Source organism: Brevundimonas halotolerans (assembly GCF_003730275.1).
GTDB classification, from domain to species: Bacteria; Pseudomonadota; Alphaproteobacteria; order Caulobacterales; family Caulobacteraceae; genus Brevundimonas; species Brevundimonas halotolerans.
On record NZ_QTTA01000021.1, the window covers coordinates 55,136 to 110,897 of the forward strand.

Below are 55,762 nucleotides of genomic sequence, written 5' to 3' on the forward strand. Positions count from 1 at the left end.
GACCACCTCGAAGGAATTTTTGCACCAGTCCCTGATGTTGACGAGCGTATAGTTCAGCGGCGTTCCATCATCTCGGACGAAACTATTGCGCTCGCGCAGCGTCCGGGCGGCGGTGTAGACATCCGGCGTTACAATCTCGTCCAGCAGGCGCTGGAACTCGCTGTCGGTCAGGGTGACACAGTTCAGCGCTTCAAACTTTTCTCTGAAGTTCGCCTCAAGCGCGTATCGATCGCGGATGTCCGCTCGGAGCTCATATTTCAGGTCGCGCAGCTTCGAAAGAAGCATGTCTTCGAGCTGTCGCTCCGTCGTGATCATCGCCATCTAGTGGGCTCAATTTCCTAAGCGGGGGCATACCCTGACTAGCTGACGCCCGCGCCTAACGCGAGCCCTAGCGAGGTATTTGAGCCTGCAGGAATGCTCCCCCCATCGGTGTCGCCGCCAGGGGAGAGCGTCAACAGCGGAGATCGATAAACTTCTGCAGCAGCTTCGCCGGATCGTGACCGAGCGCCTCGGCGACTAGGCAAAACTCGATCACGTCCAGGCGGCGCTCGCCTCGCTCCACCTTGGAAACGAAGCTCTGAGGCCGTCCCAGTCGCGCCGCCAGCTCGACCTGAGTGAGCCCGGCAGCCTTCCGCGCTGAGGCGATGAAGCCGATGAACTCCTGATGCCGTTGCGTGAAGATCGATGACGGCAACGCGCGCCCCTGACAGGTGAGGCGCTTTCGCTAAATCCCAATCCGGGATATCCCAGAACCGGTTATTTTGTTGGAGGGGCGCGGGCCTGCCGAACCTGCGCTTTTGGCCCGCATCGCGGCCAAGACAGCACCTGCGCAAACACCGGTATCTTATATGATGTGACCAAGGTGGCGCATCTGAACGCACAGATGAAAGTAGACCACATGAACAAGACCAAGATCCGACTGGGGCTGGTTGTTGCAGCCTTGGCGTTCAGCGGGTGCGCTTCCGCGCCAGCAATGACGCCGGGTTCCTATGTCAGCCGAAGCGAGCCTGTGTTCCTGATCTCTGAAACCGAAGCCGACCAAATCTTGGTCGACGCCATGAATGCCGAGTTCGGCACGAGCCCGATCGTGCGCGTCGAGTACCCCCACAAGGGGTATCAGGCCACGATCAAGTTCCTGTTCGACAGCCACCAGATCGTCGCCACCATGGTTCCTTCAACGGGACTTAGAGCCGACGGATCAGCGGAGGCTGGGTACTACTTCAACGTCACGCACAGCGGGACCATGCCGCTGTCAGGTATCGCCCGCTCCAATCGCCTGCGAAAACGGCTGTCTGACGCAGCCACAAGCCTGTCGCCAAGCGTCCCGGCGGCTAGGTAGGCGAGCAGGTCGGCGTTTGTCCGGGGGCGAAAGTCCTTGTTGCTCATCGACCTTCAGGCCGTTCACTAGGCCAGCCTGACATTCCCCCAGACCCCTGCTCATCGACCCCCGTGGCATCCCGCTGCGGGGGTTTTTCTTTGCCTTGAAAGGCCCCTCCATGCTCTCACTCACCGACCGTGACGCTGTCACACACGCCCTCACAGACCCGACCTTAGACCCCACCCTGCGCGCCCTAATCGGCCTTCGCGTCTGGCAGGTAGACACCGACCGCCGGCGTCCCCTTGGCGAAACCCTCCAGATCGTCGTCGTCCAACCCGGCGACACTTCCGAGGTCATCCACGAGGCGGTGGGCATCCCGATCACATGGGAGCAAGCCGATCAGCCGGGCTTCGAGTGGATGAACGACCACGGCTCATGGTTCGAGCTGGCCTACGTCCTCACTGACGACTTCGGGATGCTGGTGTTCGTGGCTGACCATTCCGAGACCAACCCCACCCTGCGCTTCAACTGCCTCGGCTTCGCAAACCGTCCGGACCTCACGGAGAGCAAGGCTTGATCTAGGCCTGCCCACCTCCGCCTGACGACCAACCAACCAATCCGCACCGAGCCTCCACGACACCGTCGCGGGGGCTTTCTTCATGCCCGAAAGGAGTCTGCCTATGCTTACCCTGACTGACCGAGCCTCTGTGACCAGCGCGCTCACGAACCCTGACTTAGACCCCGACCTGCGAACTCTCATTGGCGATCGCGCTTCGTCCCTGAGGGAGAACACCAAGCTCTTCGTCGTCCAGGGCGGCGACACACCAGAGGTCATCAACGCAGCCCTCGGCTTTGCGATCACAGGCGACCAAGCGGAGGAGCCGAACTACAGCTGGATCAAGGATCACGGACGGTGGTTCGAGATCACCTATCTGTGCCGTCGCACCGTGGTCCTTGTCGAAAATGACCCCGGCACCGAACTGGGGATCCACTACCTGTGTCTGGCTCACTTCTGGCCGGACGACGAGGAGCCCGGTCGGTGAGCAGGTTCCTCACCTTCGTGATGCTTCTCATAGGTCTGGCGGTGGTCCAGGCGGTGGCGGTCGCCCTCGTGGCGGGTCTGCTGCTTGCGCTGCTTTTCTGCTTCGCCACCCGACCGCGCGAGGCGCTTCTTTATCTGGGCTCGCTCGCGTTGCTAGGTCTGGCAAGCGCCCGACCTGTCGCCCTCATCGTTGCCTTGGCGGTCATCGGCGTGGCCTTGATGCTGGCTAGGGGTCGGGGGAGATGGGGAAGGTCGAGGTTCGCAGGCGCTGGCTGCGCACGCCGCCATCGTACCCCTCGGCTAGACGGCGATGTCTCTCGATAGCCGCTTCAACACCTCGGCAAACAGCCGCGCCGGGTCTGCCTCCATCGCCCTCGCGGTAGCGCTTCCAAGTAGAGCCTATCCCGCCCGTCAACTGGCATGAGTCGGAGGACGGGTGGGTCATCGGCCGGTGGACGTCGGTGTTGGCGAGGCGCGCCCATCGTCGCGCAATTAAGCTCTGGAGGGCTTGGGCGCGCTCGGAGGAACCCGGAGGTCTTTGACCTAAGTCTTTTTTGGCTCTGCCAGGCCCGCCGAGAGCTTTCGCGCTTCCGCCATGACGTCCACCACATTGTCCGCGACCGATACGAACGCCTCTCCCTGTTCGGTCAGCTTCGTCGGAACGCTGTCGTGATATACCAGCACCTTCTGGCTCCACCTTTCGAGGTTCTGGATATGCTTCGTGACCGCGCTCTGGGTGATCCCCAGCTTCTTGGCGGCCACCGACCGATTTTCCGACCGCGAGACGACGACGAACGTCTCCAGCCAAGATAGGCGCAAGTCTCCTAACTTTAGCGCGGGGTAACTGCGTTCTAGAGGCTTTCGCACGGCTGATTCGCTCCGAACCTAATCTCAAACAGCGCTGAGACGTCAGTCCATAACGGAATAGTGCGCAGCTCGGCATCCTTCAAGTGGACTTTTCCAGCACGGAATGCGGCCCAATATCTTGCTGTTTTCAAAACGATTTTTTGGCGCATGATTTGGTCGTCGGCCTGAGGGACGACACCGAGATCGTCGCACTCAACAGCGGCATGGAGGTGTCGGAAACAAGGTCGATCCATTTACTCCTTTGAGGATCACACCATGGGACTTCGACCCAAGCCCAGCCCGCCTCCGCCCAGTCTTCGGGTCCCACCGCCCCCGCCCTCGATGCCTGTGAAAGAGGTAGAGGGGGAAGCCCCTCTCGTCGCCGCAACGCTCCCCTCTCCCCCTTTGCAGACACCCATGGCCAGCAGCGCCCTCGCTGTCGTCGTCACGCATCCCGAAGCGATCTTCCCGGCAAAACTGATCGTCCAGATCACGCCCGGTGAAGAGCACCTCGCTGTGTTTGAGGCTGAACGCGTCTTGGCCGAAACGGGACTGTACTACGTCTCAGGGGGCCAGCTGGCTCGGCTGGTCCCGACCGCAGGCTCGATGCAGTGCGAAGTCGTCAACTCGCAGACGCTGTACGTGGTCATGTCAGAGATGATCGAGTGGCAGCGTCCGAACTCGAAGGGGGAGTGGGTCACGTGCAATCCGCCCCATCACCTCCTCAACACCTTGATCTACACTCAGGACCGCAAATACCTGCAGACGCTCATGGGTATAGCCCATCAGCCCTATTTCGACGCCAACGAGCAGTTGGTCACGACGCCCGGTTTCAACTCAACGACCGGCATTTACGCCAGCTTCGGCGCCAACGAGTATGCGATTTCTGCACCTACGGAGGAGGATGCCCAGCTGAGCCTGATGGCGCTGAAAGCAGAACTGGCGGAGTTTGAGTTCGAAAAGGCGGAGGATCTGTCTGCGGCCCTGTGTGCGATGCTCACAGCCGCTATTCGTCCAGGCCTTCCTTTGGCGCCCGCATTCAACTTCAACGCCGCCTCGTCAGGCAGCGGAAAGAGCTTTCTGGCCGGCCTCGTCGTGCTCTTCGCCACGCCGTTGCATCCGTATGTTACCAGCTATCCCACGACCGCTACCGAAGCCATCAAGGTGATTCTGGCCATGCTATTGGAGAAGCCGCCGGTCATCCTCTTCGACGATATGCAGACTGACTGGAAGCCTTTCGGTGCCATCAACAAGGCGCTCACCAGCCACACCACCACCGAGCGCCTCCTTGGCAAAAGCGGCACCGCGACAGCGCGGACGAACTCCCTATTCCTCGGAACGGGGAACAATACAGGCCCGATCAAAGATATGCGTCGGCGCGTGGTGACCGCGCGGCTCGCCGCCAAATCCAGCCTGCGGACTTTCGAACGCAACCCCCAGAAGCAAATATCGAAACACCGCTCCGTCTATGTCGGCTTTGCTCTGACCATCATCCAGGCCTTCCTGCTCCACGGGAAGCGTGACGACACCCTCACATCGATCGGCTCATATGAGGACTGGTCGAGGTTCTGCCGCGAACCCCTCATCTGGCTGGGTGAGCCAGACCCGGCCTTAAGCCTGATCAATCAGGTCAAAGACAACACAGACGATGAAGCGTTGGCGGTGCTCCTGAAGCTGTGGCGTGACCTCTACCACGATGAGTCAATGACTGTCCGCGAACTCCTTTCTGAAGCCCCGAGAAAGCCGAAGCTTCAGGAAATCATCGACGAGATCCTCGGCGTCGAACGCGGAGCCAGCCCCCCGCACCTGCTGGGGCAATATCTCAAGCGCCACCGTGGTGTCCGGGTGAACGGACTGCGCATTGAAGACGGGTACAGCTCCGAGCGTAAGGCTTGGCGCGTCCTGACGGACTACGAGTAGCCAGCTTCCCTTCAGCCCAGCCAACTCGGGCCGGCGCAAAGTGGAAAAGAGGTAGTTCCCCTTTCCCCCTTTGATTGCGGCGCGGCGCTCGTCACCCACGCCCCAAACGCGGCCCCCTGAGGCCCGCTCCGGGCTCCCCATGGCCCGACCCCATCCCCGCCCCCGACGCGTGGCCCCTGCGGCTCAGTCTGGGGCAACGCGGGCCTGACCCGCTCAACACCACCCCCACCCCAACCGGCTGCCCTTCTGGGCGGCCTGACGACACTCGCCCGTCGATCATCAAACACGCAAGGAAACTACACATGCCCAAGGCACACCTGACTCAGGCCTTCGTCGACAAGGCTGGTTGCGAAGTCGGCAAGAACAAGACCGACTACTACGACACCATTATCCCGGGTTTCATGCTGGAGCGCCGTTCCAGCGGCAAAGGCACCTACTCGTTACGCTACAATGATCTGAGCGGCCGTCAGAGGCAGCACAAGATCGGCGGCGTTGATGACGTCACATGCGCTGCGGCCAGGAAAAGGGCTCAGCAACTGAGATCGGAAGTGGTCATGGGCGGCGACCCCGGCGCAACGAAGGCGCTGGCGAAGTCCATACCCCTCTACGGCGAACTGGCCGCCAAGCACCTTGAGTCCTTTAGGGGTCGGAAGTCCTACGAGGATGTCGAAAGTGTCATGCGCGTGCATGTCCTTCCGAGGTGGGGAAAGACGCGCCTGACGGACATGAACAGCCGGTCTGTGGCCCAATGGCTGGACGAGAAACGATCGAAGGGCTTGGCACCGGCGACGGTGGAAAAAATGCGCGTGATCCTCGGTCGGTCATTCGTGCTGGGCGCTAGCTGGGACATCCCGGGCACTGAAAAGAACCCGGCCCGAAACATACCACGAGCGCCACTAAACAACGCCCGCGAACGGTTCCTGACGGGGGAAGAGGCAGTAAGGCTGAAGGAAGCGGTCGCGGCTTCCAACAACCCTCAGCTTCAGCACATTGTCGGGCTGCTCCTTCTTACAGGAGCCCGGCTGCGCGAGCTGCTCGATGCTGAGTGGAAAAACGTGGATGTCGAACGTCGATCGTGGTTCATCCCCGACAGTAAGACCGGCAAGTCGCGCTACGTCCCGCTTTCAACGCCCGCCGTGGCGATCATTGAGGCGCTGCCGCGCTTCAAGGGCTGCCCATGGTTGGTGCCGAACCCGGACACCCGGAAGCCTTATGTCTCCGTAAAAGGAACGTGGGGGACGGCGATAAAGGCCGCAAAACTGCCGGGCTTACGGCTGCATGATCTGCGGCACTCGGCGGCGTCTTTCATGGTGAACAGCGGTGTAGACCTGTTCGCCGTTGGCAAGGTGCTAGGCCACGCCAACTATCAGAGCACGCAAAGGTACGCTCACCTCGCCAACGACACCCTTCTGAAGGCGGTCGAGGCAGGAGCGGCCAAGCAGTCGGCCTTCTGAACCCAAGCGCTTCACCCGCATCCTGGCATTACGTCGGGGTGCGGGTGGGCGCCTTTTTTTTGAGGCTAATCTGGCTGGTCAGAGAAGCCGGCCCTTTCAAGCTTCACCTTCGGCTTCCGGCAAGGGCATCGCTAGCTTTGACAGGCGATCCGCAGCCTCTCTCGCGACGCGCTGACCAGCAGACCAAGCGTAGAGGATTGACCAATCTTCCGCGAGATAGAACTCGCCGCCTAGCTTCTCAGCGCCATCGTCGACTAGCCTTGCCTTCATTGCGTCCTCACCTGCCCGAGCAACGTCGCCGCAGGGCCACGGGGCAGTTGCGTAAGGGTCATCAGGCTTGAAAACTTTCCACACATAACAGCCCTCAGGATACGCCCATTGAACTTGGTCGCGACGGGCAAGGGGACTCTTAGAGAATCCAACCTTGATGATCTTTCGATCGCCAATCTCAGCCGCCGATCGGCCGAGCCAGACCGACAGATCGCCTTCCAGCGTGAAGATGTAGAGGTGACGAGGCCCATCGGGTTCACCAACCCAGAAAGGACGGGTAGCCACCGGTCCGGCACGGCCGCTCGAAACGGAGCGTTCAAGGGTTGTGATCGAGGCGTCGATCTCACCAGATCGCCCATAGACGGGAACTTCGTAGACATCGAGGGCGAGAAGTGCGCCGGCTTCCTCCGACGGCACAGCCACCCCGTCAGAGCCGATGTACTGAGGGTCCGCGCTGGCATAGGCGGACGGTAGTATTTCTTCGATCGGTCTCCAATCCTCGGGCACTACACGCCAAGCTCGAGTTGCCCTGACCGCGTAGGACCACTTGCCGCGTGAGTCGGGATCAGCTTCTTTCTTTGCCCATCGGTCACCGGCGATGAACGCCTGTGCAGGGCCTACCTCGTGCGAAACCTCGAGAATGCCGACGAGTTTGCCGCGCATCCCTTCAGGGCCCTTACCCTTGGTGACGTAGATGGCGACCAACACGCCTGGCCGGGTAGCCCTAAGGAAGTTGTTCCGCTTAGCCTCGCTTGCGAAGCCTATGCAGCCCCAATCAGCCGGATCGAACCCCCAAAACGAGGTCAGCCACACCTGCCGACCGTCGGGCAGTTCGTCTGGCCGTGACGCCAATTCTGGTATGACCGACCAATCGAAGCCAAAGACGCGTTCTTGCTCGGCTTGGACGTCGATATCTCCAAGCCTCGCGCGGATATGGGCCATGGCGTCCTCATCAGGTCGAGTCTTGCCCTTGGGAACTAGGATGAGGGTTAGGGGCGGCAGACCTCGGTCTGCCAACTCGTGGAGGATGACTTCGAGGTGACGTCCAAGGCCTCTCCCGGTCGGATGTCCCCACCCGACTTGGTCCGCGACCATTTGGTAGGTCACCCGGCTGCGCTGCATGGCCTTGGCTGCCAAATAGCGCGCGATTTGGGTTTCAATGACGTCCATGACACCCCGTCTCCCCTGCAATACTGTCTCTCTGACCTCTTCACAGAACCCCAGCCGCTCCACCACCCCGCGCAAGTCTTTTGCAGGTATGGCGCAGGTGGGATTTCGGCCTAGATCTGAGTTAGCGTTCGTTCGCTAGGAAGCGCGTGCACCACGCGGTCAGGCCAGATTGGGAAATGTATGGGTGGAGGCCCTCGGATGGGTTTAGATTGTCCGTCAAAGCCATGCCGAGCATAGATCTCTCGGGTTCCTTTCAGTCGTTTTCGTAATGCGGGGGTCAGGTGTTCGAGTCACCTAGGCGGCACCACCTTCTTCCATGACCCCATCTCCTCTTGTTCGTCATCTTCCGGCCCTTGCCGCCACCCTCGGCTTCGTGGGGTTGATCGCGCTTGGGGCCCGGGTCGATGTGGCGGTGCCGGGGTCGCCGGTGCCGCAGTCGCTGCAGACGCTGGCTGTGCTGGCGGCCGGGCTGGCGCTGGGGCCGCGGTGGGGGCTGGTGGCAGGCCTTCTATATCTTGGGGCGGGGGCGCTGGGCCTGCCGGTGTTTGCGGGCGGGGCCTCGGGCCTGTCGGCGCTTTCCGGGCCGACCGTCGGCTATCTGGTCGGGTTTCCGCTGGCGGCGCTGCTGGTCGGGATCGGGAGCCGCACCCTGTCCCCCGGCCCCGTGTGGCGTACCATGCTGCTCGGCTTCGGCCTCGGGCTGGCCGGTCATCTGTTGATTTTGGCGCTTGGCTGGGCGGGTCTCAGCCTCAGGATTGGCGCATCCGAGGCCCTTTCGGCGGGCGTCACGCCCTTCCTGTGGGGCATGGCGGTCAAGTCGGCGGCGCTGGTGCTGAGCGCGTCGCTGCTGCTCGCCCTACGAGACCGCTTGAACATATAAGCATATCTTTATATGTCTGCGGCTCCTGTCATGCGGAGTTCGCCCCTTGTCCCGTACCTCCTTCCATTTCACCTCGGAAAGCGTCTCCGAGGGACACCCCGACAAGGTCGCCGACCGCATCTCGGACACCATCGTCGACCTGTTCCTGTCTAAGGATCCCGAGGCGCGCGTCGCCTGCGAGACCCTGACCACCACCAATCGCGTGGTGCTGGCCGGCGAGATCCGCGGCAAGGGCATCTGGGAGAACGGCGCCTGGGCCCCCGGCATCGAGGCCGAGATCGAGACGGCCGTGCGCGCGGCGGTCAAGGACATCGGCTATGAGCAGGATGGCTTCCACTGGGAGACGTTCGAGTTCTCCAACTATCTGCACGGCCAGTCGGTCGACATCGCCGTTGGCGTCGACGCCGCCGAGGGCAAGGACGAGGGCGCGGGCGATCAGGGCATCATGTTCGGCTATGCCTCGAACGAAACGCCCGAGCTGATGCCGGCCACCCTGGCCTACAGCCACCGCATCCTGCGCCGTCTGGCCGAGCTGCGTCACGGCGGCGAAAAGGCGCTGGAGCCCGACGCCAAGAGCCAGGTCACCCTGTTCTATGAGAACGGCCTGCCGGTGCGCGCCACCTCGATCGTCGTCTCGACCCAGCACGCCAAGGGGATGTCGCAGGGCGATGTGGCGGCCCTGGTCAAGCCGGTGGTCGAAGACGTCCTGCCCAAGGGCTTCATCACCAATGAGACCGTCTGGCACATCAATCCGACCGGCGTGTTCGAGATCGGTGGCCCCGACGGCGACTCGGGCCTGACCGGCCGCAAGATCATCGTCGACACCTATGGCGGGGCGGCCCCCCATGGTGGCGGCGCCTTCTCCGGCAAAGACCCGACCAAGGTTGACCGGTCGGCGGCCTATGCCTGCCGCTATCTGGCCAAGAATGTCGTTGCCGCGGGCCTCGCCGACCGCTGCACCCTGCAGCTCAGCTATGCCATCGGTGTCGCCAAGCCCCAGTCGATCCACGTCGACCTGCACGGCACGGGCAAGATCTCCGAGACGGTGCTGGAAGAGAAACTGCTGGGCCTGATCGGCGGCGGCACCCCGCGCGCCATCCGCGAGCACCTGGGCCTGAACAAACCCATCTATGCCCGCACCGCCGCCTACGGCCATTTCGGCCGCGAACCCGAGGCTGACGGCGGCTTCTCGTGGGAAAAGACCGATCTGGTCGATCAGCTGAAGGCGCTGGCCTGAAGAAAGTGGCGAGTAGCGAGTGGCGAGTGGCGAGACCCTTTCAACCCACCCGGTGACGCCCTATGGCTGGCACGCCTGCTGAGCCGTACGCCGGTTTGGAACCGCAGCGCCTTCCTCGCCACTCGCCACTCAGAACCCATGTCCGACCCCTCTTCCCACGGCCCGATCCGCAGCTTTGGCCGCATCAAGTCGCGCGCGCTGAAGCCGCGTCAGGCGGCGCTGTTCGACACCCTGTTGCCCACGGTCGCCTTGCCGGACCCGGCGAACGGACCGCTGGACCCCGCCGCGATCATGCCCGGTGCCAAACAGGTCTGGCTGGAGATCGGCTTTGGCGGGGGCGAGCATCTGGCGGGTCAGGCCGCGCGCCACCCCGACACCTTGATGATCGGCTGCGAGCCCTTTCTGAACGGCGTCGGCTCAGCCTTGCGCCACATCGAGGAGGGCGGGCTGAAGAATGTCCGCATCCATGCCGACGACGCGCGCGCGGTGCTGGCGGCCCTGCCGGACACCTCGGTCGATCATGTGCTGATCCTGTTTCCCGACCCCTGGCCCAAGGCGCGCCATGCCAAGCGCCGTCTGGTCCAGGCCGATGTGGCCGCCGAACTGGCCCGCATCCTGAAGGTGGGCGGCAAGCTGCGCTTCGTCACCGACTGGAAGGCCTATGCTGACTGGGCGCTGGCGCGGTTTCTGGAAACGCCGGGCCTCGTCTGGATGGCCGAGGCCGCCGACGACTGGCGCAACGCGCCCGCCGATCACATCCGGACGCGCTATGAGGACAAGCACCTGGGCGATACCGAGCCGGTCTTTTTGCTCTTCGAGCGACGGGCGGCACCGGCGGCCTGACGCTCGGCAAAGGCGTGAATGAAGGCGTACTGGCTGTCCATCTCGGGCACGGTGCGACCACGCGCGGCCCCGACCTTGAGCACCGCCTCGTCCGGGTGCAGCCCCCCGGCGATCAGCAGGCAGCAGGCCAGGGTCGGCGCCCGGCCCAGACCGGCATTGCAGTGGATCACCATTCGCTCGCCGGCCAGCAGTTGCTTGCGCAGCTTCTTCACCAGACGGTCGAAGGCCGGCACATCGGCGGGAATGTCATGGTCGGGCACCGGCAGGTTGTCGAAGGCGACGCCGTGCGCGGCGCACACCTCGGCCTCGCGGACAATGTCCAGCCGCTCGACCTCCTCGGGCTCCAACAGGGTCACGACCCGGTCGACATAGCCCAGATTGGCGACCAGCACGGCCTCCATCGCCTCGCCCCCGGGCGGGCGGCGCGAGATGCCGAGGCTGCCGGGCGTGTCCTGCGGTATCCAGTGAATCTCCATGAGATGGCCTCTAGGCGAGCCGACGAAAAAAGCAAACACCCCAAGGGGGCTGACAAGCCGTGTCGGGGGCGCTATACGGCGGGCCACATCGTTAGACCGGCGTCAAACGGCGTCGTGATCAAGCGGCGGCCCTGAGACGGTCGGCCGCTTTTTTTATTGGAGTACGCCCCGCGTGCGCGCCAGGACCGCCGAAGACCGCGCCCTGATCGAGATGATCGACCCCGTCGCCGAGACGCTGGGGCTGGCAGTGGTGCGCGTGAGGCTGATGGGCGGCACCCTGCGCCGTCGCCTGCAGGTCATGGCCGAACGCCCTGCCGACAACGACATTTCGGTCGAGGAATGCGCCCGGCTGAGCCGCGCAATTTCCGAAGTGTTCGATGCCGCCGACCCGATCGCCGGGGAATATCTGCTGGAGGTCTCCTCGCCCGGTATCGACCGGCCACTGACCCGGCTGTCCGATTTCGACCTGTTCGAGGGCTATGAGGCGCGACTGGAAACCGATCGCATGATCGAGGGCCGCAAGCGCTTCAAGGGCACGCTGGCCGGCACCGACGAGGGCAATGTCGCCATCGACCTGGACGGCGAGACCGATACCGCCCTGATCCCCTTTGACTGGCTGATCGATGCCAAGCTGGTCCTGACCGACGAACTGCTGAAGGCGGGGGCTGAAAAGCGCGCCGCCCGCAATGCTTCCGATCCTGACGCTGACACCCACTCTACCGACTCCGAGGACTGACCCATGGCCGTGACCGGCGTTTCCGCAAACCGACTCGAACTGCTCCAGATCGCCCAGGCGGTGGCCCAGGAGAAGAATATCGACAAGGAGATCGTCATCGAGGCGATCGAAGAGGCCATCCAGAAGGGCGCCAAGTCGCGCTATGGCGCCCATCACGACATCCGCGCCGCCCTGGACCCCAAGACCGGCGAGCTGGCCCTGACGCGTCACGTCACCATCGTCGAGGACGACTGGCAGCCCGAGGACGAGCTGGAAGAGTTCAATGACTCGGCCATGGTGCGCCTCAAGGATGCGCTCAAGCGCGACCCCGAGGCCGTGGTCGGCAAGGAATATATCGAGGAGCTGCCGCCGTTCGAATTCGGCCGCGTCCAGACCCAGATGGCCCGACAGGTCGTCACCGGTAAGGTGCGCGAGGCCGAGCGCGCCAACCAGTATGAAGAGTTCAAGGATCGCGTCGGCGAGATCGTCAACGGCACCGTCAAGCGCGTCGAATACGGCAATACCGTCGTCGATCTGGGTCGGGGCGAGGGCATCATGCGCCGCAATGACTCGATCCCGCGCGAGCTGTTCAACATCGGCGACCGCATCCGCACCTACATCTATGACGTCCGGCCCGAGGCCAAGGGCCCGCAGGTCATGCTGTCACGCGCCCATCCCGGCTTCATGGCCAAGCTGTTCGCCCAGGAAGTGCCCGAGGTCTATGACGGCGTGATCGAGATCCGCGCCGCCGCCCGCGACGCCGGTTCGCGCGCCAAGATGGCCGTCCTGTCCAACGACTCCTCCATCGACCCCGTCGGCGCCTGCGTCGGCATGCGCGGCTCGCGCGTGCAGGCGGTCGTCGCCGAGCTGCAGGGTGAAAAGATCGACATCATCCAGTGGAACCCGGACGAGCCGACCTTCATCGTCAACGCCCTGGCCCCGGCCGAAGTGTCCAAGGTCGTGCTGGACGAAGAGGCCGACCGCGTCGAGGTGGTGGTGCCCGACGAACAGCTGTCGCTGGCCATCGGCCGTCGCGGCCAGAACGTGCGCCTCGCCTCGCAGCTGACCGGCTGGCAGATCGACATCATCACCGAGACCCAGGACTCCGAGCGTCGCCAGCGCGAGTTCGCCGAGCGCACCACCCTGTTCCAGGAAGCCCTGGACGTGGACGAGGTCATCGCCCAGCTGCTGGTCACCGAAGGCTTTGCCACGGTCGAGGATCTGGCCTTCGTCGAGCCCTATGAAATCTCGGATATTGAAGGCTTCGACGAGGAAACCGCCGAGGAACTGCAGGCCCGCGCCCGCGATTTTCTCGACAAGCAGGCTCAGGCCCTGGATGCCCGCCGCAAGGAGCTGGGCGTCGAGGACGGCGTGCTGGAGGTTCCCGGCGTGACCCTGCCGATGGCGGTGGCGCTGGGCGAGAATGGCGTGAAGACGGTCGAGGATCTGGCCGATCTGGCCACGGACGAAATCCGCGGCGGCTACGAGATGAAGAACGGCGAGCGGGTCAAGGTGCCCGGCGTGCTGGAAAGCTTCAGCCTGGCCCAGGAAGACGCCGAAATGCTGATCCTGCAGGCCCGTGTGGCCGCCGGCTGGATCGATGCCTCGGAACTGCCGCAGCCCGAGCCCGAGCCCGAATATGAGGCCGAAGAGGGCGAGGACGGCGAGGAGTCCTACGACGCCGATACCGTCTTTGCCGGGTCGAACACCGACGACGAAACGGTAGAGGAAGGCGAGGGTGAGATCCTCGACGCCCTCGACGCCGACCTCGACGACCGCGACGCGTGATGGGAGACCGGACCGTCCATGGGGCTCGCCGAAGCACAGGCTGAACGGGAACGCCGCGATCTGGTCACGCGCCAGGTCATGGACGAGTCTGCCCTGATCCGCTTCGTCGTGGGCCCGGACGGTCAGGTCGTGCCCGATCTGGCGCGCAAGCTGCCGGGCCGTGGCCTGTGGGTGGCCGCCGACCGCGCCTCGATCACAGCGGCCGGCAAGGGCCTGTTCTCACGGGCCGCCAAGGCCCCGGTCCAGGCCTCTCCCGAGCTGGCCGATCAGGTTGAAAGCCTGCTTGTCCGGCGCTGTCTGGAACAACTGGGGCTTGCCCGACGCGAAGGCGTGCTTATCTCCGGCTTCGAGAAATCGGCCGCTGCGATCAAGGGCGGCCGGGCCGCCTGGCTGGTCGAGGCCGCCGATGGCGCGCGCGACGGACGCCAGCGTCTGATGGCCCTCATGCGACACACGCCTCGCCCCGTGGGCCTGTGCGGTGCATTCGGGGCGGAAGAATTGAGTTTGGCCCTGGGGCTGGAAAATGCGATACACAGCGTGCTGCTTGCAGGCGGACGCGCGGATCGCTGGGCCCTTGAGGTCAACAGATTGGCGGGTTTTCGTCCGCTTCATCCGCGGGAGTGGGATCGGGCCGGGCCCGGCCACACCTCCGGGGACGGACCGAACGACCCTTGTGACGATGGGCTCCCTGGTGGGCCCGGGCAGGCTGTGGACGGGCAGGGTTCCGACTCCTGAAAGGGAGGCGGGGCGCGCTCGCCCTTTTGTGTTTGATACGTGGCGTCGGGATTGTCCCGGCGTCCAGACGAAGCGACCGGATGACCGACGAGAACGACAAGACCCAGGACGGCAAGACGACCGAGACCTCCAGCGCCACAGGCACAGGCAATGCGAGCTCGGGCGCCGCGACCCCGCAAACGGGACCGCGCGCACCGCTGAGCCTGAAGCCGCGCGCGACGGGCTCCGTCTCGACCGGTACGGTCCGCCAGAGCTTCAGCCACGGCCGCACCAAGACGGTCGTGGTCGAGACCAAGCGTCGCGCCGGTGCGCCGGTCCAGCCGCGCACCCAGGGCTTCGACGTGGCCGGTCGCCGGCCCGCCGCCGCGCCCGTGCGTGCCGATGCACCTGCGCCGCGCCCGACCGATGCCGGTGGCCTGTCGTCCGAGGAACAGGAAGCCCGCCGCCGCGCCATCGAGGCCGCCCAGGCCGAACGCGCCGCCCGCGAAAAAGCTGAAGCCGCCGAGCGTGCCAAGCGCGACGAGGCCACGCGCAAGCTGGCCGAGACCGCCCAGAGCGAGGCCGCTGCCGCCAAGGCCGCAGCCGAAGCCGCTCGCGCCGAAGCCGCCAAGCTGAACGCCGCTGCGCCCAAGCCCGCCGCGAAAGCCGCGCCTGCCAAGGCCGACGCTCCGGCCAAGGCTGAGCCGGTTGCCGAAAAGCCGACGCCCCCCCCGGCACCGGCACCGGCCGCGCCGGAGGCCCCGGCCCGTCCGGCCCGTCCGGCGGTCAATTTCGGCCAGCGCGTGCCCAAGCCCGGCCAGCCGCGCCGCGAAACGCCCGAGCGTCCCGCCTTTGGGGGTCGTTCAGCGCGTGAAGTGGCCCTCAGCGGTCCGCCCGGTGGCGCCGCCGGTCGCCCGCGCGTGCCCAGCGAGCCCGTTCGTTATTCCGCCAATGCCCCGCGCCCCGCGCCGGGTGCAGCCCCTGGTGGACGTGGAGCCCCCGCAGGTCGGGGTGCGCCTGCCGCCGCCCCGGCGACGCCCGAGGTTTCGCGTCCCGCCCGCACCGCCGGTGGTTTTGCCGGCCGCGCCGGTCGTCCCGAGGATGACCGGGATCGCCGTTTCTCGGACGCCGGTCCGGGCAAGGCCATCAGCCGCACGCGCGGTGAACCCAAGCGTCGCGAAGGCCGTCTGACCATTCAGGCCCTGGCCGGTGGGGACGAGGACGCCGCCGAACGGATCCGCTCGCTTGCCTCGGTCCGCCGGGCCCGCGAACGCGAGAAGGAAAAGCGCAAGGGCGGCACGTCCGAAGTACCGAACCGTCCGCGTGAAGTGGTCATCCCCGATGTCATCACCGTCGGCGATCTGGCCAACCGCATGGCCGTGCGCGGCGTCGACATCGTCAAATTCCTGATGCGTCAGGGCATGATGATGAAGATCAACGATGTGATCGATTCCGACACCGCCGAACTGGTGGCCGACGAATACGGCATGACCGTCCGGCGCGTGTCCGAGTCCGACGTCGAAACCGGCTTCCTGGCCGAGGCCGATGACGCCGACGCCACCACGCCGCGCTTCCCGGTCGTGGCCGTCATGGGTCACGTCGACCACGGCAAGACCAGCCTGCTGGATGCCCTGCGCACCACCGATGTGGCGACGGGCGAGGCCGGTGGCATCACCCAGCACATCGGCGCCTATCAGGTTCGCCTGAAAGACGACCAGCGCGTCACCTTCCTCGACACGCCGGGCCACGCGGCCTTCTCGGCCATGCGGGCGCGCGGTGCCAATGTCACCGACATCGTCATCCTGGTGGTAGCGGCGGACGACGGCGTCATGCCCCAGACGATCGAGGCCATCCAGCACGCCAAGGCGGCCGGAGCTCCCCTGATCGTGGCGATCAACAAGGTCGACAAGCCGGGTGCCAATCCGCAGAAGGTCATCAACGAGCTTCTGCAGCACGAGGTCATCGCCGAAAATCTGGGCGGCGACACCCAGATGATCGAGGTCTCGGCCAAGGAACGCACCAATCTCGAAGCTCTGCTGGAGGCCGTTCTGGTCCAGGCAGAGGTCATGGACCTGCGCGCCAACCCCGACCGTTCGGCCGAGGGTGTGGTCATCGAGTCCAAGCTGGACAAGGGCCGTGGCCCGGTCGGCACCGTACTGGTCAAGCGCGGCACCCTGCGTCGCGGCGACATCGTCGTGGCCGGTTCGGCCTGGGGCAAGGTTCGCGCCCTGCTGGACGAACGCAATGCCCAGCTGGACGAGGCCGGCCCCTCGGTTCCGGTCGAGATCCTCGGCCTGGACGAGCCGCCCTCTCCCGGTGAGGTGTTCGCCGTGGTGGAAACCGAGGCCCGCGCCCGCGAGCTGACCGACTTCCGCGAGCGCAAGCAGCGTGAAAAGGCCACCGCCGCAAACCCGGTGTCGCTGGCCGACATGATGGCCAAGCTGGGCTCGCAGAAGATCAGCGAACTGCCCGTCGTCATCAAGGCTGACGTTCAGGGGTCCACCGAAGCCATCGCCGGATCGCTGCAGGCCATGGGCAATGACGAGGTCCGCGCCCGGGTCGTGTTCCAGGGCGCCGGCGGTATCACCGAGAGCGACGTCAACCTGGCCAAGACCGCCGGAGCCCCCATCCTGGGCTTCAACGTCCGGGCCTCGAAGCAGGCGCGGGATCTGGCCGATCGGGAAGGCGTGGAGATCCGCTACTATTCGATCATCTACGACCTGCTTGACGACATGAAGGGCGTGCTGTCCGGCATGCTGGCCCCGATCCAGCGTGAAACCTGGCTGGGCAATGCCAAGGTGCTGCAGGTGTTCGACATCTCCAAGATCGGCAAGATCGCCGGTTGCCGGGTGGCCGAAGGCGTGGTCCGCAAGGGCGCCCGCGTCCGCATCATCCGCGACGATATCGTGGTGCTGGAACTGGGCACGCTCAACACGCTCAAACGCTTCAAGGATGAGGTCAATGAAGTGCCCTCGGGCCAGGAATGCGGCATGCAGTTCCAGGGCTTCCAGGACATCAAGGAAGGCGACCTCATCGAGTGCTTCACCGTCGAGGAGATCAAGCGCGAACTGTAATCGCGCCCGATCGCTCGCTGCTACCGGAGACCGGTCATGAAACGTCTTGCCACAGGCCTTCTGTTGCTCGCCTTCATGGTCGGTCCGGCGGCGGCGGAAACCCGCTTCTGGGCCTATGACGCCGCCGACCGCGTTACCCAGGCCCTGACGCAGGGCATCACCATCGAGATCCGTCGCAACTTCTTCGGCGCTGTCAGCGTCCAGCGGTTGTTCTCGACCACGGCACGCGGCTCGGCCGAGATCCGCCGGGGCGGTCCCCGTGAGACGCGGGCCGCCCTGCCGGCCGGGGTTCGGGCCAATGACGTCTATGGCATCGTCAAGGAAGGCGACGGGCGGGGTCTGGTCCGGGCGCTGTGCCCCGGTGCCGATGATGCCTGGCTGCTGACAGGCCGCATTCGTCAGGGCGACCCCATCACCCTGCACGCCGTGGGTCGCTGGACCGACGGCACCTATCGCCACTGCGTGACGCTCAGCTACACCTATCGCGGCGAATGGACCCTGCCCGAGGGCGCCGCGCCGCAGCCTGACGAAACCTCGCCCTCGGCGCGATAAGGCTTTCGAACCGTCATGGATCGCTGATAGCGTGAATCCATGTGCCCCGACCCGTCCCGCCAGAGCGCCCGATGAGACGCCTCCTCGACCTGTTCGGGGTGCTGGTTCTGGTGCTGCTGCTCTCGGCCTTTGACGAGCGCAGCGCCGAACAGACCGTCACCCGCGCCCGCGCCGAACTGGCCGACGTCTGGACGCGCGTCTCATCCCCCGCCGCGCCGGCCCCGGACCTGCCGACACGGGTTGCGGATCACGCCCTTCACGGGCCGTTCGCCGCTTCCGAATCCACGCCCTGGCCCCTGATGCATGCTGACGGGGCGCAGCTTGAGATCACCGGCCTTGGCGTACTTAAGACCCGCCCACACCGGATCGCCACCGGGTCAGAGCCACCCTTTGCCGCGGCGGGTCTCGCGCCCGGCCAGCAGGTCGAGCTTCGCGAGATCACCGACCTTGAGCCTTCTGCCGGGAGCCAGCCGCTGTGTGCTGAATACCCGGCCCGCTATCTGGCGCTGGCGGCACAAGGCCAGACCCTGCGCCTGCTGGCCTTTGCCGACCGGCCCGAGGGTGACGCCCGGGCTTGCGCCGATCTCGCCTTCCGTATTCCCTGAGCGGCGGACATTGCGGAGATGAGCATGGGCGGGGCATTCCGCTTCCTGATGGCAGGACTGGTCGGGGTGATCTTGGGCCTTGTCAGCTGGTCTGAGTCCGGGCCCAGCCTGTCGCACGGCGGTCCGGACGCGGTGCCGGTGCGGGTCGACAGCAACGGCTTTCACACCGATCTGGTCCTGGACCGCGCGCCCCTGATCGCGCGGGGCGGACCGCTGGCCGATCTGGTCGCGGACCTTGGCCCCGGCGGTGCGGTGCGGATCGGCTGGGGTGATGCGCGCTTCTATGTCGACCAGAGCCCGGTCACGTCGCGCTTGCCCGACGGGGTCCGGGCCCTGTTCGCGCCGGACAACCCCTCGGTCGTCATGCTGAGCCCCCTCGACCGGCTGACCCCGGTCCGGAATACCGACCGGCAGGTGCAACTGCGCCTGTCGCCCGACGCCTTTGAGGCCCTGGCGGCCCGGATCGAGGCCTCGCTGGACCTTCAGGGCGGCGCCCCCCGGCTCAGCGCGACGGGCCCCGACGGTCGCACCCGCTTCTACGCCTCGACCGAGACCTTCTGGATCGGCCGGATGTGCAATCGCTGGACCGCCGAGGTGCTGGAAGCGGCCGGCCTGACCGTCCATCCAGGGCGGACGGTCGTCGCGGGCGCCGTGCTGGCCGATGCCCGGTCTGCCGCCACGCTGGACAGGGACGGTCGGGACGACTAAACCGCGCCCCCTTGTGATCCGGTCCCTTGCCGGTCCCTGCTGATCGAGGAAGACCCCGCCATGAGCCGACGCAAACCCGGCGCCACGGCCGGCTACGGCGCCAGCCAGCGCCAGCTGCGCGCCTCGGAATTGATCCGCCACGCCCTCGTCGAGGTCATGCGCGAGAACGAGATCCGCGACCCGGCCCTGATCGGTGTGTCGATCACCGTCACCGAGGTGCGGCTGTCGCCGGACCTGAAACACGCCACCTGTTTCGTCGAGCCGCTGGGCGCCGGGGTCGATACGACCGACGTCGGTGGTCAGGTCGACGAGATCGTCAAGGCGCTGAACGCCCATTCCAAATTCCTCCGCGGCGCCCTGGGCCGGCACATCGACATGCGCTTCACCCCCGACCTGCGCTTCCGTCACGACGTCAGCTTCGAGGCCGCCGAGCGGCTGAACCGGCTGCTGGACGACCCGCGGGTCCAGGCGGATGTGAAGCCCCACGGGGACGAGGGCGAGGACGCCTGATGGCCCGCCGCAAGCGCGGTCAGGCCGTGCATGGCTGGGTCTGTCTCGACAAGCCGCTGGAGCTGGGCTCGACCGAGGCCGTGTCGATCGTCCGCCGCCTGTTCGATGCACAAAAGGCCGGTCACGCCGGCACGCTCGACCCCCTGGCCACCGGCATCCTGCCCATTGCCCTGGGCGAGGCGACCAAGACCGTGCCCTTCATGATGGACGCGGAAAAAGTCTATCGCTTCACCGTCACCTGGGGGGTGTCGACCGACAGCGTCGACGCCGAGGGCAGCGAGATTGCCCGCTCGGACGTCCGCCCCTCGCGGGAGGCGGTCGAGGCCGCCCTGCCCTCCTTTGTCGGCGAGATCGAACAGGTGCCGCCGCGCTTTTCCGCCATCAAGGTCGATGGCCAGCGCGCCTATGACCTGGCCCGCGACGGCGCCGAGTTCGAGCTGAAGTCCCGCCCCGTGACCATCCATGAGGCCGTGATTACCGCCTCGGACGCCGACCGGGTCGAGATCCGGGTGCGGACCGGCAAGGGCGTCTATATCCGCTCGCTGGCGCGCGATCTGGCGGTCATGTTGGGGGCCGAGGGGCATGTTACCGCCCTCCGGCGCGAGCAGGTGGGGCCGTTTTCGACCGAAAACGCGGTCACGCTGGATATTCTTCGCGAAATGGTGCATAGGGGCGCCGCCTCGGAAGGTCTTCTTCCGGTCGCGACCGCTCTGGACGACATCCCGGATCTGGCCGTGACCGCGACGGATGCTTTCTCGCTTCGGCAGGGACGGCCGATCCTTCTGCTTCCCCGACAGATCGAAACCCTGAAAGCCCGGCTCTCGCCTGGCTCGCGGACCGTTTCGGCCTTCGAGGACGGAACCCTGGTCGCCCTCTGTCAGATGCGGGCCGGTCGACTCGAACCCGACCGCGTATTCAATCTCCAATAAGGAGTTCTACGATGTCGATTACGCCTCAACGCAAGGCCGAAGTCATCACTGAAAACGCTCGCGGCGTTGCCGATACCGGTTCCGCCGAAGTGCAGGTCGCCATCCTGACCGAACGGATCGCCAACCTGACCGAGCACTTCAAGACCCACAAGAAGGACAACCACTCGCGCCGCGGCCTGCTCAAGCTGGTCTCGCAACGCCGGGGCCTTCTGGACCACCTCAAGACCGTCGATGAAGGCCGCTATGCCGCCCTCATCGAAAAACTGGGCCTGCGTCGCTAAGGCCAGGTGACGGGAGGGGCCGCCTTCGGGGGGCCCTTTCTCTTATCCGCCGCAGGGCGGACCGGAGGCAGCATGCCTCCACGACGCGAGGGCCACGCCGGTCCTCTTCCAACCCGCCCGGATGCGACGGCGTATCCGGGTTCCTGGGCCCGAAGGACTGAGACAAGCCCTGACTGTCCGCCCCCATCGGCAATCCGGCCATGGGATTCGAAAGAAAAAATATGTTCGATATCAAACGTAAGACCATTGAGTGGGCCGGTCGCCCGCTGACGCTGGAAACGGGCCGCATCGCCCGTCAGGCGGACGGCGCGGTTCTGGCCACCTATGGCGAGACCGTGGTTCTGGCCACCGTCGTGTACGGCCGCGCGCCCAAGCCCGGCCTCGATTTCTTCCCCCTGACGGTCAACTATCAGGAAAAGACCTTTGCCGCAGGCCGCATCCCCGGTGGCTACTTCAAGCGTGAAGGCCGTCCGACCGAAAAGGAAACCCTGGTTTCCCGCCTGATCGACCGTCCGATCCGCCCCCTGTTCGTCAAGGGCTTCAAGAACGAGACCCAGGTGGTCGTCACCGTCCTGCAGCACGATCTGGAGAATGATCCGGACGTGGTCGGCATGGTCGCGGCCTCTGCCGCCCTGACCATCTCCGGCGTGCCCTTCATGGGCCCGATCGGTGGCGCGCGCGTCGGCTACATCAACGGCGAGCTGGTCCTGAACCCGACCCTCGACCAGATGCCGGAGTCCGACCTCGACCTGTTCGTGGCCGGTACCCAGGACGCCCTGATGATGGTCGAGTCCGAGGCCAAGGAACTGTCGGAAGACATCTTCCTCGACGCCCTGATGTTCGCCCACCGCGGCATGCAGCCGGTGATCGATGCCATCATCGACCTGGCCGAACACGCCGCCAAGGAGCCGTTCGACTTCACGCCCGAGGATCACTCGGATGTCGTCGCCTCGATCAAGAAACTGGTCGGCAACGACATCAAGGCCGCCTACACCCACAAGGCCAAGCACGCCCGCCACGAAGCGGTCGGTGCCGCCAAGAAGAAGGCCGCCGAGGCCCTCCTCAAGACCGAGGAGAACCCGGACGGCGTCGACTCGGGCGCCTTTGGTGCCGCCTTCAAGACCTGCGAAGCCGAAGTTCTGCGTCGCGACATCATCGACAACAGCAACCGCGTCGATGGCCGCGCCCTCGACAAGGTCCGCGACATCGTCTCGGAAGTCGGCGTCTTCCCGCGCACCCACGGTTCGGCCCTGTTCACCCGGGGTGAGACCCAGGCCATTGTCGTCGCCACGCTCGGCACCGGCGAGGACGAGCAGTACATCGACGCCCTGACCGGGACGTACAAGGAGAAGTTCCTCCTGCACTACAACTTCCCCCCCTATTCGGTCGGGGAAACGGGCCGCATGGGCGGCGCCGGTCGTCGCGAAATCGGCCACGGCAAGCTGGCCTGGCGCGCCATTCGCCCGATGCTGCCGTCGGCGGAAGAATTCCCCTACACCATCCGTCTGGTCTCCGAGATCACCGAGTCCAACGGCTCGTCCTCGATGGCCACGGTCTGCGGTTCGTCGCTGGCCCTGATGGATGCCGGTGTGCCGCTCAAGAAGCCGGTCTCGGGCATCGCCATGGGCCTGATCCTCGAGCCCTCGGGCGAGTTCGCCATCCTGTCCGACATCCTGGGTGACGAAGATCACCTCGGCGACATGGACTTCAAGGTGGCCGGCACCCGTGACGGCATCACCAGCCTGCAGATGGACATCAAGGTCGCCGGTATCACCGAGGAGATCATGAAGAAGGCCATCGCCCAGGCGTCGGCCGGTCGTCTGCACATCCTCGATGAAATGGACAAGGCCATCGACGGCGCCCGTTCGGAACTGGGCGAATACGCGCCCAAGATCGAATCCATCAAGGTTCCGGTCGACAAGATCCGCGACATCATCGGCACCGGCGGCAAGATCATCCGCGAAATCGTCGAAAAGACCGGCGCCAAGGTCAACATCGAGGACGACGGCACCGTCAAGATCGCCGCCTCGGACCAGGAAAAGATCGACGCCGCCAAGAACTGGATCTCGTCGATCGTGTCCGAGCCCGAGCCCGGCACCATCTACTCCGGCAAGGTCGTGAAGGTCGTCGACTTCGGCGCCTTCGTGAACTTCTTCGGCGCCAAGGACGGCCTGGTCCACGTGTCCCAGATCGCACTGGAACGCGTCGCCAACCCGGCCGACGTCCTGTCGGAAGGCCAGGAGGTCAAGGTCAAATTCCTCGGCTTCGACGATCGCGGCAAGACCAAGCTGTCGATGAAGGTCGTCGATCAGGAAACCGGTGAGGACATCACCGACAAGATCAACGCCGACCGCGCTGAACGCGGCGAGCCGCCGCTGTCGGACGACACGGGCGGTCGTCCCAAGCGTGAAGGTGGCGGTGATCGCGACCGCAGCCGCGGCCGTCGTCGCGACTGATCGGTGATCAATGACTGAGGAAGAGGCCCCGTCGGAAACGCCGGGGCCTTTTTCTTGGGCGCTCTGGCTCTGACGCGTCGTCAACGGATGCGGGCGACGCGGCCTATCGATCCGGCCGATTGAACCGGACAGCGGGCTCGCGGCACCTTATCTTTCCGAGAGCGGGAGTGTTCCTTCATGTCGGCGGATCGCATCGACAAGGCCCGGTTGTTCGAGGCCTATCTGGTCGCCGCCGCGCGAACCGGGGATGCGGCGGCGCGGGCCCGGCTGGTTGCGGCGTGGCAGCCGCGGCTGATCGGTCATGCCTGGCGGTTGACGGGCGATATGGAGATGGCCCGCGAGGCGGTGCAGGACGGCTGGGTCGAGATTCTGAAGGGCCTTCCGGCCCTGCGGGACGAGATGGCCTTTCCGGCCTGGGCGCTGATGATCATCACCCGGCGGTGCCGGCGGCTGGGCGGGCGGCGGGGTCGGGATCGGGCGCGGGAGACCGGGATGGACGATGAGATGCCGCTGGTGGCCTCTGAGGACGAGACCGGGCCCGATGTGCTGGTCCGGCAGCATATGCGGCGGGCGATTGATGCCCTGCCGCCGGACCAGAGGGCGGCGCTGGCCCTCGTCTACCTGCACGAGCTGAGCGTGGCCGAGGCGGCGCTGGCCCTTGATGCCCCCGAGGGCACGATCAAGACGCGACTGATGCATGCGCGGCGTAAGCTGCGCGACCACCTGACCCTTCAAGGAGTGACCCCATGACCGACGATATCGACACCCTGATCGCCAACACCCTCAAGGATGAGGACCGCGCCCTGCTGGCCCGGGCCGGGGCCGAACCCGGCTATTTCAGGCAGATCGGCGAGGTGTTCACCGGACCGACCGGCTGGCCCACCATGGTTCTGGTGGTCGCCCAGACGGTGATGTTCATCGCCGGCGTCTGGGCCGCCTGGAAGTTCTTTCACGCAACCGAGGCGCTGGAGGCCCTGCGCTGGGGCCTGCCGTCGGCGGTGCTGATCCTGGGGTCGCTGGTGGTGAAGCTGTCGGTCTGGCCGGCCATCCACGCCAACCGGATGATTCATGCGCTCAGGAGGCTGGAACTGCAGCTGGCGCTGCGGCGGCAGGACTGATCCCGATCAGCCCCGGGCCCTCACGCGGCGAAAAATGTCGGCGGCGGTCTCCGGCCCCAGCTCATAGTTGAGGGTCTGGCGCGCCTTGCCGTCCGGACCCATCAGCCAGATGGCGAGGGAGTGGTTCATCGTATAGGCCTCGCCCTCGCCGGACCTGCTGTAGAAGACGTCATAGGCATCGGCGGCGGCGGCCACCTGTTCCGGGGTGCCGGTCAGGCCGATGACGCCCTCGGGAAAGCCGTCGGACGACAGATAGTCCTTCAGCGCCTGCGGCGTGTCGCGGGCCGGATCGACCGAGACGAAGATCATCTGCAGATACTCACCCTCGGGCCCCAGTTCGGTCTTCAGCGCCTGAAGGAAGGCCAGGGTGGTGGGGCAGTAATCCGGGCAGTAGGTGAAGCCGAAGAAGACCAGACTCCATTTGCCGTCCAGCAGGGTCTGGTCAACGGTTGCGCCGTCCTGGTTGACCAGGGTGAAGGGGCCACCGGCGGTCGGTTGGCCCTCGACGCCGGCCTCGATCGCCTGACCGGCGGTACCCCCGCGCGTCTCGCCCCGGCCCTGCACGACGATCAGGGTCACCAGCGCCAGAGCGGCGGCGATACCGATGCAGGCGGCGGAAAAGATGACCACGGATTTGCGGGGCATGAGGTGCTCCTGAACGGTTGCGGCGTCGGGACGTCTCGCCCCGGGTCTCGGCCCGGGTCTATAGAGGGGATGTGGAGACGTTTGAAGCGGATAAAGGGCCGCATGGCCCGGGGCTGAAAGGCTGGCGCAACCTGCCCCGGCGGAGCCGTGGCCTGTCGCTGAGGACGCTGATCATCCTGCGCTGGATGGCCATTGCCGGTCAGAGCGCCACCATTGTCGTGGCCACCGCCGGCTTTCATTTCGACCTGCCGCTGTGGTCGTGCCTGACGGTGATCGCCGCCAGTGTGGTCATGAATCTGCACGCCACGCGCCGGTTAAAGCGGCCCGATCCGCCATTGGCGGACGGCGGGCTGACGGCGGCCCATCTGGGGTTCGACATCCTGCAGCTGACCCTGCTGCTGGGACTGACCGGCGGGCTGCAGAACCCGTTCTGCCTGCTGCTGGTGGCGCCGGTGACGGTGGCGGCGGCCTCCCTGCCCGGGCGTCAGGCGCTGGCGCTGGGCTTTCTGGTGCTGCTGGCGACGGTGGGGCTGTTCTTCTGGGCCATGCCCCTGCCCTGGCAGGCCGGGACCGAGCTGGCCCTGCCGGCGCTCTACCGGTTCGGGATCGGGCTGGCGCTGGTGACCGGGGTGGTCTTCACCGCCGCCTATGCCTGGCGGGTGGCCGCCGATGCCGAAAAGCTGGAACTGGCGCTGACGACCACCCAGGATGTGCTGCAGCGCGAACAGCGGCTGGCCGCGCTGGGGGGACTGGCCGCCGCCGCCGCTCATGAACTGGGCACACCGCTGGCCACCATCCAGATCGTGGCCAAGGAGTTGAAGCGGGCCTTTCCGGCAGATGCCGCCGCCGCCGAGGATGCGGCCCTGATCCTGGAACAGGCCGAGCGCTGCCGGCTGATCCTGCAGCGGCTGTCGCAACGGCCCGAGGATGGGGATGCGCTTTACGACGACATCGCGCTGAAGGCCCTGCTGGAAGAAGTAGCGGCCCCGCACAAGGGCTTTGACCTGGAGTTCGAGATTACGGTGCGGGTGGCGGATGGATCCGCTGCGCCGCGCATCCGCCGGATGCCCGAGGTGATCCACGGCCTGTCGACCCTGGTCGAGAACGCCGCCGATTTTGCCACCGGACAGGTGCGGCTGGTGGCCTCGGTCGATGCGGGCTGGATCGAGATCGAGATCGCCGACGACGGGCCGGGCTTTTCGCCCGACATCCTTCCCCGGCTGGGCGAGCCCTATGTCACCAGCCGGCCGCAGGGCAAGGCGCGCCGGGCGCTGGCCGCCCAGATCGCCGCCGCCGCAGTGCCCCGTGCCGCCCGCCGGGCCGGTCGGGGCAAGGCACTGGCCCCGACGGAAACCGTCTCGCCCAGCCAGGGGGGAATGGGGCTGGGTTTCTTCATCGCTCGCACCCTGCTGGAGCGGACCGGCGGCAAGGTGACGGTCGGGGCAGGCAGTGGAGCCAAAGGACGGTTGCGCGGCGCCCGCGTTGCGGTGCGCTGGCCCCGGCAGGCGCTGGAGCCGGGCCAAGTGTCGCAGGGCGCGCCTGCATCTTGACGGCGGGCGGTCCCGTAACGACGTGATCGACATTGGAGACAGATGATGACCGACACCGACCCCCGTATCACCCGGCTGGACGATCGCTCGCTGCTGGTGCTGGATGACGACAATGCGCTGAGGACCCGGCTGGGGCGTGCGCTGGAATCGCGGGGCTTTGAAGTGACCACGGCGGCCTCGATCGCCGAGGCCCAGACCGCACTGGGCGAGCGCGTGCCCGCCTTTGCCGTGCTGGACATGCGGCTGGAGGACGGCAATGGCCTGAAGATCGTCGAGGCCATCCGAGAGCGTCGCGACGATGCCCGGATCATCATGCTGACCGGCTATGGCGCCATCGCTACGGCCGTCGCGGCAGTCAAGGCCGGGGCGGTCGACTATCTGCAGAAGCCCGCCGATGCCGACGATGTGGTCAAGGCCCTGCTGGCGACCGGCGATGCCCCCGAGCCGCCCGACAATCCGATGAGCGCCGACCGGGTGCGCTGGGAGCATATCCAGCGCGTCTATGAGCTGTGCGACCACAATGTCTCGGAGACGGCCCGGCGGCTGGGCATGCACCGGCGGACCCTGCAGCGCATCCTGGCCAAGCGCGCGCCGCGCTAGAAGGGTCTGCGGAAGGCCGCAAGACGGGCGAAGGCGATGGTCAGGGCCTTGCGGCGCGCCGGGGCCAGCGGCTGGGGCCCGGAATCGCGCAGGATGGCCCCGCCGAAATCGTCGGCCACGATCAGACCGACCTCGTCCGGCAGGACGGTGTGCGGAAAGCCGGTCGAGACCGCGAAATAAAACCGGTCGCAAAAGGGGGCATAGTCGCCCCATTTCCGGTCGCAGCGGTAGTCCTCAAGGCTGGACTTGACCTCGCAGATCACGATCTCGCCGCGCGGACCCAGCGCCATGACGTCGGCGCGGCGTCCGTTGGGCAGGGCCACCTCGACGAGCGGCGCATGGCCGAGGTCCACCATCAGCCGGGCCACCCCCCGGGTGATGCGGCGGGTGGTCTCGGGCCGGGGACCGTCGACGGGCGACAGGCTGAGCGTGAGAAGCGGGGTGGCGGACATGCCGCCACTATGTTCCGCCTATGTTCCGCATTCAAGCGGGGCGTTTACCGGCCCGTGTGCACGGTGCGGCTGGTGTTGAAGCCCAGCTGGCCGGCGCGGGCGACGAGGCGGCTGCGCTCGGCGGCCGACGGATTGGCACTGCGGTGCCAGATCCACCAGTTGGACTTGTCCGGCAGGCCCATGATGGCCCAGCTGTAGTCCGGGGCGTGATCCCAGACCCAGTAGTTCTGACCCGCCAGACCGCCGAAGCTGAGCAGGCCGGTCAGGGTGAAACGGAACTTCGCATTGGTCGCCGTGTCGGTGACGCGGGCATTGGCGCGCAGGACCTCGACCTCGCCGTCCGCCGTGCGGGTGCAGGCGACCGACAGGGAATAGCGGCCGGCGCGGGACTGCGGCGTGAAGTCGATCTGGGCGCGGCTGCAGTCCTTTTGCACGTTGTTGGGATTGCGCACGACCTCGAACCAGCGGCCGTCGAAACGGTCGAGATTGACATTGGTGGCCTGGGCCAGGACGGGGGTCGACAGGGCCATGGCGGCGACCGCGATGGGGGCGGCGATCAGGCGGGACAGATGCATCCGGTGCTCCTTGGGCGGTGAAATCGGTCCGAGCAGTTACGCGCCGGATCCCGATTCGGTTGCTTCCTTAGCCCTGAGCGCGGGCCGCCCACTGTTCGCGGGTCTGGCCCCAGCGATCGACAACGGCATCCTGATAGGGCTCGGGGAGGCGTGTCCGTCCCTGATTATAAGATCCCAGCCGCTCGGCCAGCATGCAGGAGGCCCGGTTGTCCGGGTCGATCGTGTGAATGACCTCGGTCCAGCCCAGAATGTCGAAGGCATAGTCCATCGTGGCGGTGGCGGCCTCAAGCGCATAGCCCTTGCTCTGCGCATCCGGGTGCAGTGACCAGCCGACCTCGGGGCCCGGCCAGCCTTCAGGGTACCAGGGGCCGATCCGGCCCAGCCACTGGCCGGTATTTCGCTCGATCACCGAGAACATGGCCACCCCGGTCAACGCCCAGGCCCCGGCCATGCTGATCATGCCGCGCCAGGCGACGGCGCGCGGCTGGACCCCGCCGATGTACCGGGCCGCCTCTTCATCGGCCATCATCTCGGCCCAGCGAGGAAAGTCAGACAGGGCGGTCGGGCGCAGGATCAGGCGCGCGGTTTCGATCCACGGGCCGGGGGCGACGTCGTCCGTATCGGCGGGGGTCAAAGCGGATACTCCTGTTCAAGGCTGTAGGTGCCGCCATTCGGGCCGGTGACACTGGAATAGAGGCCGAAATGGTCCAGCCGGAAGGGGGGCGATTGCAACAGGTTATGGCCCTGTATCCAGGCCGCCAGCCGGTCATCGCGCACAGTCGGCTTCAGATAGGCCAGGGTCACATGCGGATGATAGGTTCGGCGCGGGGGATCGAGCCCCGCCCGACGGCCCGCCGCCTCGCAGCGCGCGGCGAGCGCCGTCAGGCGGTCGTCGGGAGCAACGCCGGCCCAAAGGGTCCGCGACCTGTGCCCGTCGCCAAAGGCGCCGACGCCCGCCAGCGACAGGCTGAGCGGGCCGCGCCCGGCCGCCCGGACCAGCTCGCCGTCCAGATCATCGGCCTGACGAAGCATCATTTCGCCGTAAAAGCTGAGGGTGATGTGCAGGGCTTCCGGCGGGCGCCAGGCGGCGCCGGGCAGGCCGGTCTGGCGCCGGACCAGCGTGTCGGCGATGTCAGGCGGCACAGCGAGGGCGGTGAACAGGCGGACCATGCGACCCTTGGTAGCGGGCGGCGCCCCGCACTCCAAGTCCGGTTTCCCTTGCGTGACGGGGCCGGGCTGACGATATTGATCCCAAACGCGGTGACTGTGCCGCACGACCCGTGGGAGACACGCTCGAATGAACGAATTCCGGAACCCTGCGCGCCCCCTGCCGCGAACCGCCGACATGGCGATGGACGCGGGCCTGCGCGCCTTCATGCTGGGGGTCTATAACAAGCTGGCGCTCGGCCTCGTGGTGGCCGGGGCGCTGGCCTATCTGACCGGCAACGTGCCCGAGGTTGGCCAGTATCTGTTCACGCAAGGCGCCGACGGCCGCGTCAGCCTGACCATGCTGGGCATGATCGTGCAGTTTTCGCCGCTGGTGATGCTGTTCGGCTCGATGTTCTTCATGAAGAACCCGACGGCGGGCGGGGTAAACCTGCTGTACTGGGCCGTGGTCGCGACCATCGGCGCGGGCATGGGTGTGCTGTTCTTCATCTACACCTCCGGCTCGATCGCCTCGACCTTCTTCATCACGGCCGCCGCCTTCGGTGCGCTGAGCCTGTTCGGCTATACGACCAAGAAGGACCTGTCGGGTCTGGGCACCTTCCTGATCATGGGCGTCATCGGTCTGGTGATCGCCATGGTGGTCAATATGTTCCTGGGCAACGGCATGCTGGCGCTGATCATCAGTGTGGTCGGCGTGCTGATCTTCTCGGCCCTGATCGCCTATGACACCCAGCGGCTGAAGATGACCTACTATGCCTTGGGCGGTGACCAGGCGGCGATGGCCGTGGCCACCGGCTTTGGCGCGCTGAGCCTGTTCATCAACTTCGTGAACCTGTTCCAGTTCCTGCTGGCCCTGTTCGGCGGTCGCGAATAGGAATTTTGAGTAGCGCTACGTTCGCGTCGCGGACGCTCACTGCTTGAGCGCGAGAACTTCCGAGGCCCCGGTGGAAACGCCGGGGCCTTTTTCGTGGGGTCCGTTTCATGGGGGTCAGTCGACCACCTGAAACCGGCGAGCATCGAAGACACGCAGGACCTGGGCCAGGTCGCGCCCGCGTTTCAGCACCTGACCGCCCTGACCGATCACGGCCCACTGCCCCTGTCGGCTCTGGAGGGCCGGGCGCTTCTCGACTCGATAGAGGGGCGCATCGCCCGAGCGGGCATAGACGGCGAACTCGGCCACATCGGCCCCGCCCACCAGGCTGTAGTCGCGCCAGTCACCTGACGCGACCAGACGCCCATAGACCCGCAGCAGCTGGTCCAGCTCACGACGCTCGAAGAAGACCGGTCCCTTTGCGGCGACGGGCCCAGAACTGTCGTGTGACGCACTGCTCATGGGGGAATCCTAACGCGCCCCGCGACAAAGGCCAGAGGGGCCAGGATCACCCCTGCGCGACCCGGAAACCATGACTATGGGAAAAAATGACGAGGTCACGAAAACGCCCCCATTTGGTCCTTCGCCCGCCGCCTTGCAGAGAGAGAAAGACCCATCGGCCCGCTGGAGCCCGGAGCGATCCTGGATCCTGAACAGCCCCCCCAGCCCCCCGGGTTCCTCCCCCCAAGGGTTTCAGTGGGCCGACGCTTCCTCCAAGCGAGCATCGCCCGTTCCGGCCATCCCCCTCCCCCCCAGGCCGGGACGGGCGTTTGCGTTGGCGGGGGCCGTAACCCGGTCCCCGCCAGCCTTACCCCACCAGAAAATCAGGGATTGAGCGTCAGGTCGACGGTCTCACCCGCGCGATACACGCGCAGCCGGATCGGGCGCCGATCGGTACCCAGAGCCGTGGCCAGGGCCTGAAGGCTGGAGGCGTCGCGGCCATTGACCGACACGACCAGATCGCCCGCCACCAGACCGGCGACGGCCGTCGGTGTGCCGCCCTCGACCACCTCGACCACCAGGCGATGATCCTGACCGCCACGTTCGCCCGTGCGGGCCTCGCGGAAGCCGGCGCCATAGGCCGTCAGGGCCTCACGCCCCAGCGCAATGCCCCCAGCCTCGGACATTTCGACGACCACAGTGGTGCGCTGTTCGACGCCGTCGCGCAGATAGACGACTTCCAGCTGGCTACCCGGAGCGGCGACACCGACGGTGGCGAGCACGGAGCCGGCATTGGCCACGGGACGCGACTGGACCCGGACGATCACATCATCGGGGCGCAGGCCCGCCGCCTCGGCAGGTGAGCCGGGGGCGACATCGCGCACCACAGCGCCGCGCACGATGTTCAGACCGAGGTCGCGGGCCGAGGTCGCGTTGAGCGAGCTGAGCAGGGCGCCCGTGCTGCCACGACGGACCTGACCGTTCTCGCGGATCTGCCCGACGACGTAGAGCATGATGCGGGTCGGCACGGCGAAGGCAATGCCGTCATTGCCGCCCCCGCCGCCTGACAGGATAGAGGTGTTGATGCCGATCAGCCGTCCCCGGCTGTCGAGCAGCGGCCCCCCGGAATTGCCCGAGTTCACGGCGGCGTCCGTCTGGATATAGTCCTCGACCGCATCGCCGAGGCCCGAGCGGTTGAGGCCCGAGATGACGCCCATGGTCAGGGTCTGGTCGAGGCCCAGGGGATAGCCGACGGCAAAGGCCAGATCGCCGGTGCGCAGGGTGTCGGAATCCGCCACCTCGACCTGGGCAAGGCCCGTGCCCTCGATCCGCAGCACGGCGATGTCGGTGGCCTTGTCCGTGCCGATCAGGACCGCATCGAAGAGGCGACCGTCGGCCAGGTCGACGGTGAATTTCGACCCGCCCTCGATCACATGGTTGTTGGTGACGATGATGCCTTGACCGGCATCGATGATCACACCCGATCCGGTCGAGACGGGCTGGGCCTCGGTATCCTCGGAACGAGGGCCGCTGGACTGGCCCAGGGTGGTCACCTGAACGACCGCAGGCAGGGTGCGCTCTAGCCCCTCGGCGAAGCTGAAGACGCCTCGGGCCTCGTCATAGGGCAGGGGCGTGGCCTGGGCCCAGGCGGCCGCCGGGACGCTGGCCATGCCGGTGACCAGCACGGCTGCGACCGACAGTTTCAGCAGGACAGACCGACGCATCGCATTCCCCTTATCCATTCGCCCCTCCGTCTTAGCGCGAGAAACGCGCCGTGACGATGGCCCCCGGCACGGCATCATCGATCGTCAGGACGCCGCCGTGGCGGCGCACCACGGCGCGCACAAACGGCAGCCCCATGCCGTGGCTTTCGATGCCGTTGGGGGCTGGGTCTTCTTCGGCTGCGTTCTCGACCGCACCCCGGGCCCGCGCGGGATCCATGCCGGGACCCTGATCGGCGATGGAGACCTCGACCCCGGTGGCGGTCGGGTTCGCCCGCAGCGTCACGACGCCGCCCTCAGGCGAGAACTTCACGGCATTGTCGACCAGATTGGTCAGGGCCCGCTGTAGCAGGGTCCGGACGCCGAGCACCGAGGCCGGCTCGACCTCGACCACCAGACGCACGCCCTTTGTGTCGGCCAGCGGCTCGTAGAGCTCTGCCGTCGCCGTCACCAGCTCGTCCAGTTGCACCCGTTCGAACACCCAGGCCGAACCGTCCCTGAGCGCCAGCGTCTCGTTCATGGCCCGGGTCAAATGCCGGAGGTCGTCGCCGGCGAGGCGGGCCAGCCGGGCGCGCTCCTCGGGCGTGTCGGCTTCCTCCAGTCTTTCCAGTCGCGCGGTGGCCCGGGCCAGGGGGGTGCGGAAATCATGGGCCAGCTGGTCCGAGGAATCGCGCAGCCAGCCCAGCAACTCTTCCAGCCGGTCGAGGGTGGCGTTGACCCGGACGCTGAGCGGGCGAAGCTCGGGCGCGATGTCATCGACCGGCGGGCGGCGCGAGAAATCGCCCATGGCCGCCCGGTCCAGCGAGGCGCTGACCTCGCCCAGGGCCAGACCCAGCCGGTGCCGGGCAAAGACCGCCGCCATCAGGCCCGAGATCAGGATCAGCAGGCCGCTGAGGCCGACGATCAGGACCGCCCGGCCCCAGGCCTCGCCCGAGCGGTCGACGACGCGACCGACAATGATCTCGAGCGCGCCCGCCTGGCGCTTGACCACCACCACCTCGACATCGCGGCGGGGGCAGAGAGTGCCGGCCGGCAGGCCCGCGACATAGACGTCGTCGCCCAGACTATTCAGGCGGCGGGTTTTCGCGTCCTCCAGCGCGGCCAGACCGGCGGGCTTGCCGCTGGGAGCCCGGATAAAACGCACCCCGGCCCCGCCGCGCCCGGTGCGGCAGACCTCTTCCAGCGTGCGGTCTTCCTGGACCGGACCGGACTGGAAGGCGGTCAGCCAGGCCGAGAAATAGGCCGCGTCGGCCTCGGTCACCTGATCGGCCCCCACCCAGGCCTGGACCCCCAGCTTGTCGACCATGGCGGCATAGTCGGCGAGCGCCACAAGGGCTGCCTTCTGGCGCTGATCCGCGCGCACGGCCTGACCCGTGATGACCACCGAGCCGGACAGGGCCAGCGCCGCCAGCACGGCCACGGCGACCGACATCTGGGCCGAGGTTCGCCCCGACAGCCACCCGCGCAGGCCGGACAGGGGGCCGGTCACGCTGCCTCAGCCCACGCCGTCGAGGTCGCGGAACACCAGGCTCTGGCTGCGCGCCGAGACGATCAGCGGGTGCATGGCGTCGGGGACCTCGGGGCATTGGTCCTTGAGCCGACGCCGCAGGGCACTGATCCGGGCATCGATGATGTTGACGAAATTGTCGGGCAGGAAATTCCATTCCACCCAGCAGCGGTCCCACAGCATGGTCTTGGTCACCGGCTGGCCGTGCGCGGTCATCAGTTCACAGACGATGGCAAATTCGAGCGGTGACAGTTCGATGGAGCGGAGCGCGCCGTCCTCGCTCTGGATCTGCAGGGTGCGGGCGCCGGGCGACAGGATGAAGGGACCATTGGTGACATCGCCGCCGTTCGGCTTGGCGCGGCGACCCGACCGGCGCAGCTGGGCCGCGATCCGGGCAAGCAACTCCTCGTCGCCCACGGGCTTGGACAGATAGTCGTCGGCCCCGCCCAACAGGCCCTCGACCTTCTGCCGCTCGGCGCCGAGCGCGGTCAGCATCAGGGCCGGGGCGTCGGCCGAGGGGCTTTTGCCTGCCCGGATGCGCTTCAGCGTTTCCAGACCGTCCAGACCTGCCGTGAGCCGGTCGAGGATCAGCACGTCATAGGGGGTGTCGGCAGTGGCTTCGAGCGCCGCCTCGCCCGACTCGACCCGGTCGACCCGCGCAAAGCCCGCCCGTATCAGACGGCTGGCGACATGTTCGGACAGGGCCGGTTCGTCCTCGAGCAACAGGGCGGTGCAGCCGCTGAACACCTCGGCCAGCTGGGCGAAGGGGGCCTCGCCCGCCGCCGCATCCGTCTGGTTCGCCTCGTCCATAGCCCCGTCTCCCCACTCGTTCAGAGGATAGGCCCCTGTCCCGGAAAGACAATGTTCGGCCGATCAACCGGTCCGCGCGCCTGATACTTCCTGACGTGCGGGTCTAGAACGCGCTCTGGCCGGTGATGGCACGGCCAAGGATGAGAGCGTGGACGTCGTGGGCGCCTTCATAGGTGTTGACCGTCTCGAGGTTCATGGCGTGGCGCATGACGTGCATCTCGCCGGTGATCCCGGCGCCGCCGTGCATGTCGCGGGCCTCGCGGGCGATGGCCAGGGCCTTGCCGCAGTTGTTGCGCTTCATCATCGAGATGGCCTCGGGCACCCAGGCGCCGGTATCGAGCAGGCGGCCCAGCGCCAGCGCGCCTTCCAGGCCGAGGAAGATCTCGGTCTGCATGTCGGCCAGCTTCTTCTGGACCAGCTGGCGCGAGGACAGCGGCCGGCCGAACAGCATGCGCTCGCCGACATAGTCGCGGGTGGCGTGGAAGCAGAACTCGGCGGCCCCCATGGCGCCCCAGGCGATGCCGTAGCGAGCCTTGTTCAAACAGGAGAACGGGCCGCGCAGGCCTTTCACGCCCGGCAGGATATTGGCCTCGGGCACGAAGACGTCGTTCAGGCCGATGTCGCCGGTGATGGAGGCGCGCAGCGACAGCTTGTCGCCGATCTTGTCGGTGGTGAAGCCGTCGAAGTCGCGCTCGACGATGAAGCCGCGGATCTCGCCGTCCAGCTTGGCCCAGACCACCGCCAGGTCCGAGATCGGCGAGTTGGTGATCCAGTATTTGGCGCCGTTCAGCTTGTAGCCATTGGGCACGGCCTCGGCGCGGGTCTTCATCGAGGCCGGGTCCGAGCCGCCGTCGGCCTCGGTCAGGCCGAAACAGCCGATCCATTCGCCGGCCGCCATGCGGGGCAGGAAGCGGGACTTCTGCTCGTCCGAGCCAAAGGCATAGATGGGGTACATGGCCAGCGACGACTGGACCGACATGGCCGAGCGATAGCCGCTGTCGACGGCCTCGATCTCGCGCGCGATCAGGCCATAGGCGACGTGGGAGGCGTTCGAGCCGCCGTATTCCTCGGGCAGCATGGCGCCGAGGAAGCCCATCTCGCCCATCTCGGTCATGATCGACCGGTCGAAGGTCTCGTCGCGGAAGGCGGCGACGACGCGCGGCAACAGCTGCTCGCGGGCATAGGAGCGGGCGGCGTCGCGGATCATGCCCTCGTCGTCGGTCAGGCGATTGTCCATATCCAGCGGGTCATCCCAGCGGAAGGTGCGGGTCGGGGGGGTGCCGTCGGCCATGGAGGCGCTCCTGAATCTGCGGGCGGGTCGCTGATCGGACCTCTTTTTCTGCCCCTGCCGCCGGGGTTTAGGCCAGAACGCGCCGGACGGGTAGAGGGCCGCGCAGACTGCGGCTATGATCCGCGCCATGAGCCGTCTGTTTCACCGTCTGTTCGTCGCCCACCCGCGCGAGGTGGACGAGGGCTATTTCGAACATATGGCCGCCTCGTCGCGGTTCGGATTTCGCCTGCTGAAGCTGGCGGGGGCGGCCTTCCTGCATTCGCTGGTGCCCGGCCTGTGCAAGGCCACGGTCTCGCGCGAGGTCTGCTGCATGGCCGATGAGATGGACAGCCGCGCCCGCGAGGCGCGCGAGTGCCGCATGCGCGAGGCGGGTGTGTGGGATCCGGGGCTGTAGACAGTGATGAGTGGCGAGTGGCGAGTGGCGAGTGAAAGTAGCGGAGGGCTGATGGCGCGACCGGACGCGGCGCGATGACCGACGACCACACCCGGGATGGCCTCGCCACTCGCCACTCGCCACCCGCCACTCCGAAAGGTCCTCTGGCGGGCGTTCGCGTCCTTGACCTCAGCCGCGTATTGGCCGGGCCGTGGGCGACGCAGACTTTGGCCGATCTGGGCGCCGAGGTGATCAAGATCGAGCGGCCCGGCACAGGCGACGACACCCGCCTGTGGGGCCCGCCCTTCACCACGAAGACCGACGGGTCGCGCGGGGATGCGGCCTACTTCCTGTGCGCCAACCGGGGCAAGAAGTCGGTGGCGGTCGACATTGCCACGCCCGAGGGGGCCGAGGCCGTCCGCAAACTGGCCGCGACCTGCGATGTCGTGGTCGAGAATTTCAAGACGGGCGGTCTGAAGAAATACGGGCTGGACTGGCCGTCGCTGAAGGCGATCAATCCCAGGCTGGTCTATTGCTCGATCACCGGATTCGGTCAGGACGGGCCCGACGCCCACCGCGCCGGCTATGACTACATGATCCAGGCCATGGGCGGGCTGATGAGTGTGACCGGCCAGCCCGATGGGGCGCCGGGGGCCGAGCCGATGAAGGTCGGGGTGGCGGTCGCGGACCTGTTCACCGGTCTCTATGCCTCGAACGCCATTCTGGCTGCGCTCTGGCATGCGCGGGCGACCGGCGAAGGCCAGCAGATCGACATCGCCCTGTTCGATGTGCAGGCCGCCATGCTGGCCAATCAGGCAACCAACTATTTTGTCTCGGGCACCGCCCCCACGCGCATGGGCAATGCCCACCCGAACCTGTCACCCTACCAGCCCTTTCCGTGTACGGATGGAATGGTCGTGATCGCGGTCGGCAACGACGGACAGTTCCGCGCCCTGTGCAGCGCCCTGGGTGCGCCCGGCATGGGCACCGACCCCCGCTATGACACTAATGCCGTGCGGATCGAGAACCGCGCGACCCTGTCGGCCGAGCTGTCGGCCCTGACGGCCGGACATGACATGAAGGGGTTGATGGCGGCGCTGGAGGCCGCCGGTGTTCCGTGCGGTCCGGTCAATACAGTCGATCAGGTGTTCGCCGAACCGCAGGCGAAGCATCGCGGGCTGGAGGTCCAGCAGACCCGCGCCGATCTGTCGGCGCCCATCCGCACCGTCGCCAGTCCGATCCGCATGTCGGCCACGCCCGTGGCCTATGATCGCCCGCCCCCCGCACTGGGGGAGCATACGGATGAGGTTCTGGGAGAAGGCTAGGGTATGAACTCTCTGAGATCATTGGTGTAGCCCAGCATCCAGGCAATCAGAGTAGCCCCGGCGACAAGGCCAACACCCCACCATTTCAGCGACGGAGATCCCACCGTCCCATGAATGTCCGCCTCGTCCAGTTCCCCGATGCGGCCGGGAATGGCGTCTTCCTGCCAATCGTCAAAATCGTCCGGCGTCGCAAATTCGCCCGCGCGCGCGCGGCGGGCAATGTCGCGGGCCGCATCGATCTGCTCCGCATAGGCGACAACCCGGATCCCGCCGATGGCCATCTGCGCATGGGGCAGCATGGTGGCCATGTCGCGATCGGGAAGCCAGGCCCGGATGCCGTGTCGACGCAGCAGGGCGGCGAGCAATTCCGCCTCGGCCACCGTCATAAAGCGGGCAACTTCAAACTCCTCAGCCATCCCGCCCCTCCGAAATTGTGCCCCCTACAGATCCAGCAGGAAGCGTTGCGGATCCTCGAGGTGTTCCTTGATCCGGACGAGGAAGGTCACGGCTTCCTTGCCGTCGACGATGCGGTGGTCATAGCTGAGCGCCAGATACATCATCGGGCGGATCTCGACCTTGCCGTCGATGGCGACCGGGCGCTGGACGATGTTGTGCATGCCCAGAATGCCCGCCTGGGGCATGTTGAGGATCGGCGTCGACATCAGCGAGCCATAGACGCCGCCATTGGTGATGGTGAAGGTGCCCCCCTGGAGCTGGTCCAGCGTCAGGTCGCCGTCGCGGGCGGCGCGGCCCAGATCACCGATGCCCTTTTCGATGCCCGCCAGGGACAGGACGTCGGCATCGCGCAGGACCGGCACGACCAGACCCTTTTCGGTGCCGACGGCGACGCCGATGTCATAGTGGTTCTTGTAGATGATGTCGGTGCCGTCGATCTCGGCATTGACGGCCGGCAGTTCCTTGAGCGCCGCGATCGTCGCCTTCACGAAGAAGCTCATGAAGCCCAGCTTGATGCCGTGGTGCTTTTCGAAGGCGTCCTTGTAGCGATTGCGCAGGGCCATGATCGCCGACATGTCCACCTCGTTGAAGGTGGTCAGCTGGGCGGCGGTGTTCTGCGATTCCTTGAGCCTGCGGGCGATGGTCTGGCGCAGGCGGGTCATCTTGACCCGCTCCTCGCGCGGCTGGTCGGCGCGCGGCGGAGCCGCAGGCGCGGCCTTGGCCGGAGCCGCGGCAGCCGGAGCCTGCGGCTGGGCGGCGGCCTTCAGCGCATCAGCCTTGGTGATATTGCCCTTGGGCCCGGTGGCCTGGATGGACTTGGGATCAAGGTTGTTCTCGGCCACCACGCGCTGGACGGCGGGCGACAGATGCGGGTCGTCCGAGCCCGAAGCGGCCTTGGCCGGGGCGGCCTCAGCCTTGGGGGCTGCGGCAGCAGCCTCGCCCGAGGCGGCGATATGGCCAATCACCTGACCGGGGGTGACGGTCGAGCCGGCCTCGGCCGAAATGGTCAGGACGCCATCGGCCGGGGCGCTGATTTCGACAGCGACCTTGTCGGTCTCGATCTCGACCAGCAGCTCATCCTTGGCCACCCGGTCGCCCGACTTCTTCTGCCAGGTTCCGACCGAGCCCTCGGCGACGCTTTCGCCCATGGTCGGCACCTGAACGGGGACCGAGGCGTCTCCGTCGCCCTTCGGGGCCGCGGCGACCTTGGCTTCGTCGGCCTTGGGGGCCGTCTCTCCGGCGGGGGCGGCAGCGCCCTCGGTCACCTTGCCCAGCACGGCACCGGGCGTGACGGTGTCGCCCTCGGCAAAGGCGATTTCGCCGAGCGTGCCGTCGGCCGGCGAGACGACCTCGAGCGAGACCTTGTCGGTTTCCAGCTCGACCAGCAGCTCATCGCGCTTGACCGGGTCGCCGACCTTTTTCGTCCACTTCGCAATGGTGGCTTCGGCGACGGATTCACCAAGGGCGGGGGTCAGGATATCAGCCATGTCAGTTCCGGTTCCGGATAAGCAGGGGTCAGTTCGGGGTGGCGAGGGCGTCGGCAAGGAAGGCGTCGAGCTCGGCCTTGTGACGGCTCATCAGGCCGGCCGCCGTCGAGGCCGAGGCGGGGCGACCCACATAGCGGGCGCGCTTCGCCTTCACATCGAGCTTGTCGAGCGTCAGTTCAAGCCACGGATCGACAAAGGTCCAGCCGCCCATGTTCTTGGGCTCTTCCTGGCACCAGACCAGTTCGGCGCCGGGGAAGCGGGCGAGTTCGGTCATCAGCGACTTCATCGGCCAGGGATAGAATTGCTCCAGCCGCAGAATGTAGATGTCGTCAACCGGCTTGCCGTCCTTGAAGGCGGCCTCGCGCGCTTCCAGCAGGTCGTAATAGACCTTGCCCGAGCACAGGACGACGCGGCGGATGTCGGCGTCGGGCTTGAGCGTCATACCCGCCACTTCGGGCCGGGTCTGGGCGTCGTCGTGCAGCACGCGGTGGAAGGATGAACCCTCGGCCAGATCGGCAAGCGTCGAGACCGCCTTCTTGTGACGCAGCAGTGACTTGGGCGTCATCAGGATCAGCGGCTTCCTGAACGGCCGGTGCATCTGGCGGCGCAGGATGTGGAAATAGTTGGCCGGGGTGGTGCAGTTTGCGACCTGCATATTCTCTTCGGCGCAGGCCTGCAGGAAGCGTTCGAGGCGGGCGGAGGAATGCTCCGGACCCTGACCTTCATAGCCGTGCGGCAACAGCATGGTCAGGCCGCACATGCGCAGCCATTTGCGTTCGCCCGAGCTGATGAACTGGTCGATGACCACCTGGGCGCCGTTGACGAAGTCGCCGAACTGGGCCTCCCACATCACCAGCGTATTGGGATCGCTGAGGGCATAGCCGTATTCGAAGCCCAGCACCGCCTCTTCCGAGAGGGCCGAGTCGATCACCTCGAAATGGGCCTGGCCGTCGCGCAGATTGTTCAGCGGGACGAAGCGTTCTTCCGTAGTCTGATCAATGATGCCGGAGTGACGCTGGCTGAAGGTGCCGCGCACCGAATCCTGACCCGACAGGCGGACGGGGAAGCCCTCGTCCAGCAGAGTGCCGAAGGCGAGGCTTTCAGCCGTGGACCAGTCCAGATCCTGACCCGACTCGATCATCTGGCGACGACCGTCCAGAACCCGGCGCAGGGTCTTGTGCACATCGATGCTGTTGGGGGCGGTGGTCAGACGGGCGCCGATCTCGCGCAGGCGGGCTTCGGGCACTGCGGTTTCGCCGCGCAGCTCGTCGCCCTCGGGTTTGCCGATGCCGTGCCACTGGCCGTCCAGCCAGTCGGCTTTTTCCGCCTTGAAGGTCTTGCCGGCGTCGAACTCGGCATCGAGGAATTCCTCGAAACGGGCGACCTCGGCCTCGACTTCGTCCGCCGTGATGACGCCCTCGCCGATCAGGCGCTCGGCATACAGTTCGCGCGCCGACTTCTGGGCCCGGATTTTCGAGTACATCAGCGGCTGGGTGAAGGTCGGATCGTCGCCTTCATTGTGGCCGAAGCGGCGGTAGCAGAACATGTCCACCACCACATCCTTGTGGAACTTCTGGCGGAATTCGGTGGCCACCTTGGCGGCGAAGACGACCGCTTCCGGGTCATCGCCATTCACGTGGAAAATCGGCGCCTGGACCATCAGGGCTACATCCGACGGATAGGGCGAGCTGCGGCTGTTCCGCGGGCTGGTGGTGAAGCCGATCTGGTTGTTGACGACGAAATGGATGGTGCCGCCGGTGCGGTAGCCCTTCAGCCCCATCAGGGCGAAACATTCGGCCACGACGCCCTGTCCGGCAAAGGCCGCATCGCCGTGGATCAGCAGGGGCATGACCTTGGTGCGGTCCAGAGCCCATTCGGCCTCGGGCTTGCCGGCATTGGCCTCGCGGATGTCGAAAGCCTGTTTGGCGCGGGCCTTGCCCAGTACCACCGGATTGACGATTTCCAGGTGACTGGGGTTGGCGGTCAGCGACAGGTGGACGGTGTTGTCGTCGAACGACCGGTCCGAGCTGGCCCCCATGTGATATTTGACGTCGCCCGAGCCCTCGATGTCGGACGGGACCGACGACCCGCCCTGGAATTCGTGGAAGATGGCGCGATAGGGCTTGCCCATCACCGCCGACAGGACGTTCAGGCGACCGCGGTGGGCCATGCCCAGCACGATTTCGTCGACGCCCAGATTGCCGCCGCGCTTGATCACCTGCTCCAGCGCCGGGACCATGGCCTCGCCACCGTCCAGACCGAAGCGCTTGGTGCCGGGGAAGCGCTTGTGCAGGAAGCGTTCGAAGGTCTCGGCCTCGATCAGCTTGTTGAGGATGGCCAGCTTGCCCTCGCGGGTGAAGGCGTTTTCCTCATACTTGTCAGGGCCCTCGATGCGCGCCTGCAGCCAGGATTTCTCCTCCGGCTCGGCGATGTGCATGTACTGGATGCCGATGTGGCCGCAGTAGGTGCGCTTCAGGATCGCCAGAACCTCGCGCAGGGTGCCGGTCTCGAGACCCAGCACGCCGTCGAGGAAGATCGGCTTGTCGAGATCGCTCTCGCTGAAGCCATAGAACTCGGGCGTCAGCTCGGGGTTCTGGACCGGCGGCTCCATACCCAGCGGGTCCAGCGTGGCCTGAAGATGGCCGCGCACGCGGTAGCTGCGGATCAGCATCAGGGCGCGGATCGAATCGTGGGCGGCGGCGCGTACGGCCTCGGGGGTGGCGGTCGACGCTGCGGCGGGCGCGGGAGCCGCCGCCGGCGCGGCCTTGCCCGGCTTGCCCGCAGGTTTCGATTCGGGCCAGCGGCCGTCGAACACGCCGGTCTCTTCCGACGGTTCGCCCGCGCCCTTGCGGCCCCAGGCACCGGCTTCGGCCGAGGCCTTTACCGTCGCGGCACTGTCGCGCAGCTGGTCAAAGAACGACCGCCATTCGGCCGACACCGAGCCGGGGTCATCGGCCCAGCGGGCGTGAAGGTCCTCGATAAAGGCGGCGTTCGCCCCGTAGAGAAAGCTGGTCTCGGCAAAGACCTGGTTCAGCCGACCGGCATCATCCGCCATCGTGTTCGTCGCAATCCCTTGGCCGCAGAGCGGCACGCTCTGTCGGTGACGGGACATATACGCACGGTTCGCCGACGGGTCATGACCGAAAGGCGGCAAAATCCCGGGAAATTTCGTCCGACGGCCAGAAATTTCCCGATATGGCTCCGCTTCAGCCCTTCAGGACCTGGGTCAGGGTGGTGCCGAGGCGGGCAGGAGACGGCGAAACCGTAATGCCTGCGGCCTCCATGGCGGCGATCTTGGACTCCGCATCGCCCTTGCCGCCCGAGACGACGGCGCCGGCGTGGCCCATGGTGCGGCCCTTGGGCGCAGTCCGGCCGGCGATGAAGCCGACCATGGGCTTCTTGCGGCCCTTCTTTGCCTCATCGATCAGGAACTGGGCGGCGTCTTCCTCGGCCGCGCCGCCGATCTCGCCGATCATGACGATCGATTCGGTCGCATCGTCCGCGAGGAACATCTCCAGCACGTCGATGAACTCCGTGCCCTTGACCGGGTCGCCGCCGATGCCGACAGCCGTCGTCTGGCCCAGACCTTCATTGGTGGTCTGGAAAACGGCCTCATAGGTCAGGGTGCCAGAGCGCGAGACGATGCCGACCGAGCCCTTCTTGAAGATGGAGCCCGGCATGATGCCGATCTTGCACTCTTCGGGGGTCATGATGCCGGGGCAGTTGGGGCCCAGCAGGCGCGAATTCGACCGGTCGAGGCGCGCCTTGACCCGCACCATGTCGGCGACCGGGATACCTTCGGTGATGCAGACGATGAAGGGGACTTCGGCCTCGATGGCCTCGATGATGGCGTCGGCAGCCCCGGCCGGCGGCACATAGATGACACTGGCATCGGCACCGGTCGCGTCACGACCCTCGGCCACCGAGGCATAGATCGGCAGGCTCTCGCCCTCGGACCCGTGCCAGATCTCGCCGCCCTTCTTCGGGTGAACCCCGCCGACCATCTTCGTGCCGAAATAGCGCAGCGCCTGTTCGGTATGGAAGGTGCCGGTCTTGCCGGTCAGGCCCTGGACGAGGACGCGGGTGTCTTTGTTGACGAGAATGGACATGGAGGACCTGGGTTCAGTGGCCGCGAGGGCGGCGAGCAAGGGTTCGGGGAGGAAACGGTTGGCGACCTAGCGGGGCTGGGGCCGCATATACATGATCATGATGACTCCGTCGGAATCGCCGGTCATGACGATGCGCATGTCATCGCCCGCCGCCAGTTCGAGCAGGGCGTCCTCGCCCAGGTCCGACGCAATGGCGACCTTGCGGCCGTTCTCGATCGTGTAGGGATAGCCGTTCAGGCCGGACTCGCTCATCTCGGCATTGGGGGTCATGTCCAGCCAGTCGGCGACGGCCCCGTCGATGTCGGCATAGTCGCCGGGCATCACGCCCACGGCACAGACGGCCATATAGAGCTCACCCCCGTCGGTGAGGGTGCCGAGGCCATCGGTCATGTCGCCAGTCATGGCGATCTGGATGCCCTCGCCCGCGAACAGCATACGGGCTTGCATATTTTCGAAGGGGGCATCGGGACCCAGCATTTCCGGCGGCAGCACATCCCAGCCGGCGGCGTCCAGCTTGGCCATGGCGGCGGACGCCTGACCGTCGGTCGCGACACAGGTCGACTGGAAGAGGGCCAGATGCGGATCCGCCGCCTGGGCCTGGGCCACGGCGGGAGCCAGCGTGACTGCTGCCGCGACGGCGAGGGGTTTCAGATAGCGAAGGGCGGACATGGTCATTCCTGAAGGCTTGGTTTCGGATGAACGTCTGGACTAGCCGACCGCTGCGACAATCTTCTGCGCCGCGTCGTCGAGGTCGTCGGCGGCGGTGATGGCGAGGCCGGATTCGTTGAGGATCTTCTTGCCTTCATCGACATTGGTGCCCTCGAGGCGGACGACCAGCGGCACCTTGAGGCCCACCTCTTTCACGGCGGCGACCACGCCCTCGGCGATCACGTCACAGCGCATGATGCCGCCGAAGATGTTGACCAGAATGCCCTCGACGCGCGGGTCGGCGGTGATGATCTTGAAGGCCGCCGCGACCTTTTCCTTGGAGGCGCCGCCGCCGACGTCACAGAAGTTGGCGGGCTCTTTGCCATACAGTTTGATGATGTCCATGGTCGCCATGGCCAGACCGGCGCCATTGACCATGCAGCCGATGTTGCCGTCGAGCGCCACATAGGCGAGGTCCCATTTCGAGGCCTCGATCTCCTTGGGGTCTTCCTCGGTCTCGTCGCGCAGGGCCAGGATGTCCGGGTGGCGGAACAGGGCGTTGCCGTCAAAGCTGACCTTGGCGTCCAGCACGCGCAGGCGGCCGTTTTCCATGACGATCAGCGGGTTGATTTCCAGCATCGACATGTCGGTGTCGAGGAAGGCCTTGTAGAGGATCGGGAACAGGGTCTTGCCGTCCTCGGCCGCCGCGCCGTCCAGCTTCAGCGCCCCGTTGAGTGTCGCGACATCCGCGTCGGTGACGCCGGCCTCGGGGTCGATGACGATGGTCTGGATCTTTTCGGGCGTGTCGTGGGCGACGGCCTCGATGTCCATGCCGCCCTCGGTCGAGACGACGAAAGCGACGCGGCCGTGCTGACGATCGACCAGCAGCGAACAATAGAGCTCGCGGTCGATATCGGCGCCATCCTCGATATAGAGGCGGTTGACCTGTTTGCCGGCGTCGCCGGTCTGGGCGGTGACCAGGGTGTTGCCCAGCATTTCGCGGGCGTGGGCCACAGCCTCCTCGACCGATTTGGCCAGACGGACGCCGCCCTTCGCGTCAGCGCCCAGTTCCTTGAACTTGCCCTTGCCCCGGCCACCGGCGTGGATCTGGGACTTCACGACATAGAGCGGACCGGGCAGCGACCGGGCGGCGGCCTCGGCCTCGTCCGCCGAAGTGATGGCCACGCCCGCCGCGACCGGCGCGCCAAAGCCCTTCAGAACCTGCTTGGCCTGATACTCGTGAATATTCATGGAAACCGTCGCGTCCGCTGATAGGGAGGGGTGCGAGGCTTATAGGCTCCGCCCGTTCGCAGGCGCAACAGGCGGAGCCGGGTCAGGTGTCAAAGGATCAGTCGATCCAGTCCTTCCTGAGGGTGCGCGAGGCACCGATCAGCAGCACGGCCGCCAGCACATAGAAGCCCATGCCGGTGTAGATGGCCCAGCGCAGGCTTTCGTCCCCGAACTGCGGCGCCAGCAGATCGCTCATCCAGCCGAAATAATAGAAGCCCACGGCAATGCCGAGCAGGTTGTTGATCAGCAGGAACAGCGCCGAGGCGGTCGAGCGCATCGGGGCCGCGACCAGATTCTGGATGGAGGCCGTGATCGGTCCCAGCCACGCGAGGTTGAGGCCGGTGGGGATGATGAAGATCAGGAAGGCCACGATCAGCGACTGGGCCCGCGTGCCGCCGTCAGCAAAGATCTGGGCGATCAGCCAGTCGGAATTCATCGCCAGGATGAAACAGGGGGCCGATATCAGAAAGGCAATGGCTGGCACCAGCGGATAGGCGCCCTTACCGCGATGGGCCAGTTTGTCGGCGATCATGCCGCCCAGCCAGATGCCCAGGGTGCCGCCGATCAGGGCGATGCCCGAATAGTACCAGCTGACCTCGCGCAGGGTCAGGTCAAAGCTGCGCATGAAGAACAGGGGCAGCCATCCGGCCACGCCGTATCCGCAGACGGACGAGGAGGCCGCGCCCAACGCCAGCAGCCAGAAGCTTTTCTTCTTGATGACGATCGAGGCCGTGGACCGCGCGATCATCAGGGAGATGCCGATCACCAGCGCCAGCAGAGCGGCAAAACCGAGCACCATGGCGTTGCCGAGGGCGATCAGGCCGAAATGATTGAGGGCCGCGAGCGCCATCAGACCGGCGCCGAGCCCCAGCATGATGAGCGAGGCCGTGCGTCCGACCGCCGACGAGGCGGCAGGCGGGTGAGAGGACACGGCGGCGGCATCGGCCGGGGCCGCCGGATTGACCGGACGCGGCACATCCGTCGCGCCGCGCTTCGGGTCCTTGACCGTCAGGCGCAGAACCGGCGCGACCAGCAGACCGAGCAGGCCGACCACGATGAAGGCGGTTCGCCAGCCGTATTCCGCCGCCAGAAGACCGCCGACCAAGGTGCCGGCCGCCGTACCCAGGGGAATGCCGAAGGCGAAGCCGGCCAGGGCCCGCGCGCGCTGGTGTGGCGGGAAATAGTCCGCGACGAGCGAATAGGCGGGGGCGACTCCGCCAGCCTCTCCGACGCCCACACCCATGCGATACAGAAACAGCTGACCATAGGACCCCGCCACCCCGCACAGGGCGGTAAACCCGGACCAGACCGTCAGCGCGCCGGTCATAATCCAGACCCGGCTATAGCGATCGGCGAGCCAGGCCAGGGGAATGGCGAGGGTGGAATAGACCGAGGCAAAGGCGATGCCGCCCAGCAGGCCGAACTGGCTGTCGGTCAGGCCAAACTCTTCCTTCAGGGGCGCGGCCAGAATGCCGATGATCTGCCGGTCCAGAAAGTTCAGCATGTAGACGAAGATCAGGATCGCCAGAACGTAGAAGCGATAGCCCGGGCTGGCAGGCTTCTCAGCGCCGGGCGTGGTGGCTTCAGTCATGACGGTTCCCCCTGGTGGTCTTGATGCCGGGCGGAACGGTAGCGCCCCCGGTCCTGCATGCAAAAGAAAAAGGGCGGCGGTCCGCCTGGAACCGCCGCCCGGATAGGTATCAGACGTTCAATGGCCGAAGCCGGATCAGAACTTGATCTGGATCGAAGCCGTCACGGTCTGCGGCGGGCCGTAGTAGCCGATGACCGAGTCGTTGAAGAGCGCGCCGGGGAAGTTGTAGCCGCCCACGCGGTACTCTTCGTCCGTCAGGTTCTTGCCGAACAGGCCCAGGCTCCAGCGCTCGCTGGGGGCGGTCCAGATCAGCGACAGGTCGACCAGCGCATAGGCTTCCTGGTCCAGGATCGGGTTCGGGAACTCGAACATGCTGAAGTCGCCGCGATAGCTGACCGAGGGGGTCACGACCAGTTCGCCGCCCGCCACATCACTGCGCCAGGTCAGACCGAAATAGCCGGTCCATTCCGGGGCGTTCTGCAGGACGACCAGGTCCGAGATGTCCTCATAGGCCATGGTCGTCAGATTGTAGCGCAGGAACTCGTCGAACTCGCTGTTCAGATAACCGACGGCGAAGTTGGCCGACAGGTTATCGCTCAGGAACAGGGAGCCTTCGAACTCGGCCCCGTACAGGGTCGACTGGCCGACGTTGTCGACGAAGCTGGCGATACCGCCGACGGCCGGCACCTGGGTGGTGACCTGCTGGTCTTCATACTGGTTGTAGAAGACCGACGAGCTGAACGACAGCGGGCCCGCACGCCCCTTCAGGCCGATCTCATAGCTGTCGACCGTTTCCGGTTGATAGCCGTTGACCGTGTCCGGCGTCAGGATGGCGTCGCCGCGCATGTCGAAGCCGCCGGACTTGAAGCCCGAGGACCACGAAGCATAGCCCGTGATGGCGTCCGAGAAGTCGTACGACAGGGCGACCCTCGGCGAGATGTCATCGAAGGTGCGGTCGTTGGTGTAGTCCGTGCGCAGCAGGGTCGGAGCGCGCGGCGTGCCGCCCAGCAGCGGCGAGCGGGTTGCGCCCGCATAGTTGGCGCGGAACACCGTGCCGGTCTTGCTGTCCTCGGTGTAGCGGATGCCGAGACCCAGGTGCAGGCGCTCGGTCAGGTCCAGGTTCACATCGGCGAACAGGGCGACACTTTCGGTTTCGACCACACCGCCGGTACCGATCACGATGCCGAGGTTGCCGAGAACGGTGTCGAAGGCGCCTTCGGCCGAGGCGTCCAGATAGAAGACGCCGAACACGCCCTGGATCCGGTCATAGTTGAACTGGAACTGGAGCTCGGTGGTGAACTGGTCGTCGGCATAATAGGCCGGGATGTCCAGCGTCGGGGCCGGCGTGTTGTCGAAGTCGATGACCGTATCGGTCCGGCCTTCGCGCCAGGCGGTGATCGCCTTGAAGGTCCAGTGCTCGCTGACGTCCACCTGGCCGGTGAAGGACAGGCCTTCGCTTTCTACCGAGTTTTCGTCACCGATTCCGGCATAGGTGTCATAGACGCTGTCCGGCGACCCGGCGCCCGGGCCGACACCCGCCACTTCGCGGTGACCGTGGCGGGGGTTGGAATCATCCTGGGTGCGGTCATAGGCGAGACGGAAGAAGACCTCGTCGCGCGGGGTGAATTCGGCGCTCGCGCGGAAGGCGGTGACGTCCTTGTCGTAGTGCTCGGCGCCGGTGTTGAGGTTCTCGCCATAGCCGTCGCGCGTCAGGCTGGCGAAAGCGCCGCCGATGCGGAAGCTGTCGCTGAGCGGCACGCTGCCCGAGGCGATCAGATCGACCTGGTTGTAGCTGCCATAGGCACCGCGGATGGTGGCCTCGGCGTCCTGCGACAGGCGCGAGGTCACATACTTGATGGCGCCGCCGACGGTGTTGCGGCCGTACAGCGAGCCCTGCGGGCCGCGCAGGACCTCGATGCGCTCGATGTCGAAGATGTCGAGCACCGCCGCCTGCGGACGGGCGACATAGACGTCATCAACATACAGGCCGACGCCGGGCTCGAAGCCCCACAGCGGGTCCTGCTGTCCGACGCCGCGGATGAAGGAGATCAGGGTCGAGTTGGAGCCGCGGGCGACCTGGACGGTGGCGTTCGGCGTCTGCTGCTGCAGGGTGGTGATGTCGGTCGCGCCGGTCTCTGCCAGCCGCTCGGACGACAGGGCGGTTACGGCAACCGGCACGTCCTTCAGCTGTTCGTCGCGGCGACGGGCCGTGACGATGATCTCATCCAGCGAGGTAACGGCCGGATCTTGCGCCGGTGCCTCTTGGGCGATGGCGGTGACGGACAGCGCGCTCCAGGCGGCCCCCGCCAGAAGGACGGTCTTTACGAGTCTGTTCATTTGAAGCCCCAATCTCTGTTTCCAACCCAGGACGCTTTTATTCAGCGTTCAATGATTTTCCGCAGACTGACCCCGTTTTTGCCGATCTGTCAAACGGCCACGCCTGTCGGGGCGCGGAATTCAAGCGGGGCTGTGGCAGGAATACATACCCTCCGAGGGCCGCATGATGCGTGATTGCCGGACGGGGACGAGGCGACTAGCCTTGTCGGCATGAGCAAGATCACCGCGCCGCCGGCCCCCGGCCTGCCCGCCGAGAGCGGACGCGCAGGCCGGGCCGAGACCGCCGCCAAACGCGGCCGCCCGTCCAAGAGCCAGGGCGGTCGGAATGGCGAAACGCGCGACTCCATTCTGGATGCCGCCGAGGACCTGTTCTCCAAGCACGGCTTTTACGGGGTGACGATCCGCGAGGTCGCGCGCGAGGCGGGCGTCGACACGGCCCTGGTCCACTATTATTTCGGGGCCAAGCGCGACCTGTTCGATGCCGTCTTCCTGCGTCGGGCCGAGGTCTGGAACAATGAACGGGTCGAGGCGATCAATCGCTATGCGCGCGAGAACGAGGGCACGATGACGCTGGAGGGCCTGCTTGAGGCCTTCCTGAGGCCGCCCTTCCAGTGGTCGCTGAAGGGCGGGCCGGGGTGGAAGCACTATTCCGCCCTTGTGGCCCAGACCAATGCCAATCCGACTTTCGGCGGCGAGACCATGGCGCGCTATTTCGACCCGTCGATCCGGCGGCTGATCGATCTGCTCCGGGTCGTTTTGCCCGAGGCCAGCGATGCGGATCTCTACTGGGGCTGGCACAATCTGTCCGGGGCCCTGACCCTGACGCTGGGCGAGACGGGGCGGCTGGACCGGCTGTCGGGGGGTCTGTGCCAGTCCGGTGATCTGGACAGCGCCTGCGACTATATGGTGCGGTTCGCCTCTGCCGGGTTTCGGGCCGTCAGCAAGCCGAGAGACTAGGCGGCCTCAGGCTCTACCGGCGCGGCATCCTTGCCTTTGGCCTTGCCGGCCTTTTTGCCGGACTTTTTGGACGCAGCCTTTTCGGCCTTTTGCGCGGCTTTCTCGGCCTTGCGCAGTTCCTTGAGCCGTTTCTTCTCGGCGCGCGCCGCAGCGATGGCTTCTTCCGGGGCGGCATCGGCGGCGCCGGCCAGCTCGGCCAGGATTTCGAGGAAGGATTCGCGGCGGCCCTTGGGCAGCAGGGCCATGATCTGACGGTCGGCCTCGACCACGCGCGGCCGGGCATCGGCCAGCGCCGCCTCCCCTTCGGGGGTCAGCCGCACGGCCATGGCGCGCGCATCGAGCGTCGAACGCTCGCGCGACAGAAGTCCGCGTTGGGCCATGCGGGCCACCAGATCGGCGAGGGTCGAACGATCGATGCCGGTCGCCTTGACCAGATCGGTCTGGGTCAGGCCGGAACGCAGCGAAACGGCCTCGAGCACGGCGAACTGGCGCTGGGTGAGGCCGTCAGAGCCGAGTTCGCGCGAATAGATGTCGAGGGCGAGCTGCAGGGCCCGGTGGATCAGGTGGCTGGGCGATTCCGCGAGGGAGCCGGCCTCGCGGGCCTTCTTGCCGGACTTCACCATGACCGATCGACTCCCCTGACGCACCTCAATGCCGACAGGGCTATCAGGGCCGCTTTACGCTTTCGCGACGGCTGCGCGACATTTCTTCCGTCTGCACCCCGGGTGTTCAGGGTGCGGCGTTGGGGCCGGGCGGCGGGACGGCCGCCTCGTCTCCGTCCTCTGACTGAAGATTGCGGAAGATCAGCGGCATATTGCTGAGGCCGAACACGGACGAGGCGATCCACAGCACGCCCCGGAAGCTGACCCAGACATCCGCCGGATCGACGCTGTCATAGCCCAGCTGGTCCGTCGCCCAGCCGACCAGGGCCTCGCTGCGGACGGCTTCGTTCACCAAGGCCACAGCGGCAAAGAACAGGCCGTAGCGCAGGGTCAGGATCTTCCACGCCCGGTCATTGATCGGGATGACGGTACCCAGCAGCGCCTTCAGTGGCTGCTTGCCCATCTTCAGTCCGCCCAGCAGCAGGACCGACAGGCTGAGGTTCAGTATGGTGACCTTCAGCTTCACCCAAAGGTCGTCCTGGGTGAGCAGGGTCAGAAGGCCGAAGACGAGGGCAAAGCCGCCGACGATCAGCGGCATCAGCGCCAGCCGCCGCTCGACAATGAGGCCGACGGCCACGGCGATGGCCGCCCCGCCGACCAGGAACCATGTGGCCTGGACCAGGGCTTCGTCGCCCTCAAGGCCGTTCAGCCGGTAGACGAGGAAGGCCCCGGCGAAGGCGACGAGGGCGCCGAAATCGACGGCCTGACGGATCCACGCGGGGGGCGAAGCGCGCTCACTCATGATGTGGCCTCCAGACCGACGAGAGACCGGGCAAAGGCGTCGGCATCAAACGGTTGCAGGTCCTCGATGCCTTCGCCCACGCCGATCAGTTTGATGGGGGCGTCCGACGCCTGGGCCACGGGAACCAGCACGCCGCCGCGAGCCGTGCCGTCCAGCTTGGTCATGACCAGCCCCGAGACATAGGCCGTCCGGCCAAAGATTTTCTCCTGCTCCAACGCATTGCGGCCCACGGTCGCGTCGAGCACCAGCAGGGTCTCATGCGGGGCTTCCGGATCGACCTTTTTCAGGACCCGCACGATCTTCAGCAGTTCGTCCATCAGGGCCGACTTGTTCTGCAACCGCCCGGCGGTGTCTATCAGCACCACATCATAGCCCTCGGCCCGGGCGCGGGTCAGGGCGTCGAAGGCCAGACCGGCGGGATCGGCGCCGTCGCGGCGGCTCTCAAACGTGGCCCCGGCCCGCTCGGCCCAGACCTTCAGCTGTTCGCGGGCGGCGGCGCGGAAGGTGTCGCAGGCCACGACCATGACCTTGGCCCCCTGACCGGTCAGGTCAGCAGCGATCTTGCCCAGCGTCGTGGTCTTGCCCGAGCCGTTGACGCCCACGAACAGGGTGACGAAGGGGCGCGGTCCGTTCAGCGGCTCATAGCGGGCCTCGTGCGAGCGCAGCTCATTGGCCACGGCCTCGGCCAGCGCCGTCTTGACCTCGACCTCTGACGCCCCCGCCCCGAAGCGCAGCTCCCGGAACCGTTCGACGATCCGGTCGGTCGCGGCCGGGCCCAGATCGCTTTCCAGCAGATGCTCTTCCAGCTGTTCCAGGGCGGTCTCGCTGAGCGGTTCCCGGACGAAGGTGGAGACCACCTGTTCGGTCATCTGGCGCGAGGATCGGGACAGTCCGTCGCTCAGCCGCTGCAACCAGCCTTTTTTCGGTGCGTCATTCATGGGGTTCGCTTTAGCGGTCGCCGCCGTCAGCGTCACCTGTGACACGAAGAAACCGCATCTTGGGGACTGCGCCCTATATGTGCGACAAGGCGGCGGTCGGCGCCCAGATGCGCCCTCGGCGCGCTCCCGGATGGATTGATGGCCCAGACACATCCTTTCTACAGCCCCGCGACCCACGGCTTTGTGCGCGTGGCGGCGGCGACGCCTGTCGTCCACCCGGCCGATCCGAAGGCCAATGCGGACGAGCATATCCGGCTGATTGGACAGGCAGCCGAACAGGGCGTGGACCTGATCGTCTTTCCCGAGTTGAGCCTGAGCGGCTATGCGCTGGATGACCTGCATATGCAGGGCGCGCTGCTGGATGAGGTGGAGCGGCAGGCCCTGCGACTGGCCGACGCGACCGAAGACGTGGCGATCACGGTCGTCGTTGGAGCCCCCGTCCGACACGCCGAGCGCCTCTACAACTGTGCTGTCGTTGTGGCCGGTGGCCGGGTGATCGCCGTGGTGCCGAAAACCTATCTGCCCAACTATCGCGAATATTACGAGAAGCGCTGGTTCGCACCGGCCGCCGATGACCTGTCGTCGGACGTGCCGCTGATGCTGGGCGATGAAGTCGTCCCCTTCGGAACGGACCTGCTGTTCGAGGCGGAGAACCGTCCCGGCTTCGTGTTCGGCGTGGAAATCTGCGAGGACTTCTGGGCGCCGCTGCCGCCCTCGACCCGTCAGGCCATGGCGGGGGCGCGCATCCTGCTGAACCTGTCGGCCTCCAACATCGTGATCGGCAAGGCCGACGAGCGCGCCATGCTGTGCGCCAGCCAGTCGGCGCGCGCCATGGCCGCCTATGTGTTTACGGCCTCCGGCTGGGGCGAGAGCACCACCGACCTGGCCTGGGACGGTCAGGCCACGGTCCATGAGCTGGGCGCGAAGTTGGTCGAGGGAGAGCGTTTCGGTCTGAACGGCGCGCTGACGATCTGCGACGTCGATGTGGACCGCATCGGACAGGATCGCCTGCGCAACGGGACCTTTGCCGACTGCGCCCGTCGTGAGTTGGGCACGGCCGGGTTCGACCGGGTGCTGTTCGAGGCCCGTGAGGCCGCACCGACCGACCTGATCCGCCCCCTCGACCGCTTCCCCTTCGTGCCGGACGATCCCGCGCGGCTGGACCGCGACTGCTATGAGGCGTTCAACATCCAGGTCCAGGGCCTGATGAAGCGGATGGTGGCGACCGGGTCGAAGACAGTGGTGATCGGCATCTCGGGCGGGCTGGATTCGACCCAGGCCCTGCTGGTGGCCTGCCGCGCCTTTGACCGGCTGGAGCTGCCGCGCGCCGGCATCCGCGCCTATACGATGCCGGGCTTTGCCACCTCGGATGAGACGAAATCGAACGCCTGGGCGCTGATGAAGGCGCTTGGCGTCACGGGCGAGGAGATCGACATTCGCCCGGCCGCCCAGGGGATGCTGGCGGACATCGGCCATCCGGCGGCGTACGGTCAGCCGGTGCACGACATCACCTATGAGAATGTGCAGGCGGGCCTCAGAACCGACTATCTGTTCCGGCTGGCCAATCAGCATTCCGGCTTCGTCATCGGTACGGGCGACCTGTCGGAACTGGCGCTGGGCTGGGCCACCTATGGCGTCGGCGACCACATGAGCCATTACGGCGTCAACTCCGGCGTGGCCAAGACGCTGATCCGGCATCTGATCCGCTGGGTCGCGGACCGGCAGTTGGTGGGGGCGGACGCCACCCCGGTTTTGCAGGCCATCCTCGACACCGAAATCTCGCCCGAGCTGGTGCCGGCAAAGGACGGCCAGATTCAGTCGACCGAGGCGACGGTCGGCCCCTATGCGCTGAACGACTTCTTCCTGTTCCACGTCAGCCGCTACGGCATGGCACCGTCCAAGATCGCCTATCTGGCCCATCAGGCGTGGAAGGATGCCGCGACGGGGCACTGGCCGTCAGGCACGCCCGTCGATGATAAGGTGGAATATGACATCGAGACCATCGTCTTCTGGCTGCGAAAATTCATCGTGCGCTTCTTCCAGACCAGCCAGTTCAAGCGGTCGGCCCTGCCCAACGGACCCAAGGTGGTGACCGGCGGGTCGCTGAGCCCCCGGGGCGACTGGCGTGCACCCTCTGACGTGTCGGCCCGCGTGTGGCTGGACGAACTGGATGCCCATGTGCCCGTCAGGGGCGCTTCAACGAAAGACCCGACATGAGCGATACCCCGACCCGCGACGCCAACGGCAATGAGCTGGCGGACGGCGACAGCGTCACCCTGATCAAGGATCTGAAGGTCAAGGGATCGGGCGG

55 protein-coding genes (2 of these 55 cut by a window edge) are annotated in these 55,762 nt (G+C 66.3%); 29 read left to right on the forward strand and 26 right to left on the reverse strand.

The annotated features are described in order from the left end of the window. Together EG854_RS10830 and EG854_RS10835 are read right to left on the reverse strand one after the other, a co-directional pair. Window positions 1-321, reverse strand: the 5' portion of a protein-coding gene (locus EG854_RS10830) for a type I restriction endonuclease subunit R (RefSeq protein ID WP_123288140.1). 2,721 nt of this gene lie to the left of the window's left edge; the window shows 321 of its 3,042 coding nt (coding positions 1-321); it begins with the start codon at window positions 319-321; its stop codon lies off the left edge, out of view. A 130-nt stretch (window positions 322-451) separates the two neighbouring features. After that, the gene (locus EG854_RS10835; protein ID WP_164462007.1) at window positions 452-694 is read right to left on the reverse strand and encodes a helix-turn-helix domain-containing protein; all 243 of its coding nucleotides are present in this window, start codon (window positions 692-694) and stop codon (window positions 452-454) included. A gap of 204 nt (window positions 695-898) precedes the next feature. Here EG854_RS10835 and EG854_RS10840 point away from each other — a divergent pair, with 204 nt between their 5' ends. From EG854_RS10840 to EG854_RS10850, 3 genes are all read left to right on the forward strand, one after another. After that, window positions 899-1,339, forward strand: coding sequence for a hypothetical protein (locus EG854_RS10840; protein WP_123288141.1), 441 nt, complete (start codon window positions 899-901; stop codon window positions 1,337-1,339). Between the two features lie 157 nt (window positions 1,340-1,496). After that, window positions 1,497-1,895, forward strand: a complete 399-nt coding sequence (locus EG854_RS10845; protein ID WP_123288142.1) for a hypothetical protein — start codon at window positions 1,497-1,499, stop codon at window positions 1,893-1,895. Between the two features lie 103 nt (window positions 1,896-1,998). Further along, window positions 1,999-2,361 carry a hypothetical protein gene (locus EG854_RS10850; protein WP_123288143.1) on the forward strand — a complete coding sequence of 121 codons (363 nt, stop codon included), beginning with the start codon at window positions 1,999-2,001 and terminating at the stop codon, window positions 2,359-2,361. A gap of 542 nt (window positions 2,362-2,903) precedes the next feature. Here EG854_RS10850 and EG854_RS10860 read toward each other — a convergent pair. After that, window positions 2,904-3,227, reverse strand: coding sequence for a helix-turn-helix domain-containing protein (locus EG854_RS10860; RefSeq protein ID WP_123288145.1), 324 nt, complete (start codon window positions 3,225-3,227; stop codon window positions 2,904-2,906). A gap of 396 nt (window positions 3,228-3,623) precedes the next feature. Between EG854_RS10860 and EG854_RS10865 the strand changes: the two genes are divergently transcribed. Continuing rightward, window positions 3,624-5,126 carry a hypothetical protein gene (locus EG854_RS10865; RefSeq protein WP_123288146.1) on the forward strand — a complete coding sequence of 501 codons (1,503 nt, stop codon included), beginning with the start codon at window positions 3,624-3,626 and terminating at the stop codon, window positions 5,124-5,126. A gap of 302 nt (window positions 5,127-5,428) precedes the next feature. Further along, window positions 5,429-6,580, forward strand: coding sequence for a site-specific integrase (locus EG854_RS10870; protein WP_123288147.1), 1,152 nt, complete (start codon window positions 5,429-5,431; stop codon window positions 6,578-6,580). Window positions 6,581-6,676: 96 nt separating this feature from the next. On the opposite strand, the gene EG854_RS10875 is transcribed toward EG854_RS10870, so the two are convergent. Next, entirely contained in the window at window positions 6,677-8,020 is a 1,344-nt protein-coding gene (locus EG854_RS10875) for a hypothetical protein (protein WP_164462009.1), read from the reverse strand. A gap of 316 nt (window positions 8,021-8,336) precedes the next feature. On the opposite strand from EG854_RS10875, the gene EG854_RS10880 reads away from it, so the two are divergent. The 3 genes from EG854_RS10880 to trmB all read left to right on the forward strand — a co-directional run bounded on the left by EG854_RS10880 (window position 8,337) and on the right by trmB (window position 10,980). After that, window positions 8,337-8,900: a biotin transporter BioY gene (locus tag EG854_RS10880; protein ID WP_123288149.1), complete on the forward strand. Its 564-nt coding sequence runs from the start codon at window positions 8,337-8,339 to the stop codon at window positions 8,898-8,900. A gap of 46 nt (window positions 8,901-8,946) precedes the next feature. After that, window positions 8,947-10,137 carry a methionine adenosyltransferase gene (metK, locus tag EG854_RS10885; RefSeq protein WP_123288150.1) on the forward strand — a complete coding sequence of 397 codons (1,191 nt, stop codon included), beginning with the start codon at window positions 8,947-8,949 and terminating at the stop codon, window positions 10,135-10,137. A 138-nt stretch (window positions 10,138-10,275) separates the two neighbouring features. Continuing rightward, window positions 10,276-10,980, forward strand: a complete 705-nt coding sequence (trmB, locus tag EG854_RS10890) for a tRNA (guanosine(46)-N7)-methyltransferase TrmB (RefSeq protein WP_123288151.1) — start codon at window positions 10,276-10,278, stop codon at window positions 10,978-10,980. Here the strand turns inward: trmB and EG854_RS10895 are convergent. Beyond that, complete coding sequence (locus tag EG854_RS10895; protein WP_123288152.1) at window positions 10,905-11,456, reverse strand: phosphatase domain-containing protein; 552 nt, start codon at window positions 11,454-11,456, stop codon at window positions 10,905-10,907. The two genes, trmB and EG854_RS10895, sit on opposite strands and share 76 nt — an antisense overlap. 172 nt (window positions 11,457-11,628) lie before the next feature. Between EG854_RS10895 and rimP the strand changes: the two genes are divergently transcribed. From rimP to EG854_RS13230, 13 genes are all read left to right on the forward strand, one after another. Then, window positions 11,629-12,192 (forward strand): ribosome maturation factor RimP, encoded by a 564-nt coding sequence (gene rimP, locus EG854_RS10900; protein WP_123288153.1) that lies wholly within the window; start codon window positions 11,629-11,631, stop codon window positions 12,190-12,192. 3 nt (window positions 12,193-12,195) lie between these two features. Further along, entirely contained in the window at window positions 12,196-13,959 is a 1,764-nt protein-coding gene (gene nusA / locus EG854_RS10905) for a transcription termination factor NusA (protein WP_123288154.1), read from the forward strand. 18 nt (window positions 13,960-13,977) lie between these two features. After that, the gene (locus tag EG854_RS10910) at window positions 13,978-14,694 is read left to right on the forward strand and encodes an RNA-binding protein (RefSeq protein ID WP_123288155.1); all 717 of its coding nucleotides are present in this window, start codon (window positions 13,978-13,980) and stop codon (window positions 14,692-14,694) included. Window positions 14,695-14,774: 80 nt separating this feature from the next. Beyond that, on the forward strand, window positions 14,775-17,747 hold the full coding sequence (gene infB / locus EG854_RS10915; RefSeq protein ID WP_123288156.1) for a translation initiation factor IF-2: 2,973 nt from the start codon (window positions 14,775-14,777) through the stop codon (window positions 17,745-17,747). Window positions 17,748-17,783: 36 nt separating this feature from the next. Further along, window positions 17,784-18,299 (forward strand): hypothetical protein, encoded by a 516-nt coding sequence (locus EG854_RS10920; RefSeq protein ID WP_123288157.1) that lies wholly within the window; start codon window positions 17,784-17,786, stop codon window positions 18,297-18,299. 71 nt (window positions 18,300-18,370) lie between these two features. Continuing rightward, complete coding sequence (locus tag EG854_RS10925; RefSeq protein ID WP_123288158.1) at window positions 18,371-18,904, forward strand: hypothetical protein; 534 nt, start codon at window positions 18,371-18,373, stop codon at window positions 18,902-18,904. Between the two features lie 24 nt (window positions 18,905-18,928). Then, window positions 18,929-19,612 (forward strand): DUF2459 domain-containing protein, encoded by a 684-nt coding sequence (locus EG854_RS10930; protein WP_164462010.1) that lies wholly within the window; start codon window positions 18,929-18,931, stop codon window positions 19,610-19,612. Window positions 19,613-19,672: 60 nt separating this feature from the next. Continuing rightward, window positions 19,673-20,122: a 30S ribosome-binding factor RbfA gene (rbfA, locus tag EG854_RS10935; protein ID WP_123288160.1), complete on the forward strand. Its 450-nt coding sequence runs from the start codon at window positions 19,673-19,675 to the stop codon at window positions 20,120-20,122. Further along, window positions 20,122-21,051, forward strand: a complete 930-nt coding sequence (gene truB / locus EG854_RS10940; protein WP_123288161.1) for a tRNA pseudouridine(55) synthase TruB — start codon at window positions 20,122-20,124, stop codon at window positions 21,049-21,051. The genes rbfA and truB overlap by 1 nt, the downstream gene beginning before the upstream one ends. Window positions 21,052-21,062: 11 nt before the next feature. Beyond that, window positions 21,063-21,332, forward strand: a complete 270-nt coding sequence (rpsO, locus tag EG854_RS10945) for a 30S ribosomal protein S15 (RefSeq protein ID WP_123288162.1) — start codon at window positions 21,063-21,065, stop codon at window positions 21,330-21,332. A gap of 221 nt (window positions 21,333-21,553) precedes the next feature. Further along, a complete protein-coding gene (gene pnp / locus EG854_RS10950; protein WP_123288163.1) occupies window positions 21,554-23,788 on the forward strand; it encodes a polyribonucleotide nucleotidyltransferase in 2,235 nt (744 codons plus the stop codon). A 177-nt stretch (window positions 23,789-23,965) separates the two neighbouring features. Further along, entirely contained in the window at window positions 23,966-24,538 is a 573-nt protein-coding gene (locus tag EG854_RS10955) for an RNA polymerase sigma factor (protein WP_123288164.1), read from the forward strand. Continuing rightward, complete coding sequence (locus EG854_RS13230; RefSeq protein WP_206423402.1) at window positions 24,535-24,906, forward strand: DUF6768 family protein; 372 nt, start codon at window positions 24,535-24,537, stop codon at window positions 24,904-24,906. Before EG854_RS10955 ends, EG854_RS13230 begins: the two co-directional genes overlap by 4 nt. 6 nt (window positions 24,907-24,912) lie before the next feature. On the opposite strand, the gene EG854_RS10965 is transcribed toward EG854_RS13230, so the two are convergent. Further along, complete coding sequence (locus EG854_RS10965; protein ID WP_123288165.1) at window positions 24,913-25,551, reverse strand: SCO family protein; 639 nt, start codon at window positions 25,549-25,551, stop codon at window positions 24,913-24,915. Window positions 25,552-25,622: 71 nt separating this feature from the next. On the opposite strand from EG854_RS10965, the gene EG854_RS10970 reads away from it, so the two are divergent. Both EG854_RS10970 and EG854_RS10975 read left to right on the forward strand, forming a co-directional pair. Then, on the forward strand, window positions 25,623-27,101 hold the full coding sequence (locus tag EG854_RS10970) for an ActS/PrrB/RegB family redox-sensitive histidine kinase (protein ID WP_241153233.1): 1,479 nt from the start codon (window positions 25,623-25,625) through the stop codon (window positions 27,099-27,101). 45 nt (window positions 27,102-27,146) lie between these two features. Beyond that, window positions 27,147-27,701, forward strand: coding sequence for an ActR/PrrA/RegA family redox response regulator transcription factor (locus EG854_RS10975; protein WP_123288219.1), 555 nt, complete (start codon window positions 27,147-27,149; stop codon window positions 27,699-27,701). Here the strand turns inward: EG854_RS10975 and mmcB are convergent. The 4 genes from mmcB to thpR form a co-directional block, all read right to left on the reverse strand. Beyond that, entirely contained in the window at window positions 27,698-28,153 is a 456-nt protein-coding gene (gene mmcB / locus EG854_RS10980; RefSeq protein WP_123288166.1) for a DNA repair putative endonuclease MmcB, read from the reverse strand. The genes EG854_RS10975 and mmcB overlap by 4 nt on opposite strands. Window positions 28,154-28,197: 44 nt before the next feature. Continuing rightward, on the reverse strand, window positions 28,198-28,728 hold the full coding sequence (locus EG854_RS10985) for a lipocalin family protein (protein ID WP_123288167.1): 531 nt from the start codon (window positions 28,726-28,728) through the stop codon (window positions 28,198-28,200). A gap of 67 nt (window positions 28,729-28,795) precedes the next feature. After that, window positions 28,796-29,362, reverse strand: coding sequence for a GNAT family N-acetyltransferase (locus tag EG854_RS10990; protein WP_123288168.1), 567 nt, complete (start codon window positions 29,360-29,362; stop codon window positions 28,796-28,798). Beyond that, the gene (gene thpR / locus EG854_RS10995; protein ID WP_123288169.1) at window positions 29,359-29,898 is read right to left on the reverse strand and encodes an RNA 2',3'-cyclic phosphodiesterase; all 540 of its coding nucleotides are present in this window, start codon (window positions 29,896-29,898) and stop codon (window positions 29,359-29,361) included. Before thpR ends, EG854_RS10990 begins: the two co-directional genes overlap by 4 nt. 127 nt (window positions 29,899-30,025) lie before the next feature. Here thpR and EG854_RS11000 point away from each other — a divergent pair, with 127 nt between their 5' ends. Further along, on the forward strand, window positions 30,026-30,769 hold the full coding sequence (locus EG854_RS11000) for a Bax inhibitor-1/YccA family protein (RefSeq protein ID WP_123288170.1): 744 nt from the start codon (window positions 30,026-30,028) through the stop codon (window positions 30,767-30,769). Window positions 30,770-30,883: 114 nt separating this feature from the next. Here the strand turns inward: EG854_RS11000 and EG854_RS11005 are convergent, their stop codons facing one another. The 5 genes from EG854_RS11005 to EG854_RS11025 all read right to left on the reverse strand — a co-directional run bounded on the left by EG854_RS11005 (window position 30,884) and on the right by EG854_RS11025 (window position 36,536). Then, complete coding sequence (locus EG854_RS11005; RefSeq protein WP_123288171.1) at window positions 30,884-31,228, reverse strand: DUF2794 domain-containing protein; 345 nt, start codon at window positions 31,226-31,228, stop codon at window positions 30,884-30,886. A 362-nt stretch (window positions 31,229-31,590) separates the two neighbouring features. Next, the gene (locus EG854_RS11010) at window positions 31,591-32,931 is read right to left on the reverse strand and encodes a trypsin-like peptidase domain-containing protein (protein ID WP_123288220.1); all 1,341 of its coding nucleotides are present in this window, start codon (window positions 32,929-32,931) and stop codon (window positions 31,591-31,593) included. A 31-nt stretch (window positions 32,932-32,962) separates the two neighbouring features. Next, a complete protein-coding gene (locus tag EG854_RS11015) occupies window positions 32,963-34,417 on the reverse strand; it encodes a HAMP domain-containing sensor histidine kinase (RefSeq protein WP_123288172.1) in 1,455 nt (484 codons plus the stop codon). Between the two features lie 6 nt (window positions 34,418-34,423). Beyond that, a complete protein-coding gene (locus EG854_RS11020; protein ID WP_123288173.1) occupies window positions 34,424-35,245 on the reverse strand; it encodes a response regulator transcription factor in 822 nt (273 codons plus the stop codon). 103 nt (window positions 35,246-35,348) lie between these two features. After that, window positions 35,349-36,536, reverse strand: a complete 1,188-nt coding sequence (locus EG854_RS11025) for an acyl-CoA dehydrogenase (protein WP_123288174.1) — start codon at window positions 36,534-36,536, stop codon at window positions 35,349-35,351. A 127-nt stretch (window positions 36,537-36,663) separates the two neighbouring features. On the opposite strand from EG854_RS11025, the gene EG854_RS11030 reads away from it, so the two are divergent. Next, window positions 36,664-36,930, forward strand: coding sequence for a DUF6356 family protein (locus tag EG854_RS11030; RefSeq protein WP_123288175.1), 267 nt, complete (start codon window positions 36,664-36,666; stop codon window positions 36,928-36,930). 74 nt (window positions 36,931-37,004) lie between these two features. Next, entirely contained in the window at window positions 37,005-38,234 is a 1,230-nt protein-coding gene (locus tag EG854_RS11035; RefSeq protein WP_123288176.1) for a CaiB/BaiF CoA transferase family protein, read from the forward strand. Here the strand turns inward: EG854_RS11035 and EG854_RS11040 are convergent. From EG854_RS11040 to EG854_RS11075, 8 genes are all read right to left on the reverse strand, one after another. Next, window positions 38,231-38,650 (reverse strand): hypothetical protein, encoded by a 420-nt coding sequence (locus tag EG854_RS11040; protein WP_123288177.1) that lies wholly within the window; start codon window positions 38,648-38,650, stop codon window positions 38,231-38,233. The two genes, EG854_RS11035 and EG854_RS11040, sit on opposite strands and share 4 nt — an antisense overlap. Window positions 38,651-38,674: 24 nt before the next feature. After that, window positions 38,675-40,177: a 2-oxoglutarate dehydrogenase complex dihydrolipoyllysine-residue succinyltransferase gene (odhB, locus tag EG854_RS11045; protein ID WP_123288178.1), complete on the reverse strand. Its 1,503-nt coding sequence runs from the start codon at window positions 40,175-40,177 to the stop codon at window positions 38,675-38,677. A gap of 28 nt (window positions 40,178-40,205) precedes the next feature. Next, the gene (locus tag EG854_RS11050; RefSeq protein WP_123288179.1) at window positions 40,206-43,232 is read right to left on the reverse strand and encodes a 2-oxoglutarate dehydrogenase E1 component; all 3,027 of its coding nucleotides are present in this window, start codon (window positions 43,230-43,232) and stop codon (window positions 40,206-40,208) included. A 151-nt stretch (window positions 43,233-43,383) separates the two neighbouring features. Next, on the reverse strand, window positions 43,384-44,286 hold the full coding sequence (gene sucD / locus EG854_RS11055; RefSeq protein WP_123288180.1) for a succinate--CoA ligase subunit alpha: 903 nt from the start codon (window positions 44,284-44,286) through the stop codon (window positions 43,384-43,386). 66 nt (window positions 44,287-44,352) lie between these two features. Then, window positions 44,353-44,955 (reverse strand): hypothetical protein, encoded by a 603-nt coding sequence (locus EG854_RS11060; protein WP_123288181.1) that lies wholly within the window; start codon window positions 44,953-44,955, stop codon window positions 44,353-44,355. 39 nt (window positions 44,956-44,994) lie between these two features. After that, the gene (gene sucC / locus EG854_RS11065) at window positions 44,995-46,185 is read right to left on the reverse strand and encodes an ADP-forming succinate--CoA ligase subunit beta (RefSeq protein WP_123288182.1); all 1,191 of its coding nucleotides are present in this window, start codon (window positions 46,183-46,185) and stop codon (window positions 44,995-44,997) included. A gap of 97 nt (window positions 46,186-46,282) precedes the next feature. Next, window positions 46,283-47,815, reverse strand: coding sequence for a spinster family MFS transporter (locus EG854_RS11070; protein WP_123288183.1), 1,533 nt, complete (start codon window positions 47,813-47,815; stop codon window positions 46,283-46,285). 135 nt (window positions 47,816-47,950) lie between these two features. Next, a complete protein-coding gene (locus EG854_RS11075) occupies window positions 47,951-50,152 on the reverse strand; it encodes a TonB-dependent receptor (protein ID WP_123288184.1) in 2,202 nt (733 codons plus the stop codon). A 210-nt stretch (window positions 50,153-50,362) separates the two neighbouring features. Between EG854_RS11075 and EG854_RS11080 the strand changes: the two genes are divergently transcribed. After that, window positions 50,363-51,109 carry a TetR/AcrR family transcriptional regulator gene (locus EG854_RS11080; RefSeq protein WP_123288185.1) on the forward strand — a complete coding sequence of 249 codons (747 nt, stop codon included), beginning with the start codon at window positions 50,363-50,365 and terminating at the stop codon, window positions 51,107-51,109. Here EG854_RS11080 and EG854_RS11085 read toward each other — a convergent pair. From EG854_RS11085 to ftsY, 3 genes are all read right to left on the reverse strand, one after another. Further along, window positions 51,106-51,732 (reverse strand): MarR family winged helix-turn-helix transcriptional regulator, encoded by a 627-nt coding sequence (locus EG854_RS11085; RefSeq protein ID WP_123288186.1) that lies wholly within the window; start codon window positions 51,730-51,732, stop codon window positions 51,106-51,108. The genes EG854_RS11080 and EG854_RS11085 overlap by 4 nt on opposite strands. A gap of 106 nt (window positions 51,733-51,838) precedes the next feature. Further along, window positions 51,839-52,513, reverse strand: coding sequence for an inner membrane-spanning protein YciB (locus tag EG854_RS11090; protein WP_123288187.1), 675 nt, complete (start codon window positions 52,511-52,513; stop codon window positions 51,839-51,841). Continuing rightward, complete coding sequence (ftsY, locus tag EG854_RS11095; RefSeq protein ID WP_123288188.1) at window positions 52,510-53,451, reverse strand: signal recognition particle-docking protein FtsY; 942 nt, start codon at window positions 53,449-53,451, stop codon at window positions 52,510-52,512. The genes EG854_RS11090 and ftsY overlap by 4 nt, the downstream gene beginning before the upstream one ends. A gap of 138 nt (window positions 53,452-53,589) precedes the next feature. Here ftsY and EG854_RS11100 point away from each other — a divergent pair, with 138 nt between their 5' ends. Both EG854_RS11100 and EG854_RS11105 read left to right on the forward strand, forming a co-directional pair. Then, window positions 53,590-55,668: an NAD(+) synthase gene (locus EG854_RS11100; protein ID WP_123288189.1), complete on the forward strand. Its 2,079-nt coding sequence runs from the start codon at window positions 53,590-53,592 to the stop codon at window positions 55,666-55,668. Further along, window positions 55,665-55,762, forward strand: the start of a protein-coding gene (locus EG854_RS11105; protein WP_123288190.1) for an alkylphosphonate utilization protein. The gene runs 127 nt beyond the window's last position; only the first 98 of its 225 coding nucleotides appear in the window; the start codon lies at window positions 55,665-55,667; the stop codon falls past the right edge of the window. Before EG854_RS11100 ends, EG854_RS11105 begins: the two co-directional genes overlap by 4 nt.

What these genes read in the sequence shown, in the direction of transcription:
- EG854_RS10840 (WP_123288141.1), top strand. Translation starts at nt 899, where the DNA reads ATGAACAAGACCAAGATCCGACTGGGGCTGGTTGTTGCAGCCTTGGCG.
- EG854_RS10845 (WP_123288142.1), top strand. Translation starts at nt 1,497, where the DNA reads ATGCTCTCACTCACCGACCGTGACGCTGTCACACACGCCCTCACAGAC.
- EG854_RS10850 (WP_123288143.1), top strand. Translation starts at nt 1,999, where the DNA reads ATGCTTACCCTGACTGACCGAGCCTCTGTGACCAGCGCGCTCACGAAC.
- EG854_RS10865 (WP_123288146.1), top strand. Translation starts at nt 3,624, where the DNA reads ATGGCCAGCAGCGCCCTCGCTGTCGTCGTCACGCATCCCGAAGCGATC.
- EG854_RS10870 (WP_123288147.1), top strand. Translation starts at nt 5,429, where the DNA reads ATGCCCAAGGCACACCTGACTCAGGCCTTCGTCGACAAGGCTGGTTGC.
- EG854_RS10875 (WP_164462009.1), bottom strand. Translation starts at nt 8,020, where the DNA reads ATGGACGTCATTGAAACCCAAATCGCGCGCTATTTGGCAGCCAAGGCC.
- EG854_RS10880 (WP_123288149.1), top strand. Translation starts at nt 8,337, where the DNA reads ATGACCCCATCTCCTCTTGTTCGTCATCTTCCGGCCCTTGCCGCCACC.
- trmB (WP_123288151.1), top strand. Translation starts at nt 10,276, where the DNA reads ATGTCCGACCCCTCTTCCCACGGCCCGATCCGCAGCTTTGGCCGCATC.
- EG854_RS10895 (WP_123288152.1), bottom strand. Translation starts at nt 11,456, where the DNA reads ATGGAGATTCACTGGATACCGCAGGACACGCCCGGCAGCCTCGGCATC.
- nusA (WP_123288154.1), top strand. Translation starts at nt 12,196, where the DNA reads ATGGCCGTGACCGGCGTTTCCGCAAACCGACTCGAACTGCTCCAGATC.
- EG854_RS10910 (WP_123288155.1), top strand. Translation starts at nt 13,978, where the DNA reads ATGGGGCTCGCCGAAGCACAGGCTGAACGGGAACGCCGCGATCTGGTC.
- infB (WP_123288156.1), top strand. Translation starts at nt 14,775, where the DNA reads ATGACCGACGAGAACGACAAGACCCAGGACGGCAAGACGACCGAGACC.
- EG854_RS10920 (WP_123288157.1), top strand. Translation starts at nt 17,784, where the DNA reads ATGAAACGTCTTGCCACAGGCCTTCTGTTGCTCGCCTTCATGGTCGGT.
- EG854_RS10925 (WP_123288158.1), top strand. Translation starts at nt 18,371, where the DNA reads ATGAGACGCCTCCTCGACCTGTTCGGGGTGCTGGTTCTGGTGCTGCTG.
- EG854_RS10930 (WP_164462010.1), top strand. Translation starts at nt 18,929, where the DNA reads ATGGGCGGGGCATTCCGCTTCCTGATGGCAGGACTGGTCGGGGTGATC.
- rbfA (WP_123288160.1), top strand. Translation starts at nt 19,673, where the DNA reads ATGAGCCGACGCAAACCCGGCGCCACGGCCGGCTACGGCGCCAGCCAG.
- truB (WP_123288161.1), top strand. Translation starts at nt 20,122, where the DNA reads ATGGCCCGCCGCAAGCGCGGTCAGGCCGTGCATGGCTGGGTCTGTCTC.
- rpsO (WP_123288162.1), top strand. Translation starts at nt 21,063, where the DNA reads ATGTCGATTACGCCTCAACGCAAGGCCGAAGTCATCACTGAAAACGCT.
- pnp (WP_123288163.1), top strand. Translation starts at nt 21,554, where the DNA reads ATGTTCGATATCAAACGTAAGACCATTGAGTGGGCCGGTCGCCCGCTG.
- EG854_RS10955 (WP_123288164.1), top strand. Translation starts at nt 23,966, where the DNA reads ATGTCGGCGGATCGCATCGACAAGGCCCGGTTGTTCGAGGCCTATCTG.
- EG854_RS13230 (WP_206423402.1), top strand. Translation starts at nt 24,535, where the DNA reads ATGACCGACGATATCGACACCCTGATCGCCAACACCCTCAAGGATGAG.
- EG854_RS10965 (WP_123288165.1), bottom strand. Translation starts at nt 25,551, where the DNA reads ATGCCCCGCAAATCCGTGGTCATCTTTTCCGCCGCCTGCATCGGTATC.
- EG854_RS10975 (WP_123288219.1), top strand. Translation starts at nt 27,147, where the DNA reads ATGACCGACACCGACCCCCGTATCACCCGGCTGGACGATCGCTCGCTG.
- mmcB (WP_123288166.1), bottom strand. Translation starts at nt 28,153, where the DNA reads ATGTCCGCCACCCCGCTTCTCACGCTCAGCCTGTCGCCCGTCGACGGT.
- EG854_RS10985 (WP_123288167.1), bottom strand. Translation starts at nt 28,728, where the DNA reads ATGCATCTGTCCCGCCTGATCGCCGCCCCCATCGCGGTCGCCGCCATG.
- thpR (WP_123288169.1), bottom strand. Translation starts at nt 29,898, where the DNA reads ATGGTCCGCCTGTTCACCGCCCTCGCTGTGCCGCCTGACATCGCCGAC.
- EG854_RS11000 (WP_123288170.1), top strand. Translation starts at nt 30,026, where the DNA reads ATGAACGAATTCCGGAACCCTGCGCGCCCCCTGCCGCGAACCGCCGAC.
- EG854_RS11005 (WP_123288171.1), bottom strand. Translation starts at nt 31,228, where the DNA reads ATGAGCAGTGCGTCACACGACAGTTCTGGGCCCGTCGCCGCAAAGGGA.
- EG854_RS11010 (WP_123288220.1), bottom strand. Translation starts at nt 32,931, where the DNA reads ATGCGTCGGTCTGTCCTGCTGAAACTGTCGGTCGCAGCCGTGCTGGTC.
- EG854_RS11020 (WP_123288173.1), bottom strand. Translation starts at nt 35,245, where the DNA reads ATGGACGAGGCGAACCAGACGGATGCGGCGGCGGGCGAGGCCCCCTTC.
- EG854_RS11025 (WP_123288174.1), bottom strand. Translation starts at nt 36,536, where the DNA reads ATGGCCGACGGCACCCCCCCGACCCGCACCTTCCGCTGGGATGACCCG.
- EG854_RS11030 (WP_123288175.1), top strand. Translation starts at nt 36,664, where the DNA reads ATGAGCCGTCTGTTTCACCGTCTGTTCGTCGCCCACCCGCGCGAGGTG.
- EG854_RS11035 (WP_123288176.1), top strand. Translation starts at nt 37,005, where the DNA reads ATGACCGACGACCACACCCGGGATGGCCTCGCCACTCGCCACTCGCCA.
- EG854_RS11040 (WP_123288177.1), bottom strand. Translation starts at nt 38,650, where the DNA reads ATGGCTGAGGAGTTTGAAGTTGCCCGCTTTATGACGGTGGCCGAGGCG.
- odhB (WP_123288178.1), bottom strand. Translation starts at nt 40,177, where the DNA reads ATGGCTGATATCCTGACCCCCGCCCTTGGTGAATCCGTCGCCGAAGCC.
- EG854_RS11050 (WP_123288179.1), bottom strand. Translation starts at nt 43,232, where the DNA reads ATGGCGGATGATGCCGGTCGGCTGAACCAGGTCTTTGCCGAGACCAGC.
- sucD (WP_123288180.1), bottom strand. Translation starts at nt 44,286, where the DNA reads ATGTCCATTCTCGTCAACAAAGACACCCGCGTCCTCGTCCAGGGCCTG.
- EG854_RS11060 (WP_123288181.1), bottom strand. Translation starts at nt 44,955, where the DNA reads ATGTCCGCCCTTCGCTATCTGAAACCCCTCGCCGTCGCGGCAGCAGTC.
- sucC (WP_123288182.1), bottom strand. Translation starts at nt 46,185, where the DNA reads ATGAATATTCACGAGTATCAGGCCAAGCAGGTTCTGAAGGGCTTTGGC.
- EG854_RS11070 (WP_123288183.1), bottom strand. Translation starts at nt 47,815, where the DNA reads ATGACTGAAGCCACCACGCCCGGCGCTGAGAAGCCTGCCAGCCCGGGC.
- EG854_RS11075 (WP_123288184.1), bottom strand. Translation starts at nt 50,152, where the DNA reads ATGAACAGACTCGTAAAGACCGTCCTTCTGGCGGGGGCCGCCTGGAGC.
- EG854_RS11080 (WP_123288185.1), top strand. Translation starts at nt 50,363, where the DNA reads ATGAGCAAGATCACCGCGCCGCCGGCCCCCGGCCTGCCCGCCGAGAGC.
- EG854_RS11085 (WP_123288186.1), bottom strand. Translation starts at nt 51,732, where the DNA reads ATGGTGAAGTCCGGCAAGAAGGCCCGCGAGGCCGGCTCCCTCGCGGAA.
- EG854_RS11090 (WP_123288187.1), bottom strand. Translation starts at nt 52,513, where the DNA reads ATGAGTGAGCGCGCTTCGCCCCCCGCGTGGATCCGTCAGGCCGTCGAT.
- ftsY (WP_123288188.1), bottom strand. Translation starts at nt 53,451, where the DNA reads ATGAATGACGCACCGAAAAAAGGCTGGTTGCAGCGGCTGAGCGACGGA.
- EG854_RS11100 (WP_123288189.1), top strand. Translation starts at nt 53,590, where the DNA reads ATGGCCCAGACACATCCTTTCTACAGCCCCGCGACCCACGGCTTTGTG.